Source organism: Primorskyibacter flagellatus, assembly GCF_900176485.1.
GTDB classification, from domain to species: domain Bacteria; phylum Pseudomonadota; class Alphaproteobacteria; order Rhodobacterales; family Rhodobacteraceae; genus Primorskyibacter; species Primorskyibacter flagellatus.
On record NZ_FWYD01000011.1, the window covers coordinates 1 to 56215 of the forward strand.

The 56215-nt window shown below is 61.2% G+C and carries 55 protein-coding genes and 1 tRNA gene (1 of these 56 cut by a window edge); 30 read left to right on the plus strand and 26 right to left on the minus strand.

The genetic code is table 11. The features are described from left to right. Positions 1 to 313: 313 nt before the first annotated feature. Positions 314 to 2545 (plus strand): ExeA family protein, encoded by a 2232-nt coding sequence (locus B8991_RS13310; RefSeq protein ID WP_084353491.1) that lies wholly within the window; start codon positions 314 to 316, stop codon positions 2543 to 2545. Positions 2546 to 2592: 47 nt separating this feature from the next. Here B8991_RS13310 and B8991_RS13315 read toward each other — a convergent pair whose 3' ends face one another. The 3 genes from B8991_RS13315 to B8991_RS13325 form a co-directional block, all read right to left on the minus strand. After that, entirely contained in the window at positions 2593 to 3666 is a 1074-nt protein-coding gene (locus tag B8991_RS13315) for a TAXI family TRAP transporter solute-binding subunit (protein WP_235866630.1), read from the minus strand. An 8-nt stretch (positions 3667 to 3674) separates the two neighbouring features. Beyond that, positions 3675 to 5465: a coiled-coil domain-containing protein gene (locus tag B8991_RS13320; protein WP_143514597.1), complete on the minus strand. Its 1791-nt coding sequence runs from the start codon at positions 5463 to 5465 to the stop codon at positions 3675 to 3677. A gap of 305 nt (positions 5466 to 5770) precedes the next feature. Further along, positions 5771 to 6814, minus strand: a complete 1044-nt coding sequence (locus B8991_RS13325; RefSeq protein WP_084353493.1) for a Gfo/Idh/MocA family protein — start codon at positions 6812 to 6814, stop codon at positions 5771 to 5773. Between the two features lie 275 nt (positions 6815 to 7089). Between B8991_RS13325 and B8991_RS13330 the strand changes: the two genes are divergently transcribed. From B8991_RS13330 to cydX, 5 genes are all read left to right on the plus strand, one after another. Then, positions 7090 to 8715, plus strand: coding sequence for an ABC transporter ATP-binding protein/permease (locus tag B8991_RS13330; protein WP_084353494.1), 1626 nt, complete (start codon positions 7090 to 7092; stop codon positions 8713 to 8715). Continuing rightward, a complete protein-coding gene (locus B8991_RS13335) occupies positions 8712 to 10379 on the plus strand; it encodes an amino acid ABC transporter ATP-binding/permease protein (RefSeq protein WP_084353495.1) in 1668 nt (555 codons plus the stop codon). The genes B8991_RS13330 and B8991_RS13335 overlap by 4 nt, the downstream gene beginning before the upstream one ends. A gap of 147 nt (positions 10380 to 10526) precedes the next feature. After that, the gene (locus tag B8991_RS13340; protein ID WP_084353496.1) at positions 10527 to 12194 is read left to right on the plus strand and encodes a cytochrome ubiquinol oxidase subunit I; all 1668 of its coding nucleotides are present in this window, start codon (positions 10527 to 10529) and stop codon (positions 12192 to 12194) included. Between the two features lie 5 nt (positions 12195 to 12199). Continuing rightward, positions 12200 to 13354, plus strand: coding sequence for a cytochrome d ubiquinol oxidase subunit II (gene cydB / locus B8991_RS13345; protein WP_084353497.1), 1155 nt, complete (start codon positions 12200 to 12202; stop codon positions 13352 to 13354). A 15-nt stretch (positions 13355 to 13369) separates the two neighbouring features. Next, the gene (cydX, locus tag B8991_RS13350; protein WP_084353498.1) at positions 13370 to 13510 is read left to right on the plus strand and encodes a cytochrome bd-I oxidase subunit CydX; all 141 of its coding nucleotides are present in this window, start codon (positions 13370 to 13372) and stop codon (positions 13508 to 13510) included. Positions 13511 to 13636: 126 nt separating this feature from the next. Here the strand turns inward: cydX and nusB are convergent, their stop codons facing one another. The 5 genes from nusB to rlmB all read right to left on the minus strand — a co-directional run bounded on the left by nusB (position 13637) and on the right by rlmB (position 17145). Continuing rightward, positions 13637 to 14119: a transcription antitermination factor NusB gene (gene nusB / locus B8991_RS13355; protein WP_084353499.1), complete on the minus strand. Its 483-nt coding sequence runs from the start codon at positions 14117 to 14119 to the stop codon at positions 13637 to 13639. Further along, positions 14116 to 14664, minus strand: a complete 549-nt coding sequence (locus B8991_RS13360) for a 6,7-dimethyl-8-ribityllumazine synthase (protein ID WP_084353500.1) — start codon at positions 14662 to 14664, stop codon at positions 14116 to 14118. The genes nusB and B8991_RS13360 overlap by 4 nt, the downstream gene beginning before the upstream one ends. Continuing rightward, the gene (gene ribB, locus B8991_RS13365) at positions 14664 to 15788 is read right to left on the minus strand and encodes a 3,4-dihydroxy-2-butanone-4-phosphate synthase (RefSeq protein ID WP_084353501.1); all 1125 of its coding nucleotides are present in this window, start codon (positions 15786 to 15788) and stop codon (positions 14664 to 14666) included. The genes B8991_RS13360 and ribB overlap by 1 nt, the downstream gene beginning before the upstream one ends. Positions 15789 to 15974: 186 nt before the next feature. Then, the gene (locus B8991_RS22315) at positions 15975 to 16166 is read right to left on the minus strand and encodes a hypothetical protein (protein ID WP_412780867.1); all 192 of its coding nucleotides are present in this window, start codon (positions 16164 to 16166) and stop codon (positions 15975 to 15977) included. A gap of 202 nt (positions 16167 to 16368) precedes the next feature. Further along, the gene (gene rlmB / locus B8991_RS13375) at positions 16369 to 17145 is read right to left on the minus strand and encodes a 23S rRNA (guanosine(2251)-2'-O)-methyltransferase RlmB (protein ID WP_084353571.1); all 777 of its coding nucleotides are present in this window, start codon (positions 17143 to 17145) and stop codon (positions 16369 to 16371) included. 129 nt (positions 17146 to 17274) lie between these two features. Between rlmB and B8991_RS21490 the strand changes: the two genes are divergently transcribed. After that, a tRNA-Tyr gene (locus B8991_RS21490) sits at positions 17275 to 17358 on the plus strand. 348 nt (positions 17359 to 17706) lie between these two features. Here B8991_RS21490 and B8991_RS13380 read toward each other — a convergent pair. The 3 genes from B8991_RS13380 to B8991_RS13390 form a co-directional block, all read right to left on the minus strand. Then, positions 17707 to 18291 carry an HNH endonuclease gene (locus B8991_RS13380; RefSeq protein WP_084353503.1) on the minus strand — a complete coding sequence of 195 codons (585 nt, stop codon included), beginning with the start codon at positions 18289 to 18291 and terminating at the stop codon, positions 17707 to 17709. A gap of 349 nt (positions 18292 to 18640) precedes the next feature. After that, a complete protein-coding gene (locus B8991_RS13385; protein ID WP_084353504.1) occupies positions 18641 to 19306 on the minus strand; it encodes an alpha/beta hydrolase in 666 nt (221 codons plus the stop codon). Then, positions 19303 to 19962, minus strand: a complete 660-nt coding sequence (locus B8991_RS13390) for a DNA-3-methyladenine glycosylase family protein (RefSeq protein WP_084353505.1) — start codon at positions 19960 to 19962, stop codon at positions 19303 to 19305. The genes B8991_RS13385 and B8991_RS13390 overlap by 4 nt, the downstream gene beginning before the upstream one ends. 109 nt (positions 19963 to 20071) lie before the next feature. Between B8991_RS13390 and B8991_RS13395 the strand changes: the two genes are divergently transcribed. Then, a complete protein-coding gene (locus tag B8991_RS13395; RefSeq protein WP_084353506.1) occupies positions 20072 to 21292 on the plus strand; it encodes an MFS transporter in 1221 nt (406 codons plus the stop codon). Positions 21293 to 21405: 113 nt separating this feature from the next. Here B8991_RS13395 and B8991_RS13400 read toward each other — a convergent pair whose 3' ends face one another. The 4 genes from B8991_RS13400 to B8991_RS22160 all read right to left on the minus strand — a co-directional run bounded on the left by B8991_RS13400 (position 21406) and on the right by B8991_RS22160 (position 25825). Continuing rightward, positions 21406 to 22164, minus strand: coding sequence for a squalene/phytoene synthase family protein (locus B8991_RS13400; RefSeq protein ID WP_084353507.1), 759 nt, complete (start codon positions 22162 to 22164; stop codon positions 21406 to 21408). A 109-nt stretch (positions 22165 to 22273) separates the two neighbouring features. Continuing rightward, positions 22274 to 23908 (minus strand): citramalate synthase, encoded by a 1635-nt coding sequence (gene cimA / locus B8991_RS13405; protein WP_084353508.1) that lies wholly within the window; start codon positions 23906 to 23908, stop codon positions 22274 to 22276. A 136-nt stretch (positions 23909 to 24044) separates the two neighbouring features. Then, positions 24045 to 25460 carry a cysteine--tRNA ligase gene (gene cysS, locus B8991_RS13410; protein WP_084353509.1) on the minus strand — a complete coding sequence of 472 codons (1416 nt, stop codon included), beginning with the start codon at positions 25458 to 25460 and terminating at the stop codon, positions 24045 to 24047. 236 nt (positions 25461 to 25696) lie between these two features. After that, positions 25697 to 25825, minus strand: a complete 129-nt coding sequence (locus B8991_RS22160; RefSeq protein WP_268876741.1) for a hypothetical protein — start codon at positions 25823 to 25825, stop codon at positions 25697 to 25699. Between the two features lie 54 nt (positions 25826 to 25879). On the opposite strand from B8991_RS22160, the gene B8991_RS13415 reads away from it, so the two are divergent. The 5 genes from B8991_RS13415 (at position 25880) to B8991_RS13435 (ending at position 28133) form a co-directional block, all read left to right on the plus strand. Further along, positions 25880 to 26227 carry an MmcQ/YjbR family DNA-binding protein gene (locus B8991_RS13415; RefSeq protein ID WP_084353572.1) on the plus strand — a complete coding sequence of 116 codons (348 nt, stop codon included), beginning with the start codon at positions 25880 to 25882 and terminating at the stop codon, positions 26225 to 26227. A 72-nt stretch (positions 26228 to 26299) separates the two neighbouring features. Further along, positions 26300 to 27127 carry an isocitrate lyase/PEP mutase family protein gene (locus B8991_RS13420; protein ID WP_084353510.1) on the plus strand — a complete coding sequence of 276 codons (828 nt, stop codon included), beginning with the start codon at positions 26300 to 26302 and terminating at the stop codon, positions 27125 to 27127. Next, the gene (locus B8991_RS13425) at positions 27124 to 27474 is read left to right on the plus strand and encodes a TfoX/Sxy family protein (protein ID WP_084353511.1); all 351 of its coding nucleotides are present in this window, start codon (positions 27124 to 27126) and stop codon (positions 27472 to 27474) included. The genes B8991_RS13420 and B8991_RS13425 overlap by 4 nt, the downstream gene beginning before the upstream one ends. An 84-nt stretch (positions 27475 to 27558) precedes the next feature. Then, positions 27559 to 27732 carry a YqaE/Pmp3 family membrane protein gene (locus B8991_RS13430; protein WP_084353512.1) on the plus strand — a complete coding sequence of 58 codons (174 nt, stop codon included), beginning with the start codon at positions 27559 to 27561 and terminating at the stop codon, positions 27730 to 27732. Positions 27733 to 27737: 5 nt separating this feature from the next. Beyond that, positions 27738 to 28133: a DUF4112 domain-containing protein gene (locus tag B8991_RS13435; protein WP_084353573.1), complete on the plus strand. Its 396-nt coding sequence runs from the start codon at positions 27738 to 27740 to the stop codon at positions 28131 to 28133. An 84-nt stretch (positions 28134 to 28217) separates the two neighbouring features. On the opposite strand, the gene ndk is transcribed toward B8991_RS13435, so the two are convergent. Beyond that, positions 28218 to 28640 (minus strand): nucleoside-diphosphate kinase, encoded by a 423-nt coding sequence (ndk, locus tag B8991_RS13440; RefSeq protein ID WP_084353513.1) that lies wholly within the window; start codon positions 28638 to 28640, stop codon positions 28218 to 28220. 210 nt (positions 28641 to 28850) lie between these two features. Between ndk and B8991_RS13445 the strand changes: the two genes are divergently transcribed. From B8991_RS13445 to B8991_RS13455, 3 genes are all read left to right on the plus strand, one after another. After that, positions 28851 to 30698, plus strand: coding sequence for an ABC-F family ATP-binding cassette domain-containing protein (locus B8991_RS13445; RefSeq protein WP_084353514.1), 1848 nt, complete (start codon positions 28851 to 28853; stop codon positions 30696 to 30698). A gap of 235 nt (positions 30699 to 30933) precedes the next feature. Continuing rightward, positions 30934 to 31563 (plus strand): MarC family protein, encoded by a 630-nt coding sequence (locus B8991_RS13450; RefSeq protein ID WP_084353515.1) that lies wholly within the window; start codon positions 30934 to 30936, stop codon positions 31561 to 31563. A 39-nt stretch (positions 31564 to 31602) separates the two neighbouring features. Next, positions 31603 to 32184, plus strand: a complete 582-nt coding sequence (locus tag B8991_RS13455; RefSeq protein WP_084353516.1) for a retropepsin-like aspartic protease family protein — start codon at positions 31603 to 31605, stop codon at positions 32182 to 32184. 107 nt (positions 32185 to 32291) lie between these two features. On the opposite strand, the gene B8991_RS13460 is transcribed toward B8991_RS13455, so the two are convergent. Together B8991_RS13460 and B8991_RS13465 are read right to left on the minus strand one after the other, a co-directional pair. Further along, complete coding sequence (locus B8991_RS13460; protein ID WP_084353517.1) at positions 32292 to 32750, minus strand: DNA polymerase III subunit chi; 459 nt, start codon at positions 32748 to 32750, stop codon at positions 32292 to 32294. Positions 32751 to 32816: 66 nt separating this feature from the next. Continuing rightward, entirely contained in the window at positions 32817 to 34289 is a 1473-nt protein-coding gene (locus B8991_RS13465) for a leucyl aminopeptidase (RefSeq protein WP_084353518.1), read from the minus strand. Positions 34290 to 34434: 145 nt separating this feature from the next. Here B8991_RS13465 and lptF point away from each other — a divergent pair, with 145 nt between their 5' ends. The 7 genes from lptF to rsmA are packed head-to-tail and all read left to right on the plus strand — an operon-like array spanning position 34435 to position 41968. Continuing rightward, a complete protein-coding gene (gene lptF, locus B8991_RS13470; protein WP_084353519.1) occupies positions 34435 to 35565 on the plus strand; it encodes an LPS export ABC transporter permease LptF in 1131 nt (376 codons plus the stop codon). Next, complete coding sequence (gene lptG / locus B8991_RS13475; protein ID WP_084353520.1) at positions 35562 to 36656, plus strand: LPS export ABC transporter permease LptG; 1095 nt, start codon at positions 35562 to 35564, stop codon at positions 36654 to 36656. The genes lptF and lptG overlap by 4 nt, the downstream gene beginning before the upstream one ends. Continuing rightward, the gene (locus B8991_RS13480; RefSeq protein WP_084353521.1) at positions 36653 to 38794 is read left to right on the plus strand and encodes an LPS-assembly protein LptD; all 2142 of its coding nucleotides are present in this window, start codon (positions 36653 to 36655) and stop codon (positions 38792 to 38794) included. Before lptG ends, B8991_RS13480 begins: the two co-directional genes overlap by 4 nt. Positions 38795 to 38812: 18 nt before the next feature. Further along, positions 38813 to 40030 carry a peptidylprolyl isomerase gene (locus B8991_RS13485; protein ID WP_084353522.1) on the plus strand — a complete coding sequence of 406 codons (1218 nt, stop codon included), beginning with the start codon at positions 38813 to 38815 and terminating at the stop codon, positions 40028 to 40030. Further along, positions 40027 to 41010: a 4-hydroxythreonine-4-phosphate dehydrogenase PdxA gene (pdxA, locus tag B8991_RS13490; protein WP_084353523.1), complete on the plus strand. Its 984-nt coding sequence runs from the start codon at positions 40027 to 40029 to the stop codon at positions 41008 to 41010. The genes B8991_RS13485 and pdxA overlap by 4 nt, the downstream gene beginning before the upstream one ends. Beyond that, a complete protein-coding gene (locus B8991_RS22165; RefSeq protein WP_268876742.1) occupies positions 41007 to 41129 on the plus strand; it encodes a hypothetical protein in 123 nt (40 codons plus the stop codon). The genes pdxA and B8991_RS22165 overlap by 4 nt, the downstream gene beginning before the upstream one ends. After that, positions 41126 to 41968 (plus strand): 16S rRNA (adenine(1518)-N(6)/adenine(1519)-N(6))-dimethyltransferase RsmA, encoded by an 843-nt coding sequence (gene rsmA / locus B8991_RS13495; RefSeq protein WP_084353524.1) that lies wholly within the window; start codon positions 41126 to 41128, stop codon positions 41966 to 41968. Before B8991_RS22165 ends, rsmA begins: the two co-directional genes overlap by 4 nt. Before the next feature lie 162 nt (positions 41969 to 42130). Here the strand turns inward: rsmA and B8991_RS13500 are convergent, their stop codons facing one another. The 5 genes from B8991_RS13500 to speB form a co-directional block, all read right to left on the minus strand. Further along, the gene (locus B8991_RS13500) at positions 42131 to 42847 is read right to left on the minus strand and encodes a DUF4167 domain-containing protein (RefSeq protein ID WP_084353525.1); all 717 of its coding nucleotides are present in this window, start codon (positions 42845 to 42847) and stop codon (positions 42131 to 42133) included. Between the two features lie 223 nt (positions 42848 to 43070). Next, positions 43071 to 43901, minus strand: a complete 831-nt coding sequence (prmC, locus tag B8991_RS13505; RefSeq protein WP_084353526.1) for a peptide chain release factor N(5)-glutamine methyltransferase — start codon at positions 43899 to 43901, stop codon at positions 43071 to 43073. Then, the gene (gene prfA / locus B8991_RS13510; RefSeq protein ID WP_084353527.1) at positions 43898 to 44947 is read right to left on the minus strand and encodes a peptide chain release factor 1; all 1050 of its coding nucleotides are present in this window, start codon (positions 44945 to 44947) and stop codon (positions 43898 to 43900) included. Before prfA ends, prmC begins: the two co-directional genes overlap by 4 nt. Before the next feature lie 116 nt (positions 44948 to 45063). Then, entirely contained in the window at positions 45064 to 45471 is a 408-nt protein-coding gene (locus B8991_RS13515) for a DUF1499 domain-containing protein (RefSeq protein WP_084353528.1), read from the minus strand. Between the two features lie 76 nt (positions 45472 to 45547). Then, positions 45548 to 46519, minus strand: coding sequence for an agmatinase (gene speB / locus B8991_RS13520; protein WP_084353529.1), 972 nt, complete (start codon positions 46517 to 46519; stop codon positions 45548 to 45550). A gap of 179 nt (positions 46520 to 46698) precedes the next feature. On the opposite strand from speB, the gene mazG reads away from it, so the two are divergent. From mazG to B8991_RS13535, 3 genes are all read left to right on the plus strand, one after another. Further along, complete coding sequence (gene mazG / locus B8991_RS13525; RefSeq protein WP_084353530.1) at positions 46699 to 47517, plus strand: nucleoside triphosphate pyrophosphohydrolase; 819 nt, start codon at positions 46699 to 46701, stop codon at positions 47515 to 47517. An 84-nt stretch (positions 47518 to 47601) separates the two neighbouring features. After that, positions 47602 to 48609 carry a Fe(3+) ABC transporter substrate-binding protein gene (locus B8991_RS13530; RefSeq protein ID WP_084353531.1) on the plus strand — a complete coding sequence of 336 codons (1008 nt, stop codon included), beginning with the start codon at positions 47602 to 47604 and terminating at the stop codon, positions 48607 to 48609. A 193-nt stretch (positions 48610 to 48802) separates the two neighbouring features. Continuing rightward, the gene (locus B8991_RS13535; protein WP_143514598.1) at positions 48803 to 49264 is read left to right on the plus strand and encodes a hypothetical protein; all 462 of its coding nucleotides are present in this window, start codon (positions 48803 to 48805) and stop codon (positions 49262 to 49264) included. 21 nt (positions 49265 to 49285) lie between these two features. Here the strand turns inward: B8991_RS13535 and B8991_RS22170 are convergent, their stop codons facing one another. Continuing rightward, positions 49286 to 49417 (minus strand): hypothetical protein, encoded by a 132-nt coding sequence (locus B8991_RS22170; RefSeq protein ID WP_268876743.1) that lies wholly within the window; start codon positions 49415 to 49417, stop codon positions 49286 to 49288. Positions 49418 to 49487: 70 nt separating this feature from the next. Between B8991_RS22170 and B8991_RS13540 the strand changes: the two genes are divergently transcribed. From B8991_RS13540 to B8991_RS13555, 4 genes are all read left to right on the plus strand, one after another. Continuing rightward, positions 49488 to 50429: a nucleoside hydrolase gene (locus B8991_RS13540; protein WP_084353533.1), complete on the plus strand. Its 942-nt coding sequence runs from the start codon at positions 49488 to 49490 to the stop codon at positions 50427 to 50429. Then, entirely contained in the window at positions 50426 to 50872 is a 447-nt protein-coding gene (locus tag B8991_RS13545) for a GNAT family N-acetyltransferase (RefSeq protein WP_084353534.1), read from the plus strand. Before B8991_RS13540 ends, B8991_RS13545 begins: the two co-directional genes overlap by 4 nt. A gap of 53 nt (positions 50873 to 50925) precedes the next feature. Then, on the plus strand, positions 50926 to 52344 hold the full coding sequence (locus B8991_RS13550) for a protein adenylyltransferase SelO (protein ID WP_084353535.1): 1419 nt from the start codon (positions 50926 to 50928) through the stop codon (positions 52342 to 52344). Between the two features lie 320 nt (positions 52345 to 52664). Further along, positions 52665 to 53432 carry a tellurite resistance TerB family protein gene (locus B8991_RS13555; protein WP_084353536.1) on the plus strand — a complete coding sequence of 256 codons (768 nt, stop codon included), beginning with the start codon at positions 52665 to 52667 and terminating at the stop codon, positions 53430 to 53432. Positions 53433 to 53570: 138 nt separating this feature from the next. Here the strand turns inward: B8991_RS13555 and B8991_RS13560 are convergent, their stop codons facing one another. Then, the gene (locus B8991_RS13560; RefSeq protein ID WP_143514599.1) at positions 53571 to 54926 is read right to left on the minus strand and encodes a TRAP transporter large permease; all 1356 of its coding nucleotides are present in this window, start codon (positions 54924 to 54926) and stop codon (positions 53571 to 53573) included. 3 nt (positions 54927 to 54929) lie between these two features. Then, positions 54930 to 56215 carry the 3' portion of a TRAP transporter small permease subunit gene (locus B8991_RS21120; RefSeq protein WP_143514600.1) on the minus strand. It continues 28 nt past the right edge of the window, so 1286 of the gene's 1314 nt are visible here — the last part of the coding sequence; the start codon falls outside the window, past its right edge — the gene reads right to left on this strand; it ends in the stop codon at positions 54930 to 54932.

Consider the following 56215-nt stretch of genomic DNA (forward strand, 5'->3'; position numbering starts at 1 on the left):
CCATCGTCGTCTCCTTCTGAATACTCAGAACGAAACTCGCCGTTGGCTCAGTGCAACGGAACCGCAGAAATCAATGGGACGGGGACGGCGCATACCTTGTTGCGAGGTCCACCAACGGACCGAAATCCTCTGATGATGCGTGACAACTGACGAAAGACCTTAGGTCGCGAAATTGGTAGCGACCGTCACCTATTCGGGCAGACAAGCGACCACGCAACATGACGACCCAGCCCCCTCACAACCCCAAGTGTTATGAGACTCGCAATATTCGCCGCGATAGTTCATAATTTATGGGGGATTAACATTAACAGCTATGTATATAGATTCTTTCAATCTTCAGAGTCGCCCATTCGCGATTGTGCCGGATCCGGATTTTCTGGTTTGGACAACGCAGCATAAAACTGTCTACCGAAAACTAGTGCGAAACGTCCTGACCGGCGCGAACATGACGTTGTTCACCGGCGAGGTGGGTTGCGGGAAAAGCACTATCCTTCAGGCACTTATGAAGGCGACCGAGATCGAGAAAGGGCGCCGCGTTATCCTGATTTCAAGCCGACTGAACTCAGCCAGAGAAGTCCCTCAACAAATCCTGTTGAGCCTGGGAAAACCATTCGCGGACCGCTCGACCGAAGAATTGGCGGCATTTGCGATAGCCGAGATGGCCAGAACGGCTGCGGAACAAATGCCGCCGCTGCTGATTATCGACGAGGCCCAAACCCTGGCTGACGATGCAGCACTCTTGTTGGCTCATATTGCATGGGACGAGCCACGAGCAGACTTGCGCTGTTCGATCATTCTTGCCGGACAACCCGAACTTCGGAAGCTTGTCGCACGGGCGTCGATGAAGCCCCTTGCCGACATGATCGACGATCGGATTCAGGTGCAACAACTGCCTGAGGACGAAATTGCCGCCTATGTCGAGGGGCGGCTTGCATTGGCTGGCTATGCAGGCAATCGTCTGTTCGAAGGCGATGCGCTAGACGAGATATATGCATATTCGCGAGGCACGCCACGATTGATAAACAAGCTGTGTGATCTGGCGCTTTTCTGTGCGGCGAAGCAGGGCCGCAGAACAATTGACGCGGCCTTTATCCGTGAAGTGCAAGAGGAGTGGAGCCCACCTGGCGGTGCCCGGATCACCTCGGATCATTCGCACCCGTCACGGGATATCAAACCGCTGTCGTCACCGCCCTCGTCAATTGCGCGCGATGGTTCGAAGGTTGCGCCTCGTCAGCCAGCCGCACTACCAAAGCTGCCGAAAAAGATTGCGGCAACCGCACCGGGAACAAGCGAACGGCCGTCAGAAAGCACTTCGCCCTCTGACCCCAAGACGCCGCACGGTCAGGTGGTAGAAATATCGCCCGCCCCTGAAGCCGAAAAGCTGTCTGAAAACTCCGATCCATCGCCCCTGCCCCGTCGTCGCAAGACACGGCTGGTTCTGGGTGGATTGGCTGCGGCGGCCTGCGCCGTTCCCTTCGTTCTTGTTCTGAACCTGATAAATGATCCGATACAAGAGCCACCGACCGGATCGATCCAGCAGGCCGGCGATGCGACGCGGTTACCGGTGCCCACCACCACCAAAGAGCCCATTTCAGCGCCCGCTCAAACAGCTATTGCGCCTGCACCCGACACGGGTACTCAGCCGGCGGCACAGGAGCTGAAAATCCTGAAACAAGCCATCGCTGCGGCCAAGGCAGAACAGCAGGCGTTAGAGGCTGAACTTGCGCGGCAATTACAAAACCTTGAGGCAACACCTTCGGCAACGGTCAGCCACGATGTGCAGCGTGAGGACGTCACAAACCGCACAGCACAGACCCCGGACAAGGTTCCTGGGAAGGATGCACTGCAAAGCAGACCCGACGCAGGAGGCGCAGATACACCCGATCCGGCATCCGATCTGGCCGCCGTGTTCGAACCAAAAAGACCACCAATTGGCAGGGTCGATGCCACGCAAGCGGTGTCCAGGTCCACGATCCAGCCGCTCGGGCCGGATGGCCTGTCAAAGACAGAGCCACCGAAACCCGCGCGGCTTGAACCTGTGCGCCTGACGACGAATGACGAAGAGCGGCTGCGTTATTTCCGCGCCGGGCTGGACAGCGCCAGCCCCAGGGACAGCGCGATCAATTATACGCGTGCGGCGTTGCGGGGACATCCGCGCGCCGCCGAATATCTCGGTCAGTTGTTCGATACCGGTGATGGTGTGGCGCTTGCCTCGGAGATTGCACAACGCTGGTACGCGGTTGCCGATGACGCCGACACGGTGTTCCAGACAGAGATCGCGCCGGGCAGCATCGCGGCCGGGCAGCAAAGCGTTCGGCCACTGACAGTTTTCGTGACGGACGGGACTGCTGAATTTATCTGGGAGGGCAATGCCGACCTGTTTTCAGTCGAATTGGCCGATCAAGATAAAACACTCATCGGCCTTGCAGCCTCGCCATTGACCGCACTTAGCGTGAAGCTGCCGGAACAGGCTGCGTTCTGGCGTGTGACGACAGGATCAGGTGCGTCCTTTGACTGGCAAGCCATCCCATTCCAGAACGACTAAGCCCCCCGTGACAGGGGGGCTGAACATGGGTTGCGGAATGTGTCTGACTAGCAGCCGATGACAGAACAGATGCGCTGACGGTAGGCGCTATTCGCTTCGCTATCCGGAACCGCCTCCATCCCACCAGAGGAGCAGCTTAGCGGATAGTTTGCCGCGAGCCCCGCATTCGCGCATTCGGACACGTCCCAGCCCGGCGGAATATCCGTCAGATCGACTTGCTTCCATTTCGGATGCCCGTTCTGCTGCAAATCGCCAAATCTGGTGAAGATCAGATTGGAGACATCGGACACGGCCTTGCAGCTTGCAGCATGATACGAATTGCGGCGCGGTTCGTATTCATAGGTCATCAGAACAGCCTTTACCGCCACGACCGGAACAGGATCGGTCTGAAACGCGTAGGTCGATGCCGGGATCTGTGTCGGGACATAAACAGCCTGCAGAAGCGGGTCTTCGAACGGCACGAGGTGAAAACGTTCCGCGTCGATCCTTGTATCCTGAAACAGTTTGGTCGGCGCGCCCGCGACATAGAAAAAGCCGTCAAGGTCATCTGCCAGAAGCTGTTCCAAGGCTTCGGCCGGGCCGATGGTATGCACCTCTGCGGGCGTGATGCCCAGAAGATCCAGTATCAACGAAGCGGTCAGGAAGGTGCCGCTGTCCTCAACGCCGACGGCCACGCGCTTGCCGTTCAGATTCGCCGGGCTTGCGATACCCTTGGACGCCAGCAAATGCACTTCTTCATTGTAGAGCGGAAAGGAAATCCGCACCCCGGCAATCGCGCGGGCAATTGCCGGATCATTCGCCGAATAGGTCTTGAGATATTCGAGCACATCGCTTTGCACGATCCCGAATTGCGTCGCCCGCCGTTTGCGCACGCCAAGGAAATTTTCAAGCGAGCCGGCGCTTTCCACGACATGCAGCGTCTGGTCACACTCGGCCATCAGATTGGCAATATCGTTTCCGAACTGAATATATGTCCCCGTTGGCGATCCGGTAAGAATATTCTTCTCGAATTCCTGAGCCTGCGCAGAGGAGACCCCCAATAACAGAACAAGGCTCGTCGCAAAAACATGCAGCAGGCATCTGTGCAAGATGTCCATCGCCATCCCCTTTTCTCGTTTCATGCTAATCATCAACAACGTCCCAGATCCTGAAGCAGGAACAGCAGCGTCTGGCGGTTCACGGTCCCGAAGACGCTGGCAAGTGCTTCATGGGCACATGCGCCCTCGCTCAACAAGGTGGACAACTGCTGGGTTTGTTGTTGTGATGCGGCTTCCAGACCGGGGGCGTTCGACACAGTGCTTGCCACCAGTCCGAAAGGCCGGGGATCGCCGCGAGGTGCTGCCATGGGCTGCGCCGCAGCAGGCGTGCTTGCGGGCGCTTCTTCGGCGCTTTCAAGTGCCGCACGCTGAGCGGCGAGCATGTCGCGCGCTTCGACCAACTCCGATTGCAAAGCGGCCAGGCGTTCCTCGCCCGACGCAACCTCTGCATTCAAGTAAGACAGGGCATCTTCAGCTTGCCGCGCTTCGGCATCCAGTTCCGCTTGCCGTGTCGAAACGGTCTGTTCAATCTCGGCCAGACGGGTCTGCGCCTCCGCTTCCAACTGTGCCGCACGCTCCTGCGCATCGGCTTCCATCTGGGCAATCCGTTCCTGTGCAGAGGTTTCCATCTGCGCGGTCCGCGCCTGCGTTTCTTCCTGAACCTGTGCCAGACGCTGCTCGGCGGTGTCCACCTGAGCCGCCAGATCCTGTACTTCCGCCTCCAGCCGTAGCCTGTTCGCTTGCGCTTTTTCCTCAAGCTCTGCGATTTTGGCCTGCACTTCAGCTTCGCGGGCCTGCGCGTCGGCTTCGACCTGCGCCATCCGCTCTTGCGCGGCGTCCTCAATCAGGGCCGCACGGTCTTCAGCCTCTGCCTCCAACTGGGCGTAGCGCTCTTGCGCGGTGGCATCCAGTTGGTCCTTGCTCTGCTGACTGGCGGCTTCGGCGGTCTTGATTTCCTGCGCCAACTGCCCTGCGCGCTCTTCGGCCTTGGCAACGTCGTTTTGCACCTCTGCAAGCTGCGCGTTGACGGCCTCCAGCTCTTTTCTGCGCTCGTCCCTTTCGGCAATCGCCGTTGCTGTCTCGGTCCGTGCTGTTTCAGCGTCGGCCTGAACGGTTTCAACCTCGACAAGGGCGTTCTCACGCGCTGTCTGCGCATCCTGCAACTCTTGCAGCGCGGTCGCCTTGGTGCTTTCAGCGGCATCAATTTCGGCCTGAAGATCGCTCAGCTGTGCTTCGGCCATCTGAATGTTGTCTGCAAGTTTGTCAGCCTGTGCGCTTGCCTTGGCAAGTTCGGCTTCGGCGGTTTTCTGTTGCTCCTGCAGCGTCGCAGCGCGCTCTTGTGCCGCCAGGGCATTGGCTTTTTCCGTCTCCAGGTTGGATGTTGCGGTCGCGATCTCGCCATCAAGCGCGTCGGCCTGCGCGGTCAGCTCAGCATTCCTGGCTTCAAGCGCGGCTTTGGTCTCTTCAGCCTTGGCGATGTCGGCCTGCATCGCTTGCAGCTGCTCGGCGGCTGCGCCTGCACGAGCTTGCGCGTCGGCCTCAAGCTCCACCAATTCCGACTGTTTCTCGGCAAGGCTGGTCGTGAGGACGTCCACTTCTGACTGCGCGGCGACGAGCGTTTCCTGAACCTCGCCAACTTGCGCCCGCGATGTTTCGATCTGGCTTTCCAGATCGCTGAGCACGGCCTTTTTCTCCTCCAGTGCGGCCTCGATCCCGGCGGACTCGCTTTCAAGCGTCGCGATGATCTTTCTGAACGCTGACGCTTTCTGAGAAAGCTGGTTTACATTTTCCGTCGCGGCCGGTTCCGTTCCCTGACCGACAGCCGGCAGGGCGACGTTCAGCAGGACGATGATTTGAGACGCCAAGACAATTGAACGAAACAACTTTCCCCACCCCAGATAAAAACAAAAGAATAATAGGAGATTGTTGGCGCAGTCCCGATCAAAAATCAAGAACTGCGTCGATTCGACGGGTTTTTCTTAAAGTTGAGCCATCAACCTCTCGCGCGATGATGGGTTGAATTCTGCGGATGGTACCGGTGCGTAATATACCGGTTGGCGACCGTATTGGCCGCAACAATTTGCCGGCCAAAGAGCCTCCCCCACCGACCCTGCGGCCTGGCTTTGATGCTATCGTCGGGATCCGCGCCGCGTTGCCCGGATTTGTCGCGGCCCATCGCCGGAGGCCATTACTGCCGAATGTCGACCGGACACCCGTCACGCGACGACCTTTCGATGGCGTCGATCAGCCGGTGACACGCCAGCGCCGCGCGCCCGGTGACCACGGGCGGCCGGTTTTCCTGTACCGCGTTGACAAAATCCTCGATCATGCCCTGATGCCATTCGTGGTTGTTCACAATCGGACCAGTGTCACCCGCGCTGCCGATTGCAACGGGTTCGTCGTCAATACGACCATCACGCCAGAGAACCTCCAGCATATCCGTGCCAAGACGCAACGACGCATGTTCGAAATGAAGTGCAATCATCTCTTTTCGCTGTGGAAAACTGGCGGTGCTCGCAACAAGCGAGCCGATCGCCCCGGACGCAAAGCGCAGGCCCGCCACGGCGAAGTCCTCGGCTTCCATCCGGTGCAGAGGCGTCGTTGCGGTCATCGCCTGCACTGACGCCACAGGTCCGGTCAGGCTGAGCGCAAGGTCGATCGTGTGGATCGCTTGCGTCAACAATACTCCGCCGCCGTCGCGCGCGTAGGTGCCACGCCCAAGCTCTTCGTAGTAGGACTGGTCCCTCCACAGCGGTGCGGCGATCTCGACATGCCCAAGCTTGCCGAACGCGCCGCTTGCAATGCGCTGCGCTGCCGCCTTGGATGGCGAGCGCACGCGATGCTGGAACAGGACGCCCAGCGTGACACCCGCGCTTTCGCAAATCTCGACAACCTGCACAGCCTTCTCCAGCGTCCGCGCGACCGGCTTCTCCAACAGAATATGCTTGCCTGCCTTGGCGAGCGTTTCAATCAACTGGATCCGCACGCTGGGCGGCGTCGCGACGATAACAATCCGGATCGCCGGATCATCCGTCACTTTCGACAGGTCCGAGGTGAACAGTGGTGCCGCACCGTCGTACTGTTCAGCCAGATGCTCGGCCCGTTCCGGTCGTGTAGAGACAACGGCCACCAGCCGAACCCGGTCGCCCGCTGCCGAAAGCGCGGCAACATGGGTCTTGGCGATCATGCCCGCGCCGATCAACGCAACCCCGATCCATTGTTCATCATCCATTACTGCACTCCATTGTTTCCACGACCCAGAAAACAGACACTCTCACCGCCGTCTACACCGCTTGTTGGACATTGTACCGTGCGGAGTTTCTTCGGACGACAAGCATTTGCCGGTTGTCTCGCGCCTCGCTACCTGGTGTTGATGCCTTCCTCCGGCCCAGTGATCGTCGTAGCGATGACGTTTTGACCATCCGCTCTCGGTCAATATGACACAACAAATCTGCCTCTGGCTTGGGCTATAGGCTTGCCGGATAGATATGATGGCAAGGCAAGCCGATGCGAGATGTGCTGACCCTGACAAAACCTCAAGCCGACAGGTTGCGGATCTGCGCGTTTCTGCGCATCTGTGCCGATTTGCTGTGGGTGGTTCAGGCTTATGCGGTTGCCGCAGTGATCGCCGGCTGGCTGGAGGATGATGACCATGGGATCGCCCTTGTCATCCTCTTTGCCGCAACCGGTGTTCTGCGCGCCTTGCTGTCATATGGCGCGGGACGACTTGTCTTCGATCTTGGACAGCAGGTGGTGCAACACACACGACGCAAGTTGCTTGATGCGCAGACGGTACGGCTTGACGCTGCCCTGTCCTCGGCAGAAGTCGCCGCGCTTGTCTGTGACAAAATCCCGCTTCTGGCCCCCTATTTCACACGATTCCGGTTGGCGATGATCCGAGTGCGGGTGGTGCCTGTGGCGTTTGTCCTGATTGCGCTGACCCAATCCTGGGCGGTCGCGATTGTGCTTTTGGTAACAGGTCCTCTTATTCCCGTTTTCATGGCGTTGATAGGCTTGGCCGCCCGCGATGCCAGCGCCCGCCAGATGGTCGAGATTGGGGCCGTGAACCGCCTTCTCGTGGATCGGATTGCCGCCTTGCCGGACATCCTGTTGCTTGGTGGGTTCGACAGATCGCGCGCATTGTTTGTCACCCGCGTCGACGCATTGCGTGAAAAGACCATGGCGGTTCTGCGCATCGCCTTTCTGTCCTCGACCGTGCTGGAGCTGTTTTCGGCCATCGGCGTGGCGATGGTTGCGCTTTATGTGGGGTTCTCGCTTCTGGGCGAAATCACATTTGGCATATGGGGAGCACCTTTGAGCATTTCTCAGGGTGTGTTTCTTCTGCTTCTTGCGCCCGACTTCTTCCAACCCCTTCGTGATCTGGCAGCCGCCTGGCATGACAAGGCCGGGGCAGAGGCCGTGGCTGAAGAGCTTGCCGGACTGGACGTCGCGCCCGTTCTGCCGATCCTCGGCAGAGGTGCAAAAGTCGCGCCCCTTTTCGGCCCAATATCGATATCCGTTAACCAAGCCGAGACGTTTGCTGGCATCAATCTGCCCGATTTCAGTATTGGCCCGGGCGAAAGCGTGGCCCTCACAGGTACCAGCGGGTCGGGGAAATCGACGTCGCTGACGGCGCTGGCCGGACTACTGCCCCTGTCTTGCGGACGCATCACCGTGATGGGGCAGATTCTGAATGCCGAGAACGCCGATGCGTGGCGCGCGCGACTGACGCTGATGCCGCAGCACATCCATATTCCCGACACCACCCTGAGCGAATTTCTCGACCCGCACGGCACCAAAGCTGACCTCGGCCCCGCATTGAGGATCGCCCATGCAAGCGACATCGTCGCCGCCCTGCCCCACGGGCTTGATACCCGGTTGGGCGAACTTGGCGCGGGCGTTTCAGGTGGCGAGGCGCGGCGGTTGCTTCTGGCGCGCGCCTTCTTCAGCGGGGCGGACGTTATCCTGGCCGATGAGCCCACGGCGGATCTTGACGCGGTCACGGCTGGTCTGATCATCGACGCGCTGCGCCGCGCACAGGACAGCGGCAAGACCGTCATCGTCGCATCGCATGACCCGCTTCTGATTGATGCGATGGACCGCACCGTAGGATTGCCGGAGGTACAAGCATGAGGCGGCTTTGGCGCGTTGCAAGCCTGCTTTGGCAGGCGTCCCCCTGGGCGATGTGGCGCGGCGCTGCGGCGGCACTGACGGTGCTGGTCATGGGGGCGGCCTTGCTAGGCCTGTCGGGATGGTTCATCACGGCGACGGGGGCGGCTGGACTGGCGGGGATCGGCATTGCCTTTGACGTCTTCCGCCCCAGCGCCGGGGTCCGGTTTCTCGCTTTGGGGCGCGCCAGCGCACGCTATGCCGAGCGGTTGCTGACCCATGACACCACGCTTCACGCCTTGGCAAAGCTGCGTCTGGCACTGCTCGACCGGTTGCGGCATTGCCCAATTGACCAACTGCGACGCCTGCGCAGCGCGGCCGAGCTGACGCGGATCACGGCAGATGTCGATGCGCTTGACGGGCTGGTGCTGCGCCTGATCTTGCCGCTTCTTGCCGGGCTGCTGACCCATATCGCGGCCTTTGCGATGCTCTGGTGGTTGACCGTGCCAAGCGTGGCGCTGTCGATTGCCGGCGGCTACCTTTTGGGCGGCGGGCTTGTCCTGTGGCTGACTGCGCGCGCCGCGCTTGTGCCCTCCAAAACCGCCGAACGCAGCCGCCAGACCCTGCGCCGTCAAGTGATCGGCCTGTTTCGGGGCCAGCGCGAGACCATCCAGCAAGGCTTGCTACCGCGGCGACGGGATGAACTGAACCTCACCGAGCGCGCGGAACAAAATGCCGAGAGCCGCCTCAATGTGATCGACGAACGCGCCGGGTTGGTGCTGAACCTCATTGTCACCCTGACCGCCGCCGCAGCCCTTCTCGCCGGAGATATTGCTGTCGGGCTGAGCACGCTAAGCCCCGCCGCAGCGGCCATCGGATTTTTCGCAGCACTTGGCCTTGCCGAAACCCTGCTGCCGCTACGTCGCGGTCTGGCAGAACTGGGGCGGATGCACGATGCCGCCGGTCGCATACTGCCATCTGAAACGCCAAAGCCCGCAGCCCTGCCCCTGCCCGAGGTGTCGCCAGACCATCAGACGGCGCTTGTCCTTGATCGTGTCACCGTGGCCGCACCCGGCCGCCAAACCCCGCTTATGGCGGCGCTGTCGCTGACCCTGCCCCTCGGCGAAACGACCGCGCTGACGGGGCACAGCGGGCTGGGCAAAAGTACGCTACTGGATGCCATCGCCGCAGTGAGTGCGCCGCTATCGGGTAGGGTCACGCTGCTCGGCACGTCCATATCGGATTGGCCAGATAAGCAATTGCGCGAGCATCTGACGCTGGTGCCGCAACGCGCGCGGCCCGTCGGCGGCTCGATCCGCGAAAATCTTGCGATCGCGTGCGATGATCTGAACGACAGCGCCGCATGGGAGGCGTTAACCACAGTCGAACTGCACGGCGTGGTCCAACGCATTGGCGGGCTGGACGCCACGCTTGGCGAAAGCGGAACTGGTCTGTCGGGTGGCGAGGCGCGGCGGCTTGCCCTTGCCCGCGGGGTTCTGCGCCGCCCTTCCGTTTTGCTGCTGGACGAGCCGACCGAAGGGCTTGAGGGGCCGCTTGCACGGCAGGTTCTGGCAAACCTGAAACACTCCCTGCCCGACACGGCCATCCTGATCGCCTCTCACCGGCGGGCAGAACAGGAAATGGCCGATTATCTGATCACTTTACAGCCAACACATGCCGAAAAATGAATATTTTTGATCCACATCAATTTGCCTCTTGGCACGCGGGTGTTAGGTCTCGTGCTAAAGCTGAGTCTGCGGCGCAGGATTTCCTGTACCCCGGCGACGTTCCGCCCACTATAACCATCGTGGCGGCTATGAAAGGAACACTGAACCATGGAGCTTAATGTCGTCGAGCTGTCACGCCTGCAATTTGCGCTGACGGCGATGTATCACTTCCTCTTCGTGCCGCTGACGCTGGGCCTGTCGATCCTCGTGGCGATCATGGAAACCGTCTATGTGATGACGAACCGGCCGATCTGGCGACAGATGACAAAGTTCTGGGGCCTGCTTTTCGGCATCAACTTTGCGCTTGGCGTCGCGACGGGCATCACGATGGAATTCCAGTTCGGCATGAACTGGAGCTATTACAGCCATTATGTCGGTGACATTTTCGGCGCGCCGCTGGCGCTGGAAGGGATGATGGCCTTCTTTCTGGAGGCAACCTTTGTCGGGCTGTTCTTCTTTGGCTGGGACAAGCTGAGCAAGCTTGCGCATCTCGCCGTGGCCTGGCTGGTCGCCATCGGCTCCAACTTCTCGGCCCTGTGGATCCTGATCGCCAATGGCTGGATGCAAAACCCGGTGGGCGCGGAGTTCAACCCCGAAACCATGCGCATGGAGATGACAAACTTTTTCGATGTGATCTTCAACACCGTGGCGCAAGCCAAATTCGTCCACACCGTATCCGCTGGCTATGTCACGGCTTCGGTCTTCATGCTGGGCGTGTCGGCGTGGTATCTGCTGAAGGGCCGCCATATCGAGCTTGCGCGGCGCTCCATCGCCGTGGCCTCTGCCTTCGGGCTGGCCTCTGCGCTGTCGGTGGTCGTGCTGGGCGACGAGTCCGGCTATTCCGCCAGCCATACCCAAAAGATGAAGCTGGCCGCGATCGAGGCGATGTGGGACACCCATCCCGCCCCCGCCCCTTTCACCGCCATAGGCTTTCCGAACCGCGAAGCGCGCGAGACGCATTACGCTGTCGAAATCCCGTGGGTCATGGGACTTATCGGGACACGGTCGCTGACCGAAGAAATCCCCGGCATCAATCAGTTGGTCGAAGAAGCAGAGGTCAATATCCGGTCCGGCCTGATCGCCTATGACGCCCTGATGACAATCCGGACAGAACGTGATGAAACCCCCGCTGACATTCGCGCCAAGTTCGAGGCGCATTCCGACAACCTGGGTTTCGCGCTCTTGCTGAAGCGGTATGTGGACGATCCACGGGACGCCACCGAACAGCAGATCGCACAGGCTGCCGACGACACTGTGCCGGGCGTCGCACCGGTCTTCTGGGCGTTCCGCATCATGGTGGGGCTTGGATTCACCTTCATCGCGGTGATGCTGTATTTCTTCTATCGCGCCAGCTTTCGCGGCATGCAATTTCCCCGCTGGGCGCTTCGCGGGGCGGTGGCCATTATCCCTGCCCCCTGGATCGCGGCAGAGCTGGGCTGGTTTGTCTCCGAATACGGGCGGCAGCCGTGGACGGTGGACGGCGTGCTGCCAACGGCGCTGTCGGCCTCGCATCTCAGCGTGATGGATCTGCTGATCACGCTCGCAGGGTTTACCGCTTTCTACTCCGTCCTTTTCGTCATCGAGATGGCGCTGATGCTGAAATACATCCGCAAGGGTCCGTTCGAGGATGTCGAGGAAACCGATGCCTGGACCATCCGTCACGAACACCGACTGCGCACCCATGACGGCAAGGACCCGTTCGCATCGGATGCCGCTGAACCCGGGTCCGCCCCCTTAAGCAACGCGCGCCACCCCGGCGCAACACCTGCGGAGTAACGGATATGATCCTTTCCGATCTGATAGAGCTTGAGACGTTGCGCGTGATTTGGTGGGCCCTGATGGGTGTGTTGCTGATCGCTTTTGCCCTGACCGACGGGTTCGACATGGGTGTGGGCACGTTGCTGCCCTTCGTTGCCAAAACGGATGTCGAACGCCGCATCGTAATCAATACGGTCGGCCCGGTCTGGGAGGGCAACCAGGTTTGGTTCATCCTTGGTGGCGGCGCGATCTTCGCGGCATGGCCTCCGCTTTACGCGGCCAGTTTCTCGGGCTTCTATCTGGCGATGTTCGCGCTGCTGGCCGCACTGATCCTGCGGCCCGTGGCGTTCAAATACCGCTCCAAACGCGAAAGCACGGCATGGCGAGCCGGTTGGGACCGGGCGCTGTTCGTCGGCAGTTCCGTCCCCGCGCTGCTGTTCGGCGTGGCGGTGGGCAATGTGCTGCTGGGCGTTCCCTTCTATCTGACGGATGACCTGATGCCGATGTATGAGGGCAATTTCGCGATGAAGTTTCTGGGGCTGCTGCGCCCCTTCGCGCTGCTGGCAGGCGTGGTGTCGCTGTCCATGCTGGTGATGCATGGTGCCGCCTGGCTGTCGCTGAAGGCCGAAGGTCCGCTGGCCGCGCGCGCACGCGCCATCGGCACCTATGCGGGCATGATCGCCGCTGCGACCTATGCACTGGCGGGTCTGTGGCTGGCTGTCGGCATTGACGGTTTCGCCATTCAGGGAGAGGTCGTGCGCGACGGCCCGTCCAACCCGCTTTACAGCACGGTCATTCACGGCGGCAGTTGGCTGTCGGCCTATTCCGACCGGCCGTGGATCGCCATTGCGCCGCTGATGGGCTTTGTCGGGATCGCGCTGGCCGTGCTTGGCCTGCGGGCGGGGCGCGAGGTCTCGACCCTGCTGTGGTCGAAGCTGGCGATTACCGGCATCATCTCGTCCGTCGGGCTGACGATGTTTCCCTTCATCCTGCCCTCCACCGTCCGGCCCGACAGTTCGCTGACCGTCTGGGATGCGTCGTCATCCCATCTGACGCTTTTCGTGATGCTGGTGGCGGGCGCGATCTTCCTGCCGATCATCATGGCCTACACGGCCTGGGTCTACAAAGTGCTGTGGGGCAAGGTCACCGAAGACGACGTTTCCGAGCAAAGCTACTGAAGGAAGGAAAGAGTAATGTGGTATTTCGCCTGGCTCCTGGGCCTGCCTCTGGCCGCGATGTTCGCGGTTCTGAACGCGATCTGGCTGGAAATGCGCGAGGATGCGCGCCTGATCAGCGAAGCCGACGAGGACGATCCGACCATCAAGTCACAATAGAGCGCCACCAGCCAGAGCGGGCAATGGCGGGTTAGTGTGCCGGACTGCGGCACCGCGACCGCCGGGCTCATTTGAGCATGGAATAAATACGAAGCCGTGCTGACGCGCACAGAGTATGAAGCTTGCTCAGAATGCTTCGGGGCGCGCCTCTCGGGCCATGTGGTCCAGCACCGCGTTGACGAAGCTCGCCTCCTTGCCCTCGGGAAAGAAGGCCCGCGCCACATCGACAAACTCGACAATGACGACCTTGGGCGGCGTATCGGCCAGCACCAGTTCCGCGCCGGCCGCGCGGAACAGCGCCCGCAACGTCGGGTCAATGCGCGCAATCGGCCATTTGGCCACCAGCGCCCGGTCGGTCATCTGGTCGATCCGCGCCTGGTTGTTCACCGCCTCGTCCAGCAACGTGCCGAACAGATCGGGATCGCCTTCGGCCATCTCGTCGCCTTCGTAGACCGCGCCAAACCGGTGGTCGAGGAACTCAACCCGCACCTGATCCGAGGTCTGGCCGGAATGCTCCATCTGGAACAGCGCCTGCACCGCATAAAGGCGGCTGGCGGATTTCATCTTGCGGCGCTGGTTGCCCGACAGGGGCGCGGTTTCAGAGGTCATGCGGTAGACGGGCCCTTGGTTTGACCAGCGATCCGATATTCGTCAGAGGCCGGACGAAACCCGACCCCCTTGCGCTGGCCGCCCCACTTACGAGCGAGCGCGATCAGATGCAAGGCCGCCGCAGCGGCACCACCGCCCTTGTTCTGGTCTGCGGGATCGGACCGCACGGCGGCCTGTTCGTGGTTCTCCACCGTCAGGATGCCATTGCCGATGCAAAGCCCTTGCAGACCAAGCAGTTGCAACGCGCGGCTGCTGTCGTTGCAGACCGTGTCGTAATGCGTCGTCTCGCCGCGGATCACGCAGCCAAGTGCAACGTAACCGTCAAAGTTGCTTTGACGGTCGGCGATGCCGATGGCTGTCGGTACTTCCAGCGCGCCGGGAACCTCAACCGTCTCATGGGTGCCGCCGCAAGCCTCGATCTCGGCCCGTGCGCCTTCCAGCATTCCGTCCGCGATGTCGCGATAATACGGCGCGACCACGATCAGCAGCTTCACAGCGCGATCGAATTCGGGTCGCGGCAGCGTGTAATGCGATTGCCCGGCCATCAGCCCAGCTCCGAAATCTTGCGCGTGCCCACGATCTCCAGCCCGTAGCTTTCCAGACCGACCACCTTGGGCTGTGGCGAGTTCGTCAGCAGCGTCAGCCGTGACAGCCCCAGCGAGGACAGGATCTGCGCGCCCAAGCCATATTGGCGCAGCGTCTTCGGCGATACCTCGTCATGCACGTCCAGCTTCATCGACGTGTCGCGCAGCAGAACGACAACGCCGCGGCCTTCCTCGGACACGGCCTTCATGGCTGCGCGAAACTCGTCCGCGCGCCCGCGCGGGCCGGTGCCGATCACATCCAGCATCGGGTCCATCGCATGCATCCGCACCAGAACAGGGTCGTCTCCGGTAATGTCGCCCTTGACCAGCACGATATGCTCGTCGCCGTGGGTGCTGTCGGAATAGATCCGCATCGTCCATTCGCCACCGAATTCGCTGGTGATCACCTCTTCCTTCTGCACCCGCACCAGGTTGTCGTGGCGGCGACGATAGGCAATCAGATCGCTGATCGTGCCGATCTTCAGCCCGTGACGCTGCGCGAATGCCACCAGTTCCGGCAGCCGCGACATGGAACCGTCCTCGCTCATGATCTCGCAGATCACGCCCGAAGGGTTCAACCCGGCAAGGCGGCTGACATCGACCGCAGCCTCTGTATGTCCTGCGCGCACCAGCACGCCGCCCTCGCGGGCACGCAGCGGGAACACATGGCCCGGCGTGGCAATGTCCTGCGCCCCCTTGGAGCCGTCAATCGCCACGGAAATCGTCCGCGCCCGGTCGGCCGCGGAAATGCCGGTTGTCACGCCTTCGCGCGCCTCGATCGAGATCGTGAACGCCGTTTCATGGCGCGAGGAATTGTTGGTGCTCATCAATTGCAGACCAAGTTCTTCGATCCGGTCCGATGACAGCGACAGGCAGATCAGCCCGCGCCCATGCGTCGCCATGAAGTTGATCGCATCCGGGGTGGCCATCTGCGCGGGGATGACCAGATCGCCCTCGTTCTCGCGGTCCTCATGGTCGACCAGAATGAACATACGGCCGTTGCGGGCGTCCTCGACAATCTCTTCGATCGACGAAATCGCATCGCTCCAGTTTTCTTCGACGGGTCCGGGTTCGTTATAACTCATGGGCAATCCCTTTGCGTGTTACCCCGCAGATAATTGACCGCGACGAGTTTGACCAGAGCCTGCCTGTGCAAACCTTATGACACGACATCAACGCGCAACGAAGCGCTCTGCCGCCCTGCCACCGCTATGAGGTACAAAATCGCCGTCAGTATTTGCCTTCCGGATGCTGTCCGTCCGCGAGACAGCTCAATCGAACAGATCCTCAATGACGTCAAACGCCTCTTCGACGAAACGCAGCGCCAAACCTTTCCGCTTTTTATAGCGCGCTTTTTTGGGTTTGCGGGACGGTCTGTCCCTCATGGGCATGGCCGGTTTGCTCCGCCGCATGGTCTTGCCCTGTGCCCCCTTGGCTACCGCCGCAGCGTCCGTGCGCAACATCTTCAGATTGTGCAGTGGTGCACCGCAAGAGGTGCAGGCCAATTCGTGCCGAACATCCCCTCTCAGTTCAAGCGCTGCACGGGTTCCGCAGTAACAGCAGGTGGCAATCTTGGTATTGGCGGTCATTCGAAATCTCTGCTCACGTCTCCGGTGGTCCGCCTGAAATATTGAGGGCCGCCCTTCGCGTTACAAGCCCCTGTGCTCACGGGCGCGCAGCATAGAGCGACACCGCCGCGGCATTGGACACGTTCAGAGAACCGAAATCCCGCGCAAAGGGGATCTTGACCAATTGATCGCAGGTATCCTTGGTCTTGGGCCGCAGACCCGGCCCTTCGGCCCCCAGAACCAACGCCACCGGACGATCCCGACAACCATCCAAAGCGGACTCCAGCTCGATCTCGGCCTCCCCGTCCAGACCCAGAAGCACATAGCCCATGTCGCGCAGCTTGTTCATCCCCTCGGCGAGGTTGCGGATGCGCAGGTATGGCTGACGCTCCAGCGCGCCCGACGCAGTCTTGGCAAGCGCACCGGTTTCGGGGGCCGAATGATGTATCGTCCCGATCACCGCCGCAGCCCCGAACACCTCGGCAGAGCGCAGGATGGCCCCCACATTGTGCGGATCGGTCACACGGTCGAGCAGAACAAGGCGCGGTGGCGCGGTGCCATCGCCCAGGCACACATCTTCCAGCCGCCCCCAGTTCAGCGGCTTGACTTCCATCGCGGCCCCCTGATGCACCGATTGCGGATCAAGTGGTGCCGAAAACCTGCGCGGATCGCTCATTTCCGGGTCAATCCCGGCAGCGGCAATAGCTGGTGCCAGTTTATCGGCGGCGTTCTGAGTCACGATCAGGCGCAATTTTTCGCGTGCGGGATTTTCCAACGCATCGCGCACGGCATGCAGACCGAACAGCCACACGGTCTCTGACCCGGCAGCCTTTTTTGCCTGTTCCTTCTCGACCACCCATTTTGGTTTTTTCATCTGCCCGTTTCCCCATTCGCCACGGCCCGCGACAATGCGACGACGCTCTGCCCGGCGCAAGGGATTTTCCTGTTGACGCCAGTTTGGGGCAAATGTAATCACCCCCTCACACCGGGCACGCCCGGTCGTGGGCGACAGGCCGCAAGGTGTGGCAGGGGACTGTAACTCCCTCGCGGAGACGCACGCCTGGTTCGATTCCAGGGTCGCCCACCAAATTTCCAGAAAATTTGCTTTTCAATGACGGTGCGTGTCGCGCAATCCAAGGTAATGAGTTTTATTTCAATAACTTACAAGGAAAGTGTGCCGAGGTCGCAGTTGGCTTTGGGCCGAGACAGGCACGCCGGACCAAAATTTGACCTTTGTAAATGTCGCGGCAACCACGCCAGTTTTCGGATCGATCAGAGCGGCCACATGTTGTCACGCATGGACGAGTCAGGACATTGCGGCGGTTTTATATCCTAACACGTCAACGCTCTGTGAATCCGATGCATCACTTTTGACCTCAAAAACCAGTTTTGGTGATTTCTATGGTCATTTTTACATTGGCCATGATCGCGCAGCCTAGGCTTCCAGCTCTGCATCCCAGTAAAGGAAATCCAGCCAGCTTTTGTGCAGGTGGTTGGGCGGAAAGCGGCGGCCCATATTGCGCAACTCTTCCGCGCCCGGCTGGCGCGGTGGTTTGCGCAGCGACAGTCCGGCGTTGCGCAGGGATTTCGATCCTTTGCGAAGGTTGCAAGGCGCGCAGGCAGCGACCACGTTTTCCCAACTGGTAATCCCTCCCGCAGCGCGTGGCACCACATGATCGAAAGTAAGGTCCCCCTTCGATCCGCAATACTGACAGAGAAATTCATCCCTCAGAAAAAGATTAAAGCGCGTGAAGGCCACGCGCTTTCTGGGTTTCACATAATCTTTCAGGACGACGACGCTGGGAATTTTCAGGGACATCGACGGGCTTCGGACAACCTCGTCATATTCGGCGATAATATCGACCCTGTCCAGAAACGCCGCCTTGATCGCGTCCTGCCAAGGCCACAGCGACAAGGGGTAATAAGACAGCGGCCGATAATCCGCGTTCAGGACCAAGGCCGGATGTTGTCGTAAGACACCGGATTCCCGGACAAAATTCGTTCTGAAATCGGCTTGCATCTGCGACACGTCCCCCGCCCTGCCTGACGTTTTCCAAGCACCGGAGCAGGCCATCCCGCTCTAGCCTGCGGCCACTATATATCGTGGATGGCTTGGCGCAAGCCCCCGCTAGTTGAGGTGCTTGGCGTCAGCATATCGACTGGATTTGACAGAGTTGTGACAATGGCGAGATCAGCCGCCACTAGACGGGATGATAAACGACCACGTCCCGTCTAGACCTACGGCACATCAAACGCTTGGACATATCTGTCGTCATTTGACCAATGTGCCGGTCAGTCTTCCACTGCGGGCAGACGGGCCGACCTATCGCACAGCCCATATGCGGCGGTTGCCAAGGGGTATTGCTGCGCTACAGGCTGCACTTGTCGCGCAAGAAAGCCAGCGCCACGCCAAGACCTTCGGGGTCGATGCCGTGCCCTGTGCCCTTCATTATATGGGCAAAAACCTCTTTGAACCCGGCTTTTTGCAGCGCTTCGGCGGCCTCAGGCAGGGATTGCGGCGGCACAACGTCATCGGCGTCTCCGTGGACCAACAGCACCGGGGGCCGACTGATGGTATCATCCTCAAGCAGTTCCGGCGACAGCAACCGACCAGAGAAACACACCAAGCCGGCAACCGCATCTTCGCGCCGCGGCGCGACATGCAATGCCATCATCGTGCCTTGCGAAAACCCAAGCAGCACCATCTGTTCCGGCAGCATATCCTCGTCCACCAGAAGCGCGTCGAGAAAGGCGTTCAGATCCTCTGCCGCCGCCCGCATGCCAGATTCCGCCTCTTCCTGGCTGGAGCCGTCGATCCATGGGATCGGAAACCACTGGAACCCCATTGGCGCGCCCGCGCAGGCCTCTGGCGCGTCAGGCGCTACAAACAATGTGTCGGGCAGATGTTCGCTGAGCGGATCGGCCAGCCCCAGCAGGTCCGCGCCATTGGCGCCGTAGCCGTGCAGGAAGACAACAACCGAGCGGGCCTCGCCCGACAGTGGTTCCTTGCGTCCGGCCTGAAGTACTCGTGTCATGCCAATCCCTCTTTGTCCTTGGTCACATGGTAGTAGGCAAAGAGCGTTCGGGCTGCAACCGATCGCCAGGGCGACCAGGCGCGGGCCATCTCTCGCAACTCACGTTCGCGGGGCCGTGCGGGCAAATGAAACAGAACCCGCGCCGCTTCCTGCAAGGCCAGATCGCCGGGTGCGAATACATCCGCGCGGCCCAGACTGAACATCGCGTAGATCTCGGCGGTCCAGACGCCAATTCCGGTAACGGCGGTCAACCGCTTGACGACCTCATCATCGGGCGCGTGCCGGAGCGCCTCGAAATCCAGCCCCGCCTTGGCCAAAGCATGCGCATAGCGGGCCTTTTGACGACTCAGGCCAAGCCCGCGCAGATCTTCTTCGGTCACGGCCAGAATGGCATCCGGAGTCACCATCCCGGCTGTTTCAAGCTTTTCCCAGATCGCGCGGGCCGAGGCGACGCTGACCTGCTGGCTGACAATCGCCGATAAAAGCTGACCAAAGCCATCCGGGCGTAACCGCAACGGCAACGGCCCCGTAAGTTTCAGCGCATGAGCGAAACGTGGTTCGGTTGCCGCCAGCCAAACGGCACCCTCACTCACACAGGCATCGCTTTGAATGATCCGGCCCACGTCAGGCTGGCCCGCTATTGATGGTGCGATCATAAGCTCTCCATTCCGGTACGCAGGTGTGGCACAGGCTGCGGCGATTGGCCAAGAAGATTTCAGTGACCCGAGCCTTGCAGCGCCCCGCGCGACATATTACCGATCCTGCATGGAAACCGCACAGTCAGACAGACGCGCCCGGCGCAACGTCGTTGTCCTCGCTTTGGCGCAGGCGATCCTGGGATCGCAGATGCCGATGATCTTCACCATTGGTGGCTTGGCCGGGCAATCGCTGGCCTCGAACCTGTGCTTTGCAACCTTGCCGATTTCACTGATCGTGCTGGGATCCATGTTGACGGCAACGCCGATTTCCTGGGCGATGCAGCGCTTTGGACGGCGGGCGGGCTTTTTCATCGGTGCCGCGGGCGGTGCAGTGGGGGGCGTGGTGGGGGCTTATGGGCTTTACCTGTCCTCATTTCCCATTTTTCTGCTGGGGTCTTTCCTTACGGGTATCTACATGTCGGCTCAGGGGTTTTACCGCTTTGCCGCTGCCGATACCGCGTCGGACGCTTACCGACCCAAGGCGATTTCCTATGTCATGGCCGGCGGGCTGGCCTCGGCCGTCATCGGCCCGCAACTCGTCAAGCTGACCAGCGATTCCTTCGTGATCCCGTTCCTTGGCACTTACCTTGCGGTCATCGGCGTGAACGTCCTTGGCTCGCTGCTGTTTCTGTTTCTCGATATTCCGCGCCCGCCCGTGCCCGATCAGGATGCGCCCAAAGGCCGCTCCCGCTGGGAGCTGATCACAACGCCGCGCATTGCCGTCGCTGTAATCTGCGGCATGGTCAGCTACGCCTTGATGAACCTTGTGATGACCTCCACCCCGTTGGCAGTGGTCGGCTGCGGATTCGAGAAAGACAACGCCGCCGATATCGTCACCGCGCATGTCCTGGCAATGTTCGTGCCATCCTTTTTCACCGGCCACCTGATCGCCCGTTTCGGCGTGGAAAAGATCCTGGCCGCCGGCCTGGTGATCCTGGCCGCTGCGGGTGCTGTCGCCCTGCAAGGCGTCCAGCTGGAGAATTTCTTTATCGCGCTGATCCTGCTGGGCATCGGCTGGAACTTTGGCTTCATCGGCGCGACCTCGATGCTGGCCGGCGCGCATGAACCGCACGAGCGTGGCCGCATGCAGGGTCTGAACGATCTGCTGGTGTTTGGTGGCGTGACCTTTGCCTCGCTGGCCTCCGGCGGGCTGATGAACTGCTCTGGCGGGTCCGCGCAACAAGGCTGGTCGGCGGTCAACATGGCGATGGTGCCATTCCTCGCCCTCGCCGGCGGTGCGCTGATCTGGCTGTATCTGCGTCCGCAAAACGAAGCCGAGCGTGCCTGATCAGAACCGGTTTGCGTTGGATTGCGTCCCTTGCGCAAGGTGCTCAAGCGGCTGCCTATTCGCGCCTCATCGTATCAAAGCGCATACAGGACCCGACGTCGTGTAACCGCCGCTCAAACCCGTCCGAAGGCCGAGGCCCGGATCAATCGCAGCTTGCGCCCCGCCTCCGAGACCTGCACGCCACCTGCCACCACCAAGCCGGGACGCGCAACCACCCGCGCCAGCAGCGCGGATGCCGTGACACCGGGAAACAGCGCCGCTTTCGCCTCTCGTGACAGGCGCAACGCTTTGCGTCCGGACCTAAGCCTGGCAAGCCCATCCCGCGCCAGCGAAGCGACACCCTCGGGCCGTCCATCGACCAACGGCACCCGGCCGCGCGCCTCTAGTTCCGGCACCGCTTGCAGGAACATCGCAAGGCCCGCGCCAAACCCGTAATCCGCCACGCCGGTATCTGCGCCGCCAAGCGCCCGCACGCCAGCGCGCATCAGACAGGCGGACGTGTCCTCAAGGTAATGCGTCAGGTGCTGTGCGTCCTCGAACGGTGCTTTGTAGATGTCCCAACGCCGCGCCTCGACCAGACGGTCCAACAGGCGCGCGGCATCCGCATCCAGCACGTCCGCCAGCGGGCTGACAACCTCGTGCCGCCGGACCGTGCCACCAGTTGCGATTTCTTCCAGCGCGTCGCGCCACCATTGCAAACGCATCTCGGCGATCATCGGCTCTTGCGTGACCCAAGGCGCGCGCGCCACTTCGATGTTGAACGCGTAAAGCGGAAACAGCACACGCCGCGCCGCGACAGGGGCCGCCATCGCGCAGGCGAACCGCCACGGATCGCCCCGTTCGACCAAGGCAGCGCAGGCGTCAACGCTCATTGGCGTGCCTGCCGTTCTTCATCCAACAATGTCAGGACACCGCCGCGCGGATCAGGTATCGGACGCGTTCGCGCGACACATATAGCACCAGAAAACCCCTCACACATCGTCACACCGCATCCCGGATCAGCTTCCACCGCACCGCGTCCAGCAATGCCTCGAACGAGGCATCTACGATGTTTGCGCTGACCCCCACGGTAGACCAGAGCCGACCCTGCCCGTCCTGACTGTCGATGATGACGCGCGTCACGGCCTCGGTGCCGCCTTGGGTGATGCGTACCTTGAAATCGACCAGCCCCATATCGGCCAGAACCGCGGAATACTGCCCCAGATCCTTGACCAGCGCCTGCCAAAGCGCGTTTACGGGCCCGCGATCCATACCGCTGGCATCCATCGACTCGCTGACCGACTGCCGCTTTTCGCCGTCAACCTTCACGACCACCACGGCCTCGGACAGCGACACCATCTTGTCATACTTGTTCTTGCGCCGCTCCACCGTCACCCGGTAGCGCTTGACCTCAAAGAATTCCGTCGCGAGGCCCAGCTCGTCCCGCGCCAACAGCTCGAAACTGGCCTGCGCTGTGTCATAGGAATAGCCCTCGGACTCCCGCGCCTTGATCCGTTCGAGGATCCTTGCCAGTGCCGGATCACCGGCGGCGACCTCCAGTCCGGCCTCGGCCAGACGCCGCCGCAGGTTCGACTGCCCGGCCTGGTTCGACATCGGGATGACACGCCTGTTGCCGACCTCTCCTGGATCAATATGCTCATAGGTCGTGGGGTCCTTGAGGATCGCGCTGGCATGCAACCCCGCCTTATGCGCAAAGGCCGAAGACCCGACATAGGGTGCCTGCTTCAGCGGCACGCGGTTGAGGATATCGTCCAGCATCCGGCTGACCTTGGTCAGCCCTTCCAGCGCATCCAGACTGACCCCGGTCTGAAATTGACTGGCATAGGGCTCTTTCAACAGCAGCGTCGGGATCAGCGAAGTCAGATTGGCATTGCCGCAGCGTTCGCCCAACCCGTTCAACGTGCCCTGAACCTGCCTTGCGCCCGCCAGCACCGCCGCCAGTGATCCGGCAACGGCATTCTCTGTATCGTTATGGGTGTGAATGCCCAGACGCGCGCCCGGAATGCCCGCCGCGATCACCTCGTGCACGATCCGCGCTATTTCATCGGGCAGCGTCCCGCCATTCGTATCGCACAGCACGATCCACCGCGCGCCCGCGTCCAGCGCCGCGCGCAGGCAGTCCAGCGCATAGCCCGCATCGGATTTGTACCCGTCAAAGAAATGCTCGGCGTCGAACAGCGCCTCGCGCCCCTGCGACACCAGATGCGCAATCGAGGCGCGGATATTCTCGACATTTTCGTCCAGCGAGATGCCCAGCGCAGTGCGCACATGAAATTCGTGGCTCTTGCCGACCAGACAGACAGAGGGCGTACCCGCATTCATCACCCCCGCCAACACCTCGTCATTGGCGGCAGAGCGCCCGGCCCGCTTGGTCATGCCAAAGGCCACCAACGTGGCCCGCATCCCCGTCACCTCATCAAAAAACGCGCTGTCGGTGGGATTTGCCCCCGGCCAACCCCCCTCGACGTGATCCAGACCCAACCCGTCCAGCGCCGCCGCAATCCGCAACTTCTCGGCGGTCGAGAATTGCACCCCCTGCGTCTGCTGCCCGTCGCGCAACGTGGTGTCATACAGATAAAGGCGCTCTTTCCCGCTCACATCGCCCTCAGCGACCATCACACCACTCCCCACTTCTTCATGGCGAAAATACTCCGGGGGTGTGGGGGCTGGCCCCCACTCCGGCACCTAAGTTTCGCGACATATTGTAAGTATGAGCATGTGGCTTCGATAGGTAGAACTGTTCTGCGCCCTGTCATTGCACCTCCCACAACTCACTCAACTTATTGGCATCAAATTTTTCTGACTTTTCAAAATTCGGTTCGCCGCCGGTATCTTTTACGACGACCCCGGCATTCGCCAAACCGTCTCTAATTTGGTCTGCCAAATCATAGTTCTTGTTCTTGCGCGCATTGTCGCGTCTTTGAAGAAGCGTTCGAACCAACCCTGTTTCTGCATCCGTGAAACCAGAGACCATCGCCCATTCAGGTATCGGATCCTTTACAAGCCCAAGCAATTCCATACTTGCACGCAATGTTGTCACCTCCCCGGCATTCGAAAGAACATGACACTCTGTTAGTGCACCATGCGTATTAAGGTCATTGCGCAGTTCGTTCTCAACTTGTGGATGCACTTCGCCACTACCCGCCACGGCGAGGCCAATTTGCCGATACCACTTTTTAAGTGTCTTCTCGGCGTCGGCCGCCTTCTCCGCTGTCCAATCCATCGGCTTGCGGTAATGCGTCGACAGCATCACGAAGCGGATAACCTCGCCCGGAATGCCCTGGTCCAGCAGGTCTCGGACGGTGAAGAAATTGCCGAGCGACTTGGACATCTTCTTGCCCTCGACTTGCAGCATCTCGTTATGCATCCAGACATTGGCAAAATCACCCGATGGATGCGCGCAGCGGCTTTGCGCGATCTCGTTTTCGTGGTGCGGGAACATCAGGTCGTTGCCGCCGCCGTGGATGTCGAAACTCTCGCCCAGCAATTCGAACGACATGGCGGAGCATTCGATATGCCAGCCAGGTCGTCCCCGGCCCCACGGGCTGTCCCAACCGGGCAGATCGTCCGAGGACGGTTTCCACAGCACGAAATCCATCGGGTTGCGCTTATAAGGCGCAACCTCGACCCGTGCGCCTGCGATCATATCGTCGACGGTGCGGCCTGACAGCTTGCCATATTCGGCATAGCTTTCGACGGCGAACAGCACATGGCCCTCGGCCTCATAGGCGTGGTCCTTGGCGATCAGCCCCTCGATCATCGAGATCATCTGCGGGATGAATTCGGTTGCGCGGGGTTCCTGATCGGGACGCAGCGCGCCAAGCGCGTCCATGTCCTGATGATACCAGTCGATGGTCTCGTCCGAGCGCTGCTGGACCAACTCTTCCAGCGTTCCCTCGGTGCCGGCCTCCTTGCGGGCCAGCGCGGTGGCGTTGATCTTGTCATCCACGTCCGTGAAATTGCGCACATAAGTGACGTGATCGTCGCCGTAGATATGCCGCAGCAGGCGGTTGAGAATGTCAAACACCAGCACGGGCCGTGCATTGCCCAGATGGGCGCGATCATAGACGGTGGGCCCGCAGACATACATGCGCACATTGTCCGGATCGATGGGCGTGAACACCTCTTTCGAGCGTGTCCTGGTGTTGTAAAGCTTGATCGTCGTCATGTCATCCTCGCGCGCGGGTCCGCGGCGGGCTTAGCAACTTCGGATCATGGAGGAAACAGAAGAACGGCCCGCCGAGCGTGTCAGCCGGTGATAATGGGTCCGCAAATACAGATCGCCGTTTTCATGGGCGAACCCTTAGCCGAATGCTGCGCGCCGTGCAAAACAATTCGCATCCCGCTAGGCACCGGGTCCTTTCGGCCCGGTGCGGGTTTCGCCGGATCGGCCACCGCTGACCATCATCCATCTACCGTCGCGAAAATCTTGATGACGCTGGTTTCGGCCGACGTCCGACGTGTCAGTCCGGTATCTCCCCCACCCCAAGGATCGCGCCGTGCGGCCGCGCCGTTGGCTGTGTCGGCTGACATGCGTTGCGTTCGTTTGGCTTGAGAAATCGGCGATGCTGCCGCATGATCGGCAACATGACCCGCGACATCGTCAACCGCATATGCACCACCCTGCCCGGAGCGGAGGTTTCCGACCCCTGGGGCGGCGGGCATGATGCGTGGAAAGTGGGCGGCAAGATGTTCGCCTGTATCGGTGCCATGGATCAAGGTGTGTCGGTCAAGACCGCCGATATCGACAGCGCGCAATTCCTGATCGAGATGGGCCGAGCCGAACGCGCCGCCTATTTCCATCGCTCCTGGGTGATGGTGCCCTGGGGGCTGGCGGAAGAGGATGAGTTGCGCGACAGGCTGACCACGTCCTACGATCTGATCCGTTCGAAACTGCCTAAGAAAGTTCAGGCAGCGCTGGCTGACAGAGCTTGACAGCGCTGCCGTCTCAAGGCCCACATGCGGAGATCGCAAGGGCGACTTTCCCCGAAACGAAAGGCCCCCACCATGCGCCATGATCCCGGCCCCGCCTTCCGCGCCCTGCATGTGCCCGGTGTTCCCTTCATTCTGGCCAACGCCTGGGATATTGGCAGCGCGCGGATGTTGGCCGCGATGGGCGCGCAAGCGATCGGCACTTCTTCGGCGGCACATGCGTTTACCCTGGGGCGGCCCGATGGGGGACAGATCAGCCGCGACGAGGCCCTGGCCCATGCGGCGGAACTGGTATCGGCGACCAGCCTTCCGGTCTCGGGCGATTTCGAAAATGGCTTTGGCGATGCGCCCGAAGACTGCGCAGACACCGTGCGGCTATCCGCCGAAGTGGGCCTTGCTGGCTTGTCGATCGAAGATGCCGCGCCGCCGGATGCCGCCGCCTATCCCCCTGACCTCGCGGCTGAACGTATCCGCGCGGCAAGTGCCGCGGCACGCGCTTTGCCGCGCGATATGGTCCTGGTGGCCCGCGCCGACGGGGTGATGAACGGCCAATACGATCTGGACGAAGCCCTGCGCCGGATCGCGGCGTTCGAGGAAGCGGGTGCCGATTGCGTCTACATCCCGTTGCCACCCCGTTTTACCGATCTTGCACGAATCTGCGCCACAACGCGCCTGCCGGTTAACGCGCTGGTCGCGGGACCGTTCACCGCGCATGCACGGACAGAATTTGCTGCGGCAGGCGTCGCGCGTCTGTCGCTGGGCTCTGCGCTGGCGCGCGCCACACATCGGGTGATCCGCGAAGCGGCTGCCGAGATGTTCGGCAAAGGCAGCTTCATCAGCCTCGGGCAAAGCATCGCGGGCCCCGAGGTTGACGCGTTGTTGTCCAAGGGCGCGCGCGGATGAGCACACCCGTGTCGTCAATCCGCAACCTGGGACCAGCGGTGGAGGAAGCCTGCGCGCGGTCGGGCATCCGGTCCGCCGAAGAGCTGCGCGAACTGGGTGCGCATGAAGGATACCGCCGCATGCTGCTTTGCGGAACACGCCCGCATTTCATCGTTTATTATGTATTGCATATGGCGCTTCAGGGACGCCCTTGGAACGATTGTGAAGGCAAAGAAAAGGAAGCGCTGCGCACCCGGTTCGATCAGCTCAAATCCGAAGTTTCGCGCAGCACCGACAAAGGCCGGTCGGCATTGGAGGCCGCTCTGGACGCCATCGGAGTGATCGAGCGTCCGAAACGCCCGTCCTGACGGCAGCTTGGTCACGACGGGAACAATCGGGCGTGACAGCGCGTTCTTTTGGCAAGAGTAACACAGCCGAAAGGACCACCAATCATGGATTTCGTCCGCATCATCATCGCCATCATCCTGCCGCCGCTTGGCGTCTTTCTTCAGGTCGGGATCGGCAAGCATTTCTGGATCAACATCCTGCTGACGATTCTCGGCTATATCCCCGGCATCGTGCACGCCGTCTGGGTTATCGCCAAGAAAGGCCCGACGACCGCATGAGCGGCATGCCGGACTCGCCTCAAGCGGAACATGACCGGCGCGCCTGCGACAAGGCAGAGAAACTGGCCCGTCGTATGGACAGCGCCTTTCGGGTGCCCCTGACACCGATCCGTCTCGGCTGGGACAGCGTTCTGGGTCTGATACCCGGTGTCGGCGATACGCTAACCTTGGCCTCTGCCGTCTATATCATGCATCTCGCGCATCGTGCAGGCGTCCCGAAGACCACCTTGACTCGCATAGCGATCAATTCAGGTGCAGACTGGCTTATCGGCTTGGTCCCGCTTTTTGGCGACCTGCTGGATGTGGGGTACAAGTCCAACATCCGCAATGCAGCACTTTTGCGCGCGCATGTGGACGCGAAACACGGTTCTGTCAGCGCGGATGCGCCCCGCGTGGCCTAGACAGAAACCGGCTGAATTGTCCAAGGCAAACGAAAAGGGCCGCTCCTGAGGGGCGGCCCTTTCGGTAACTTATAACTACCGACCTTAGCCGACCAGTTCGAGACCAGAGAAGAAATACGCGATCTCGACGGCCGCTGTTTCCGGCGCGTCCGATCCGTGGACGGAGTTCTCGCCAACCGATTCCGCGAATTCGGCGCGCACGGTGCCCGCAGCCGCATCCGCAGGATTGGTGGCCCCCATCACTTCGCGATTCTTCGCGATGGCACCGTCACCTTCCAGCACCTGAACGACCACGGGCTCGGATGCCATGAATTCGCACAGCTCGTCGTAAAACGGACGCTCGGCATGGACAGCGTAGAACACGCCGGCCTGTTCTTTGGTCAGCTTGATGCGCTTTTGCGCGACGATGCGCAGCCCGGCTTCCTCGAACTTGGCATTGATCTTGCCGGTTAGGTTCCGCTTGGTCGCGTCAGGTTTGATGATCGAAAGTGTGCGCTCTGTGGCCATGTGTCTTGCTCCTGTTCAAAGCCAAGGCAATACGCCCGGCCCTTGTAAATGCGCGGCTGCGATAGCACGCGTCCAAGCGGTTGGAAAGGGCGGCAATTGCACGTCCCGGGGTGTGTCGCCACGTCCAATTCGCGACCTGTGGGCAGATTCCGGCGCATCAGGATCAAGAATCGCGTCGCGCCCGTCAAACGGCTCTGCTATGGGGCTGAGATGTTGAAGATTCAGGACATCACCTATTCGGTCGAAGGCCGCCCCCTGTTCGAGGGTGCCTCTGCGACGATACCCGACGGCCACAAGGTGGGTCTTGTCGGGGCCAACGGCGCGGGCAAAACCACGCTTTTCAAGCTCATCCGTGGCGAATTGGTACTGGAGGGCGGCAGCCTCTCTCTACCTTCGCGCGCCCGCATCGGCGGCGTTGCACAAGAGGTTCCTTCCTCGGATACATCACTGCTGGACACGGTGCTGGAGGCGGATACCGAACGCGCCAGCCTGATGGCTGCCTCCGAAACCGCGACAGACCCCACCCGGATCGCCGAAATCCAGACCCGACTTGCCGATATCGACGCATGGAGCGCCGAGGCACGCGCGGCCTCGATCCTCAAGGGTCTGGGCTTTGATGACGCCGAACAGCGTATGCCGTGTTCGGATTTCTCGGGCGGCTGGCGGATGCGCGTGGCACTGGCCGGCGTGCTGTTTGCCCGCCCCGATCTGCTGCTGCTGGATGAACCGACCAACTATCTTGACCTCGAAGGCGCGCTTTGGCTGGAAAGCTATCTGGCACGCTACCCGCACACGGTCATCATCATCTCGCACGATCGCGGATTGCTGAACCGCGCTGTGGGCAGCATCCTGCATCTCGAAGACCGCGGCCTGACCTTCTATCAAGGCCCCTACGATCAATTCGCCCGCCAACGGGCCGAACAGCGCGCGCAGGCGAGTGCGGTTGCCAAAAAGCAAGCCGCCCGCGTCGCGCATCTGCAAAAATTCGTCGACCGGTTCCGCGCCAAAGCCTCCAAGGCCAAGCAGGCACAGGCCCGACTGAAGATGATCGACAAGATCGACATGGTCACCCCGCCCGAGGAAGCCGCGCGTGCGGTGTTCACCTTTCCGCAGCCAAAGGAACTGTCGCCCCCGATCATCCGTATCGAGGATGGCGTCACCGGATATGGCGGCCCGCCGGTTTTGTCACGTCTGAACCTGCGCATCGATCAGGATGATCGAATCGCGCTTCTGGGCAAGAACGGCCAGGGGAAATCGACCCTGGCAAAGCTCCTGTCGGACCGTCTTGCGCTGACCGCAGGCACCGCCACGCGGTCCTCCAAGCTGCGCATCGGCTACTTCGCCCAGCATCAGGTGGACGAGCTTCACCTTGACGAAACACCCCTGCAACATCTGCGGTCCGCCCTGCCCGACCTGATGCCGCCGAAATTGCGCGCGCGCCTTGCAGGCTTCGGCCTTGGCGCGGATCAGGCCGAAACCCCCGTTGCCCGTCTGTCGGGTGGCCAAAAGGCACGCCTTTCCCTGCTTCTCGCCACACTCGACGCGCCGCATCTGCTGATCCTCGACGAGCCAACCAACCACCTCGACATTGCCAGTCGCGAAGCCTTGGTTGAAGCGCTCACCGAATATTCCGGTGCGGTTATCCTGGTCAGCCACGACATGCATCTGCTGTCGATGGTCGCTGACCGGCTCTGGCTGGTCTCGAATGGTACGGTCAAACCCTACGAGGACGATCTCGACGCCTATCGCCGCCTGCTTCTGTCCGGCGACAAACCGGCCAAATCCACACCCCCCAAGCCCAAACGCGCACCGCGCGAGACGGTTCTGACCCTACGCGCAGAGGTCCGCAAATGCGAAGAGCGGCTGGAGAAACTCCAGCAAATGCAGACCAAGCTGTCCGAAAAACTGGCTGATCCCAAGCTTTACGAAGACCATATGGCCTCTGATCTTGCGGTCTGGAACGGAAAATTCGCAGAGGTGGAAAAAGCGCTCGCCCGCGCAGAATCCCTTTGGCTCGCCGCGCAAGAGAAACTCGAATCCACCAACCAACGCGCCTGACCCTTGCCCCTTCTTCTTGGCAAAAATACTCCGGGGAGCGCGAGGGGCAGGCCCCTCGCTCCGCGCCCGCCACTCCGGCACCTCTACTAGGCGCTGTACGAAACGCTGCTCTGGCAACATGACCAAGGCGGCCCCGTATATAATATAGGCCGCATCTTAATGACCTGCACGCCACCGGCACCCGCACTGTAAAACGTCTCTTGCCTTCGACGCCCGCTCGTGATCGCAATACCCGATGGACAGCGCCTTTCTCATCACTGCCTTCGTCACGCTTTTCGTGGTCATCGACCCGATCGGCCTGACTCCGGTTTTCATTGCCCTGACCCAAGGCACCAACGCACGCCACCGCAATGCCGTGGCGGTCCGGGCCTGCCTGACCGGCGCGATCCTGCTGACCCTTTTCGCGCTCTTCGGCGAGGCACTACTGGGCTTTGTCGGCATCTCGATGCCCGCCTTCCGGATTGCGGGCGGCATCCTGCTGTTTCTGACCGCACTCGACATGCTGTTCGAGCGGCGTAACAAGCGCCGCGAAGATCAGGTCAGCGAGCCGGAGGATGAGCCGGACCATCCAGATCCATCGGTATTCCCCCTCGCGATTCCCCTCATCGCAGGGCCTGGTGCCATCGCCTCGATCATTCTTCTGGGCGGACAGACCGGTGACATCGCAGGGTTTATGACCGTCATCGGCGTGATGCTGGGCGTGGTCGCGATGGTCTTCGTGTTGTTCCTCAGCGCCGGTTTTCTGGAACGCGCGCTTGGCAAAACCGGCATCACCGTGGTCACCCGGCTGCTTGGCATGCTTCTGGCGGCACTTTCCGTGCAATTTGTGCTGGACGGCTTGCGCGCTTTTGGACTGGGCCAGTAGCCTCTGTCATTCGGCGCTGCGCGTCCCTATATAGCCGGCATGTCCGATCTCAGCTATGGCAATCTTTTCTACTTATTGCTCCTCGGCGGGGTGCTCGTGTTCTGGTTCTTCATCCAGAATCGCGAGAATCTTGGCCGCAAGGTCCAGCAATTAGCCGCCTGGGGGCTGATCTTTCTGGGCACCATTGCGGCGATCGGCTTATGGGACGACATCCGACAAACCGCTCTGCCCAGCCAGATGGTGTATGCAAGCGAGGGCCGGATAGAACTGCCCCGCGCGCCCGATGGTCATTACTACATGATGTTGGAAATCAACGGCGCGCCGATCCGCTTCATGGTGGATACCGGGGCCAGCGGCATGGTCCTGACCCGGCAGGATGCGAACCGCGCCGGGATAGATGCAGCCGGTCTACCCTATTTCAGCCAGGCCATGACTGCCAATGGCCCGGTGCAGACCGCCCCCGTCCGTTTGGGGGAGGTCCGCTTGGGCGAGATCACCGATACCGGCTTTCCGGCTTTCGTCAACAGTGGCGAGATGGGGCAATCACTGGTCGGGATGAGTTATCTGCAACGCTTCGACAAGCTGGAAATCAGCCGCGGACAAATGGTGCTGGAGCGTTGAACGATGGCTGCGCAGCGTGAGTGCTGTGTGTCACGGGCAGAAATGCCAAGTTATCCATTACAGAAACTTCGCCTTCTAAGATGCTTCTGTAAAACACTTTCTCGACTTCACCTTTCTGCCTTCTTTTCCCAACGGCCGCTTTCCTCGGACCAGTATTGCGCCTGACATCCGGCTTCGATCAGCTCCTTCCACTGCGTCCGAGCCGCCGCCATAGCGTTGTTGTCATTGCCATCGAACAGCACGCAGACTCGTTCCAGTGCGACAACCTCTTGCGGTGTGACCGCCGCCCCGTCGATGGCCATGACACATTGCGGATCGTTTGGCACCGTCGCTTGCGTGGTCAGCAAAACCGGCTGCGCGGCATCATGCGGGCCGCCCTCCATCCCATGCGGCAAAAACTCCTCTTCCCGGCCCAGCCATAGCTTTTGATCCAGCCAGTCAAGCCGTTCCGTCTCGCACCCTCGAACTGCCACGCGCCAGCCCATGGACAAGGCGCGCGTCAACAGCAGGGGAAGCGCCGCTTCAAGTGGGCGTTGCGTCAAGTGGTAGAAATAGGCCGCTCCCATCACAGCAGGTCCGGTTGAAGGGTACTGCAATGCAACGATGCCAAAGACACGCGCTGAATCATGTGTTCAGCCTTTCTCAAACCGGTCGACCACCAGCCGGTTCAACGCCAAGACGCCCCAGCCCGTCGCCCCCTTTGGCGACAGTGGCAAATCGCGCGAGACATGCGCCACGCCCGCAATATCAAGATGCACCCATGGCACCCCGTCCTGAACAAAACGCCGCAGGAATTGCGCGGCAGTGATGGATCCCGCGGCCCGTCCGCCACTGTTTTTGACGTCTGCCACGGTGCTTTTCATCAGATCGTCATAGGCCTGACCCATCGGCATCCGCCAGGCTCCCTCCGCCTCTGCCCCGGCGGCCTTGAGGAAGCCATCCGCCAGATCATCATCGTTGGAGAATACCGCTGCATTCTCGTGGCCCAGGGCAACGATGCAGGCCCCGGTCAGCGTCGCCAGATCGACCATCGCGGCGGGTTTGAAACGGGTTTGCGCGTACCACATCACGTCACACAGCACGAGCCGCCCTTCGGCATCGGTGTTGATCACTTCAACGGTATCGCCCTTCATGGATGTTATAACATCACCCGGCCGCACTGCGTCGCCGGACGGCATGTTCTCGATCAGCCCGACCAGTCCGACGACATTGGCGCGCGCGCCGCGACGGGCCAATGCATGCATGGTGCCTGCAACGGTGCCGGCACCCCCCATATCCATTGTCATGCTTTCCATTCCAAGCGAGGGTTTCAACGAGATGCCGCCCGTATCAAACACCACGCCCTTGCCAATCAACGCCAGTGGCGCGCTGTCGTCACCCGCCCCGTTCCAGCGCATCACCACAACCTTGGACGGGCTGGACGATCCCCGGCCCACGCAGAGAAGCGCGCCCATCCCAAGCTCTTGCAGCGCGGATTCTTCCAGCACTTCGACCTCGACGCCAAGATCGCGCAATCCCTCCAGCCGGGTCGCAAATTCCGTTGTGGTCAGCACATTTGCAGGCTCGGACACCAGATCGCGGGTCAGGAAGATGCCCTCGGCCAGCGGCGACAGCGACTGCCAGGCGGCCTGCGCTGCCTCCGGCTCATTGCCCATGAACGACACCGCGCCACGGGTCTTGTCATCGGCGGTCTTGTGATCGGTAAAGGCGTAACCGCGCAGTACGAACCCCAGTGCCAATTCCGCGACACGGCGTGTTACATCGGCCAGCACCAGCGTCTCTGCCCCCGCCGCCGCACGCGCCAGCGCCGCGCCGCCCTTCCGCGCCGTGTCGACATCCGGACGGCGCGGCAGCCGCAGAATATCCACAGCTTCGGCGGCCAGACCGACGGGAAAGCCAAGGCTCAGAACTTGCCCGTCCTTCAGCTTGGCGAAGCGGTCGCTGGCAACGGCCCGCGCCACAGCACCACGCGTCAAACGGTTGACCCGGCGGGCAGCTTGGCCCAGCCGCCCGCCTTCCGGCACGACAACTGCAATCCGGCCCGGTGCCTCTTCGATAGCGGGCAGATCGGTGGCGTGGAAACTGACGGAAACGGGTGTGGTCATGATGGCTCTCCTGCGATGCGGCGGCATGAATCCGCGCTTTGGCCCAACACCTAGCAGCCGACTCGCGTGGTTGACCAGATAGGAGTTTTCCCCCGCCGGGCTTTGGGCTAGGGTCTGTCGGCAACGATAGGTCGGGGGGCAAGGCTTGGGCAGATTCGACAGATATATACTGTCGCAACTTATGGTGCTGTTCGGTTTTTTCGCTCTGGTGCTGGTCTCGGTCTACTGGGTGAACCGGGCCGTAATCCTGTTCGACCGGCTGATCGCGGACGGCCATTCCGCCGGTGTTTTCGTTGAGTTTACAGCGCTTTCCCTGCCAAACGTGATCCGAATGGTCCTGCCTATGGCGGCCTTTGCGGCGGCCGTCTACGTCACCAACCGGCTAAGCGCGGATTCCGAACTGACAGTGGTTCAGGCCACCGGATACAGCCCGTGGCGGCTGGCGCGCCCGGTGTTGATGTTCGGGCTGGTGATCGCACTTATGATGTCCACGCTGACGCATTTTCTGGTGCCCGCCTCCCTGGGGCAACTGCGCGAACGCGAGACCGAGATTTCCGGAAGCGTCTCGGCCCGGCTCCTGCGCGAAGGTGTCTTCCTGCATCCGGTGTCAGACGTCACCTTCTACATCCGCGAGATTTCTGTCGATGGCGAGTTGAGCGACGTCTACCTGTCGGATCGCCGCCAGCCGGACCGCAGTGTGACTTATACTGCCGAGCGCGCCTATATTCTGCGCGATGATGCAGGCCCCAAACTGGTGATGGTCAGTGGTCTTGCGCAAACGATGACATATAAGACGCGGCGACTCTCAACCACGAATTTCAAAGATTTTTCCTATGATATCAGTGCCCTGATCGCGCAAGCAGGAACACCCACGCCGCGCGTCAAACATATGTCCACGATTGATCTGCTGACCCGGACATCCGAAATGGCCACGCTTGCCAAAGACACCAATGGCGAGGTTCTTGAAGAGGCGCATGGCCGCATTCAACAGGCGTTCCTGTGCGTGGTGGCGGCGCTGATCGGTTTCTCGACGCTAATGATCGGTGGGTTCAGCCGTTTCGGTGTGACCCGCCAGATCGTTCTGGCGATCTTTCTGCTGGTGCTGGTGAAGCTGGCGGAAAGCGCCGTCACGGATCCGGTGCGCGAAAACGCAGCGCTTTGGCCGCTGATCTATGTGCCGTCACTTGTCGGATTCGCGCTGGCCGGGGGGTTGCTTTATTCTGCGGCCCGCCCATTCAAGCGGCGGCGCCGAGCTGTTCCAGAGGTGCCAGCATGATCCTGCATTACTATTTTGCACGGCGCTTTTTGTGGATGGTCGTTTCGGTTACGGGCGTGTTCTTCGCGTTCCTGATGCTGCTTGATCTGGTTGAGCAGATGCGCCTGTTCGATGCCTCGGTCAGTTTCGGCGAGGTGCTGGTCCTGACCTTGCTGAACACGCCACAATCTCTGTATCAAATCCTGCCACTGATCCTGATCCTCGCCACGATTGCACTATTCCTGTCGCTTGCGCGCTCGTCAGAGCTGGTGGCGGCGCGGGCGGCGGGGCGATCCGGGTTGGCCGCGCTGATCGCGCCAGTTGCGGTAACGGCCGTGCTGGGCGGGCTGGCTGTTGCGATGGCAAACCCGATCGTTGCCGCCACGTCGAAGCGCTATGACGCGCTGAAGGAAACCTATCGGTCCGGCGGCACCTCTACGCTTTCGATCGGGGCGGACGGGCTTTGGTTGCGACAAGGCGATCTGCGCGGGCAAACCGTCATCCGTGCCGCGCGCGCCAATCCTCAGGCAACGGTCCTGTATGATGTCAGCTTTGTCGCCTATGCGCCGAAAGGCGGGCCAGTCCGGCGGATCGAGGCGGAAACCGCCAGCCTGATTGCCGGTGAATGGGTGTTGTCCAACGCCAAGGCCTGGCCCCTTGTCGCCGGGCTGAACTCTGAAGAAGCGGCGCAGGAGCATGAAACATTGCGGGTGGCCTCCACTCTGACACAAGAGAGTATCCGTGACAGTTTCGGCACCCCTTCCGCGATTGCGGTCTGGGATCTTCCGACATTTATCACCCAGCTTGAAGAGGCCGGATTCAGCGCGCGCCGCCATCAGGTCTGGCTCCAGATGGAGCTTGCCCGGCCCCTGTTCCTGATCGCGATGGTGCTGGTGGGGGCCGCATTCACCATGCGTCATGCGCGCCTTGGCGGCACCGGAATAGCAGTACTGGCGGCGATTCTGTTGGGCTTTGGGCTTTACTACATTCGCAATTTCGCGCAAATCCTCGGAGAGAATGGCCAGCTTGCCCCGGCATTGGCGGCCTGGATCCCGCCCATCGCCTCGGTGCTGCTGGCGATGGGATTGATCCTGCATATGGAGGATGGATGACGCGCCCGCCCCTGCCCTTTGCCGCCCGGCTGTTCCTGTCCTTCTGGCTGACGTTTGGCGCGGCCTTGCCCGCATTGGCGCAGACCAATGATGCGGCGATGCTGGTCGCGGACGAGGTGTTGATCGCGGGCGAAGATCAGTTGATTGCCCGCGGCAATGTCGAGGCGCTGTATCAAGGCAGTCGGCTGACTGCGACGCGCATCACCTATGACCGCGACACCGACACGCTCCAGCTTGACGGTCCGGTACGGCTGACGGATCCGCAGGGCAACCTTCTGCTGGCCGATAGTGGATCGCTCGACTCGACATTCGAGAACGGGTTGCTGCGCGGCGCGCGCATGGTGCTGGATGAACAGTTGCAGCTTGCCTCGGTCGAGGCGCGCCGCGTTGACGGTCGCTATACCCAACTTGCCCGCGTTGCGGTGACCTCTTGTCAGGTCTGCGGTGCCAATCAGGTGCCGCTGTGGCAAATCCGGGCCTCGCGCATCGTGCATGACGAAGAGGAAAAGCAGCTTTACTTCGACAATGCGCAGTTTCGGATACTGGATGTTCCGGTGTTCTACGCGCCCCGCCTGCGTCTGCCTGATCCGACGCTGAAACGCGCGGCGGGCATTCTGATTCCGTCGATCCGGTCCAGCACATTGCTGGGGTTCGGCATCAAGGTGCCGTATTTCATCCCGATCGGCGATCATCAGGATGTGACGTTGACGCCCTATCTGTCGCCGGTGACGCGGACGCTGGAGGCGCGGTATCGCCGCGCCTTCCGCAATGGCGATCTGACCGTGAACGCCGCCGTCACGAGCGATACGCTGGACGAAGGCCCACGGCGTGGCTACCTGTTTGCCGAAGGTGCGTTCGATCTTGGCCGCGACTACAAGCTGAGCTTCGATATCGAGATGACCTCGGATGACGCCTATCTCAACGATTACGACTATGCCAGCAAGGACCGACTGGACAGTGAGTTGACCATTACCCGCACCAAGGCAAAGCGCTACTTCGAGATCGGCATCACGCATTATCAATCGCTGGTCGATGGCGAGGACAACGCCACCCAACCGACCATCCTGGCCGACGCGATCTATGAACAGCGGCTATTTCCGGCAGCACTTGGCGGCGAATTGCGGATGGGCCTGACGGCACATGGCCACTTCCGCTATTCGGACGATGACATTATCGGGCGCGACATCAACCGTCTGAATGCAGATCTAAGCTGGCGTCGGCGCTGGACGCTGCCGGGCGGTGTGCGTGCAGGTGTGCTTGGTCAGCTTTGGGGCGATGCGTTCAGCATCAGTCAGGACAGCACCAGCGATAACAATGTCGCGCAACTAACCCCCGCAGCGGCCGTGGAACTGCGTTGGCCACTGATCCGCACCGCCGCCAACGGCGCGCGCGATGTGATCGAGCCGATCGTGCAGTTCGGATGGGCCGGAGGCGACCGGCCCAATATTCCCAACGACGAATCCACCCGTGTGGAGTTTGACGAAGGCAACCTGCTCGCCCTGTCCCGCTTTCCGGCAGCTGACCGGCGCGAACGCGGTTACTCCACCGTTTACGGGTTGCGCTGGATGCGTGACAATCCGTCGGGCTGGAGCGCCGGGCTGACGCTGGGCCGCGTGACCCGCGACGAGGCGGATGACGCCTTTTCACGGTCTTCCGGACTTGGCGGCACGGAAAGCGACTGGCTGGTCGCCGGACATTTCGCCACACGGTCTGGCCTGAATGTGACGGCGCGCGGGCTTTTGGACGGGGACGCACGGTTCTCCAAAGCAGCGGCGCGGGCTGGCTGGACCAACAGTCGGCTGGATCTGGGGGCATCCTACGTCCTGCTGGTCACCGATGCCGCGGAAGACCGACCCGAAGCACTGTCGGAATGGTCCTTTGACGGCAGCTACCGTTTCAACCAGTATTGGACCGGTCTGGCCGACTGGCGCTATGATCTGGCCTCCAGCAACCTTGCGAAGGCGGGTCTGGGCGTGAACTACACCAATGAATGCGTCGAGGTGGGCTTTTCGGTCTCGCGGAAGTTTGCCTCTTCCTCTAACCTTGAGCCATCAACAGATTTTGGCCTGACCGTTGCGCTGAAAGGCTTCAGCACCGGCGGCAGCGCCAAGGACTACCGCCGGTCCTGCGGCGGCTGACTTGGGATGAAATGACATATGCGCTTGCTGACCTACATCACCGCCACTCTGGCCCTTTGCATCACCGTTCTGACCCTGCCCTCGCCTGCGCGCGCGCAGTTCTCGCCGGTGATCCTGGTCAATGACAGCGCCATTTCCGGCTACGAGTTGGAACAGCGCACCCGTATGCTGACCTTGCTGAACGCACCGGGAAATCCGACGGTGCTGGCGCGCGAGCAATTGATCGACGACCGGCTTCGAGTCGAGGCTGCATCTGCGGCAGGCATCCGCCCGACCGACGAGGAAATCACCGAAGGAATGACGGAATTCGCCGGCCGCGCTAATCTGAGCCGCGAAGAATTCACGGCTGCGCTGGCCGGAAGCGGTGTCGATGAGCAGACATTCCGCGCCTTCGTGCAGGCCGGGCTGGCCTGGCGTCAGCTGGTGCAGGCGCGGTTCGGATCACGCTCTGCCGCTTCCGAGGGTGAAATTGACCGCGCGCTGTCTTCCAGCAGAACCGGCGGCGGCGTGCGAGTTCTTATCTCCGAACTCATCATGCCTGCCCCGCCGCAACAGGCCGCAGCGGTACGCGAACGCGCCAACCGCATTTCGCAGATCCGATCGACAGATGCGTTTTCAGCCGAGGCGCGGCGCTATTCCGCGACGGCCAGCCGTGGGCGCGGTGGACGTCTTGACTGGCAGAACCTGTCCGATCTGCCCCCCCAGCTGCAACCGCTGATCCTGGCGCTTGCTCCGGGTGAGGTGACGGACCCGCTGCCGATCTCCAATGCCGTCGCACTGTTCCAACTGCGCGCCATTGAAGAGACCGGCTATAAAGCTCCGGAATATGCCGCAATCGAATATGCCGCCTATTACATCCCCGGCGGACGGACAGAGGCCGCGCTGGCCACTGCCCGCAACATCCAGACGCGCGTGGACACTTGTGACGACCTTTATGGTGTCGCAAAGGGGCAGCCTGCGGAAGTGCTGGACCGGGGCAGCCTGCCCCCTGCCGAAATTCCGACCGATATTGCCGTGGAACTGATGAAACTGGATGCAGGCGAGGTATCCACCGCATTGACGCGTTCGAACGGTCAAACGCTGGTGTTTCTGATGCTCTGCGGTCGCACACCGGTGCTGACCGAAGAGGTCAACCGCGAACAGTTGACGATGGGCCTGCGCAATCAACGGCTGAATTCCTACGCCAACGGCTATCTCGCGCAGCTTCGCGCCGAGGCGCGCATCCGCACCCGATGACCGCTTTGCGCAGCGACGCCCCTATCGCCCTGACCTGCGGCGAACCGGCGGGCATTGGTCCGGAGCTGGCCGTGGCTGCACGCGCGCGGCTTGGCGGATCGGTGCCGTTTTTCCTGCTGGGCGACCCACGCCACCTGCCGGCCGATGCTGACATCGTAGAGATTGCACATCCATCAGAGGCCTCGGCTGCGATGGCACGCGGACTCCCGGTGCTGTCCCACGATTTCGGCAGCCCCCGGGTGCTGGGCACGCCGCAGACGGATCACGCCGCACATGTGATCGCGGTGATCGAACGGGCTGTGTCTCTGGTGCAAACCGGCGCCGCATCGGCGATCTGCACGCTGCCCATCCACAAACAAGCGCTGGCCGAGGGCGCGGGCTTTACCTTTCCCGGTCATACGGAATTTCTGGGCCATCTGGCGGGCGTGGATGAGGTGGTAATGATGCTGGCTTCGGATCAGCTGCGCGTGGTGCCCATCACCATCCACATCGCGCTGGACGCGGTGGCACGGGCGCTGACGCCTGCGCTTCTGGAAACACGGCTGCGGATCACCCATGCGGCAATGATCGGCCAGTTCGGCATTCCCGCGCCGCGCATCGCGGTGGCCGGGCTGAACCCGCATGCAGGCGAAGGCGGCCGGATGGGGCGCGAAGAGATCGAGGTGATCGCCCCTGTGCTGGAGCGTTTGCGCGCGGAAGGCATGGATCTGCGTGGGCCGATATCGGCGGATACGATGTTTCACGCCGCCGCCAGAACGGGCTACGATGTGGCTGTGGCAATGTATCACGATCAGGCGCTGATCCCGATCAAGACGCTGGACTTCGACCGCGGCGTGAATGTCACGCTGGGACTGCCCTTCGTGCGGACCTCGCCAGACCACGGCACCGCCTTTGACATCGCAGGAACGGGCACGGCCAATCCCACCTCGACCGTGGAGGCGTTGCGTCTGGCCGCACGACTGGCAGGCGGTGCGGGATGAGTGTGCACAACCGTCCGATGGTGCGCCGTGTTGGACGTTCGGGAGCCTCCGGCGGGAGTATTTTTGCCAAGAAGAACTGGCAGGGTGTCCATTCGTTGGCCGTGGGTGAGGGGCTGTGAGCGCGATTGACGGTTTGCCGCCGCTGCGCGTGGTGATCGCCGAACATGGCTTGAGCGCACGCAAATCGCTTGGGCAGAATTTCTTGCTGGATCTGAACCTGACGTCCAAGATCGCGCGACAGGCGGGCGATCTGAGCGGCTGTGACGTGCTGGAGATCGGCCCCGGACCGGGCGGCCTGACGCGCGGGTTGCTGGCAGAGGGCGCGCGCAAGGTTCTGGCGATCGAGAAGGATGCGCGTTGCCTGCCGGCATTGGCCGAAATCGCCGCCGCCTATCGCGGTCGGCTGGAGGTGGTCGAGGGCGATGCGTTGCAGGTTGATCCCTTGCAGCATTTGACCCCGCCAATCCGTATCGCGGCGAATCTGCCCTATAATGTGGGGACGGAATTGCTGGTGCGCTGGCTGACACCGCGTGACTGGCCGCCCTTCTGGCAAAGCCTGACGCTGATGTTCCAGCGCGAAGTGGCCGAGAGGATCGTGGCCGCGCCCGGATCGAAGGCCTACGGGCGATTGGCACTGTTGGCCCAGTGGCGTGCGGATGCGCGGATCGCCATGAGTCTGCCGCCCGAAGCCTTCACGCCCGCGCCAAAGGTGTCGTCGGCCGTGGTGCATCTGACCGCCCTGCCCGCGCCGCGCTACCCTGCCGATCCAAAGGTGTTGGAGCATGTCGTGGCGCGCGCCTTCAACCAGCGTCGCAAGATGCTGCGGGCCGCGCTGAAGGGTGTCGCACCGGACATAGAGGACAGGTTGCTGGCGGCGGGGATCAAACCAACGGACCGCGCCGAGCAGGTGCCGCTTGAAGCATTCTGCGCCCTGGCAAGAGCGGTGGCTGAAGGATAGCTTTGAGGTAATAGTTGGCGCACGCGTCCTGCGGAAATGCGCAAGCGGCAAACCATGTTCTTAAGACCCTTCACGCATTCCGACAGCAAGCTTTAGCGAAAATGCAAGAAAGGCATCCCATCAGGATGCCTTTTTCAGTGGGTTGCCAAGGCTTGCCGAGACTTATTCCGCGGCGTCTTTCGACGTATCCACACCCGGCGCGGCACTGCTGTCGGACGCTGTCTGGCTATCATCGGAGGCCTGCGATTCTGCGCCTTCGGCGGGCTTTTTCGGGGCAGGCTTCTTGCGCGGTTTGCGCACCGGTTTGGGTTTGGGCTCTGCCTGGGCTTCGGCGTCCTGATCGGCCTGGGGTTTCGCCTTGGTCCTTGATTTGGACTTTGCTTCGGGCTGGGGTGCGGCATTCTCGGGCGTATCGACCAGATTGTTGCCGTCCCCATCATCGCTCAGATCCAGGACATCCGGCTGATCGGCGTTGGACGGATCAGCTTTAGGCTGCTGATGAGGCTGCGGTTGTTGCTCCTGACGCTGCCCGTCGTTCTGGGAGGTCGCCTCGCGTTCGGCACGCTCGCGGTCGCGCTGCGCCTGCCGCTCGCGGTTCTCGCGTTCCTGCTGTTCTCGGCGGGTATCCTGTTCCCGCTGCGCTTCGCTCAACATGCGCATGTAGTGTTCCGCATGCTGCTGAAAATTCTCGGTTGCGACCCGGTCATTGCCCAGCTGCGCGTCACGGGCAAGCTGATTATACTTGTCAATGATCTGCTGCGGGGTGCCACGCACCTTGCCCTCGGGACCCGAGCTGTCGAATACACGGTTGACGACGTTGCCAACGGTGGAACGGTTGCGGTTCGATTTCGACCGCGATCTTGATTTGGAAGATCTCATATGTCTCTTGATCCAGCCTTGGTTCTGACTGTTGTGTGACCCGGTGGCGCCTCATGCGCTCAACTTAAGGACGGGCCCCATCGATTTCCGGCTTGGCGTCGGCGGCGAGAGCGTAAGCGTTCAGCCATCCCGACTGCTACCGCAATAATCATGTCATCGGCTTCCAGACAAGCAAAAAACACGCGATCAGTAGCAGTTTCGGAAAAATTTGCCACAAAATGACTTAATTGCCGCGGCAAGATACCACGCGCGGCCTGCCATCCATGTCGGGATGCACGATGACGTTCTGAAGTCCGCAACCGCGAAAAATCTCTGCAACGGCAGGGCCCTGCTGCCAGCCGATCTCTACCAACAAGCGTCCACCGGGGGTCAGGTGATCCGCCGCACGGGTTGCGATCACGCGGTAAGGGGCCAGCCCGTCACCACCGGGGGTGAGCGCGATTTCCGGGTCGTGATTGCGCACCTCGGGTGAAAGATCGGACATCTCATTGGCAGCGATATAGGGCGGGTTGGACACGATTAAATCGAATCGTCCGCTGATCCCGTCAAACCAATCGGCTGTCAGCAGCGTCAGCCGGTCCAGGACCCCGTGGCTCGTCGCATTTTGCGCGGCCACTTCCAGTGCCTTGGCGCTGATATCGCTGGCCACCGCCCGTGCGTCCGGCCATTCGGCCAACAAGGTGACAGCAAGGATGCCCGACCCGGCGCCGAGGTCCAAAATAGATGAACAACGCTCCGTAAGCGACTGCTCTATAATATTTTCCGTTTCTGGACGTGGGTCGAGGACATCTTCGGTGACTGCAAAGCTGCGCCCCCAGAAAAGACGCGTGCCAAGGATTTTGGACACGGGTCGCCGTGCGCAGCGTTCGGCCAGCATCCGGTCCAGTCCCGCCATCGCGGTATCGGGGAAGTCGTCTCGGGCCAGCAATGTCAGTCGTGATGCTTCAACGCCCATCGCGCCCGCAACCAGCGCCCGTGCATCACGGGGCGCGCCGTCTATTCCGGCGGCATGCAGCGTGCGCGTGGCTTGCGCCAGCGCCTCGCTGACCGTCACGCGCCCATCTCGGCCAGGGCCGTGGCTTGCGCATCGGCGGTCAGCGCGTCGATCACCTCGTCCAGATCGCCCTGCATCACCTGATCCAGCTTGTACAGCGTCAGGTTGATACGGTGATCGGTCATGCGGCCTTGCGGGAAATTATAGGTCCGGATGCGTTCGGACCGGTCGCCTGACCCCACCTGCGCCTTGCGGTCGGCAGAACGTTCGCTATCCGCTTTCTGACGTTCCAGATCAAACAACCGTGTGCGCAGCACCTGCATGGCGATTTCTCGGTTGCGGTGCTGGGATTTCTCGGAACTGGTGACCACGGTGTTGGTCGGAAGGTGAGTAATGCGCACGGCCGAATCGGTGGTGTTGACGTGCTGCCCGCCTGCCCCGGAGCTGCGCATCGTGTCGATCCGTAGATCGTTGGGATCGATGCGGATATCGACCTCTTCGGCCTCGGGCAGAACAGCCACCGTGGCGGCGGATGTGTGGATGCGTCCGCCCGATTCTGTCGCAGGCACGCGCTGCACCCGGTGTACGCCGCTTTCATATTTCAGCCGGGCAAAGACGTTCTGGCCGGTGATCCGGGCGGTCAATTCGCGAATGCCGCCAAGCTCGGTCTGCTGCTCCTCGAGGATTTCCAGCTTCCAGCCATGGCTTTCGGAATAGCGCTGATACATGCGCAGCAGATCGCCCGCGAAAAGTGCGGCCTCTTCCCCACCGGTTCCGGGCCGGATCTCCAGCACGGCCGGGCGCGCATCGGCTGCATCCTTGGGCAAAAGCGCCAGTTGCAACGCGTGTTCGGCCTCTGGCAGCGCGGCGCGCAGGGCTGGCAGTTCTTCCTCGGCCAGTTCCTTCATGTCGGGGTCGGACAGCATCTCTTCAGCTTCGGACAGATCCGCCTGAAGCCTCTCATAGGCGCGGATTTGTTCGACGACGGGGCGGAGTTCGGCATATTCGCGGCCCAATGCGGCAATATCGCCGCCGCCCTGGGCCATCTTGGCCTCCAGGAACTCGAACCGTTCGGATATCTGGGCAAGTCTGTCTGCTGGAACCATGCCGGTGCATGTCCCCTATTGCGCGGGTTTGGTCAAGGCCCTGCCCTGCCTGCCGATGCGCAGACACGCCGGTTTTACGAGGTTGCACAGCCGGGTCCATGCACGGGCGCATGGCCTCAGGTCTGGCTCAGCGCCTGAAGCCAGTCATCAACCCGCGCGGCATTCACACCGAAATCCGCCTTGCCAAAGCGCAGCCGGGCCAAGATGCGGATCTGGCCATTCACCAGCTGCACGGTGGTATAATCTGGAAAGCCAAATCCGGCAGAGCGGGTGACATAGGTGATGTGCCCCCCTGCCACCGATCCGGCCAATACCTTGGTGCGCGGGGTGGTTCGGGCGATTTCATCGAGCTTCGCCAGTGTTTCCGCATCGCCGGGGATGATGCGCCGCGCGCCGCCCGTCAGGGTTTCGTCTGTGTCAAAGCCAAGCGGCACATGCCAACGCGCAGCATCGCTTGGTGCCAGTCGAATATAGACCATCAGGGCGATTACTAGAACAAGGACAATCAGCGCTGCGGTTTTCATCTATCTCTCCAATGCGGAGGGCGCGGATAAGCCACCGCAGCTGAGTCTTCAAGTGGTGGTGCCCGATCCGGCGGTGCTATCCGCCCATTCCCAGCCGCGACCAGCCGATAAGGCAGAGGATCTCCATCGCGACATGCGCCCCCGCCACGGCCGTGACGCCCGCGGGGTCGAAGGGCGGCGAGACCTCCACCACATCACCACCGACAAGTGGCACCCCTGCCATACCGCGCAGGATCGCGGCGGCCTGCGCCGAACTCAGCCCACCCCAGACCGGTGTGCCGGTACCAGGCGCAAAGGCCGGGTCCAGCCCGTCAATGTCAAAGCTGAGATAGGCGGGTGCCTCGCCCACGATCTCGCGGATGCGGTCCGCCGTGGCTTGCGCGCCGATCCGGTGAACCTCTGGCGCGTCGATGATGTGCAGGCCCATCGTGTCGGGATTCGTCGTACGAATGCCGATCTGGACAGAGCGCGCCGGATCAATCAGCCCCAGCTTCACGGCCTTGTAGACAAAGGTGCCGTGGTCAATCCGGTCCATATCATCATCCACCCAGCTGTCGGAATGGGCATCGAACTGAACAAGCGCCAGCGGCCCGTGTTTCGCCACATGCGCCTTCAAGAGCGGCAGCGTGATGAAATGATCTCCGCCCAGTGTCAGCACGGCCGCGCCAGAAGCAATGATCTTGGCGGCATGTGCTTCCAGCGTCGCGGGAAACTCGGACGTCTTGGCGTAGTCAAAGGCCAGATCGCCGGTATCCACCACCGTCATGTCGCTTAGCGGATCGAAGCCCCAGCCATAGGGCGGATCGTAAGGTTGCAGCAGGCTCGCCTCGCGGATTGCGCGCGGACCAAGCCGAGTACCGGGACGGTTGGTCACAGCCTGGTCAAAAGGCACGCCCGTCACCGCCACGTCAACACCGGTCAGATCCTTGGTATAGCGCCTGCGCAGGAAGGATGGCGCACCGCCAAAGGCATTTTCATAGCTTAAGCCCCGTGCGTCATCGCGTGTGAAGGCATGGTCGATCTGGGTCTTTGCGTCTTCAAGCGCCATTTGGTCCCCTTGGTTGTTCAGTCATTCCTCACCGCGATCCTGACCTGCGGTCAGGCTGACAACGCATCGTCGTCATCACCAGCCGATCCGTTCACCGGGACGGTCTGCGACAGGCATGGGTGGACTTCGCACGGCGCTGTTGTCAGGTTGCATCTGACGCGAAACCATGGATCTACGCAATGCCCGAAGACAGTCTGATTACCGACCCGAATGGCGGCATGCCCCGCCTGCGCGAAATCATGCGCCGCTTGCGCAACCCGCAAACCGGATGCCCCTGGGACATCGAACAGACATTCGCCACCATCGCCCCCTACACGATCGAAGAGGCCTACGAGGTCGCCGACGCCATCGAACGCGAGGCCTGGGACGAGTTGAAAGGCGAATTGGGCGATCTGCTGTTTCAATCGGTGTTCCATTCGCAAATGGCCGAAGAGGCCGGGATGTTCACCTTCGAGGACGTGGCCGACACCATGTCCGACAAGATGGTGGCCCGGCATCCGCATGTCTTTGGTGATGAATCGAACGCGAAAAGCGCGCAACAGCAAACCATCGATTGGGAGCAAACAAAAGCCGCCGAACGCGCCGCCAAGGCTCAGACCGGCGCGCTGGATGGCGTGGCAGTGGGCCTGCCTGCATTGCTGCGCGCGGTGAAGCTGCAAAAGCGCGCGGCACGGGTGGGGTTCGACTGGCCCGAAACCGAACAGGTTCTGGACAAGATCGCCGAGGAATGCGCCGAACTGCGCGAGGCGCATGCCTCTGGTGACAAGGCCCATACCGAAGAAGAGCTGGGCGATTTGCTATTTGTCATGGCCAATCTGGCGCGCCATCTGGGCATTGATCCAGAGGCGGCGTTGCGCGGTGCTAACGCCAAGTTCACACGTCGTTTCAAGGGGATAGAGAACGCCCTGAAAGCGGCAGGCAAGCGCCCGGAGGAGTCTGATCTGGCAGAGATGGACGCCCTTTGGGACGCGGAAAAGCGCCGCGAACGTCAACCCTGACAAAAATGTTCGGGTATTATATTGACCAAGTAAAACGCTCGGAATAGACAGGTCGCAGAAAACGTGAACCCGAAAGGACGACCCATGTATCGCCTGACTTGTGCTACAGCCCTGATGCTGACGACTGCCATGCCTGCCATTGCCGAAGGCATCGTCAATATCTACTCCTATCGCCAGCCTGAACTGATCGCGCCCCTGACGGACGCCTTCACCGAAGAGACCGGCATTGATGTGAATGTGGCCTATCTGAACAAGGGCATGGTCGAAAGACTGCAAGCCGAAGGTGATCGCTCGCCCGCCGACATGGTGCTGACCGTGGACATCTCTCGCCTGTCCGCTGTCGTCGATGCCGGGCTGACCCAGCCGGTCGAGACCGAAACACTGACATCAAACGTACCCGCGCAGTACCGCGACCCCGATGGCAACTGGTACGGCCTGACCACCCGCGCACGGATCGTCTATGCCTCCAAGGATCGTGTCGATCCATCGGAAGTCACCACCTACGAGGATCTCGCGGACCCCAAATGGGAAGGCCGGATCTGCACCCGTTCGGGCACGCATCCCTATAACGTCGCGCTGGCCTCGGCGGTGATCGAACATCACGGCGAAGAAGCCGCGAAAGAATGGCTGGGCGGCTTGAAGGCCAATTTGGCGCGCAAACCGCAAGGCAACGACCGCGCGCAGGTCAAGGCGATCTGGGCCGGCGAATGCGATCTTGCCATCGGCAACACCTATTACATGGGCAAGATGCTGGCAGATCCCGAACAGGCGGAATGGGCCAACTCGGTCAACGTGCTGTTCCCGGAATTCGAAGACAGCGGCACCCATGTGAACATCTCGGGCGTGGCGCTGACGAAATCGGCCCCGAACAAGGAAAACGCCATCAAGATGATGGAATTCCTGACCTCGCCCAAGGCGCAGGAAATCTACGCCCACGCCAACTATGAATACCCCATCGCCGAGGGCACAGAAGCAGATGAAGTGGTGCAAAGCTGGGGTGAGTTCACACCGGACGAAACCAACCTGATGGCGTTGGCCGCCCAACGCGCCGCCGCCCTGCGGATCATCGAGGAAGTCGATTTCGACGGCTGATCCCATTTACATCGAGCAGCCCAAGGCCCCGTCCATCAATGGCGGGGCCTTTTGGTTTTCTGGGCAAGGTCGGCTTCGAGCCCGGAAAAGCGGATGCTGCACCTTACACGAACGTCCGGGTTCTTGACGGTGCAAAAAAGGACCAAGATCAAACAAGTTTCGCATGTGAGCGAAATTGCGTTACATGATTGGTATGAGAAGCATCGCCGTTTTGTTCGTTATCGCGTGGTTTGTCTTTGCGTTTTTCGATCTGAATTTTGATCGCGACGTATTCAGAGCTTACACTGCTTCTGAAGTGGTGGACTACGATCCCGATGAAGGGCAACCTAGGCTGCTTCCTAGAGCAGTGATGGAATATCGTGTTCAACAAGGAGGTGTGGTCGGCCGAATAGGGGATTCCGTAAGTGAGTACGAGGACTGTACAGTCTTTGATCGCGACAATTGGTCATGCAAGCATTCTGATGAATCAGGTACGTTTGGTGCAAGGCAGGGCGAATTCTTCAGCCGAAGCAACCTCGACAAATTCCCTCACCTTGACTATCTTGATGAAGAAGAAACACTGTCTCGGTTTCGCTACATCATGCTTCAGTGCAGATGGGATGCTACGGGTGGCATCGATGCCATCTTTTGCCTGTTGAGGCCATTCACGACATAACCCCCAAAGAGCAACGCTCGTTCAGAGGGGACGGACGACAGTCCGACACCAATGGTGGGTCTGTCCCGCATAGCTGACGTGGCGCGCTTCTTCGGGCGCGCGCTCGGCTGTCGGCGGGGTATCGCCTTCGTAGTCCCATTTTGCTTGCGACACCTAAAAGGCTCTGTCAGATGCATGGGCGCAGATGGGCCTCGCGCGCCATGGGCAGGCAAGGAGAATGGCAATGACGGCACGCAAGATCATCATCGACACCGATCCGGGCCAGGACGACGCGGTGGCCATCCTTCTGGCACTTGCCTCTCCCGAAGAGATCGAGGTGCTGGGCATCACGGCGGTGGCCGGAAACGTGCCGCTGGCGCTGACCCAAAAGAACACGCGCATCATTTGCGAATTGGCGAACCGCACCGATATTCCTGTCTTTGCGGGCTGCGATGCACCGCTGAAAAGACCGCTGGTCACGGCCGAGCATGTGCATGGCAAGACCGGGCTTGACGGGCCTACCCTTCCCGATCCGACAATGCCGCTGCAAGATGCCCATGCGGTCGATTTCATCATCGAAACCCTGCGCGCACATCCTGCCGGGACGGTCACGCTTTGCCCGCTGGGGCCGCTGACCAATATCGCCACCGCGCTGGAAAAGGCTCCCGACATTGCCCCGCGCATTGCCGAGATCGTGCTGATGGGCGGTGCCTATTTCGAGGTGGGCAACATCACCCCCGCCGCAGAGTTCAACATCTATGTCGATCCGGAAGCCGCTGATATCGTGTTCAGATCCGGCGCACCGATTACGGTCATGCCGCTGGACGTGACGCATAAGGCACTGGTCACGAAGCCGCGCAACGATGCGTTCCGCGCCTTGGGCACGCCCGTGGGCGAGGCCGTGGCTCTGATGACCGACTTTTTCGAACGGTTCGACAAGGAGAAATACGGCAGCGCAGGCGCGCCACTGCACGACCCTTGCGTCACCGCTTATCTGATCCGGTCGGACCTGTTCACCGGCCGTCACATCAATGTCGAGATCGAAACCACCTCGGAACTGACATTGGGGATGACCGTCGCCGATTGGTGGGGCGTCACCGACCGCCCGGCCAATGCGACCTTCATGGGCGATCTGGACGCGGACGGCTTCTTTGCGCTGCTGACGGAAAGACTGGCCCGGCTATGAAGACCCTGCATCTGGCGGGCCCGGACGATCTGTCCCGGCTGTTGCCTCTGGTCGCCGCCTTTCACGAACATCAGGGGTTCAACACCGATCCCGAGCATCGGACAGCCGCCATCCTGCCTCTGCTTGAAGGTTCGGCGCATGGCGCGGTCTGGCTGATCGGACCACGCAAGGCACCGGTGGGCTATGTCGTCGTCACGTTCGGCTGGTCGGTCGAATATGGCGGGTTGGACGGGATCGTTGACGAATTGTATATCCGCCCCGCCGTGCGCGGCCGCGGCATGGGATTCGAGGCGGTCAATTCCTTGGCCCACGCCCTGCGCGACAATGGCGTTCGGGCGCTGCATCTTGAGGCCGACCGCAGTGATGAAACGCTATCCCGGTTTTACAGGCGCAGCGGGTTTCGCCCGCGCGAAGGGTATCTGTTCATGTCGCGGGTGCTGTAGCGCACAGACATTAACGCACTGGCATTCCCGGCCCGAATGCCTATTTGTGGGGTATGACCCTGCATATCCCCTTCGACAATTCCTACGCCGCCCTGCCCGATGGCTTCTACACCCGGCAGAACCCGACACCTGTCGCCGCGCCACAGTTGATTGTGTTCAACCACGCGCTTGCGGCGCAGATGGGCATGGAAGGCACGGATGACCCCCGCCTTGCGTCGATCTTCGCGGGCAATGAGGTGCCGCAGGGCGCGGCCCCCTTGGCGCAGCTTTATGCGGGTCACCAGTTCGGCCAGTTCAATCCGCAGCTTGGCGATGGCCGCGCGATCCTTCTGGGCGAGACCGTGGGCCGCGACGGGCGACGCCGCGACATCCAGCTCAAGGGCTCTGGTCCCACGCCATATTCCCGCAGCGGCGATGGTCGCGCGTGGCTGGGGCCAGTGCTGCGCGAATATCTTGTCTCCGAGGCAATGCATGCGCTTGGCGTGCCCACCACGCGCGCGCTGGCTGCCGTCCGCACCGGAGAGCCCGTCTACCGCGAGGCCGCCCTGCCCGGCGCGGTACTGACCCGCGTCGCCGCCAGCCACATCCGTGTCGGCACGTTTCAGGTCTTTGCCGCACGCCGCGACACGAAGGCGCTTCGCGAATTGATGGACCATGCCATCGCGCGTCATTACCCGGACGCCGATGGCCCGCGCGGGTTCTTGCAGGCGGTGATTGCCGCGCAGGCGAAGCTGGTGGCGCAATGGATGTCGGTCGGCTTTATCCACGGGGTGATGAACACGGACAATTGCGCAATCTCGGGCGAGACGATCGATTACGGCCCCTGTGCGTTCATGGATGTCTACAATCCCGATACGGTTTTTTCGTCCATCGACCGTCGTGGCCGTTACGCCTATGCCAATCAGGCCGATATCGTCATCTGGAACATAGCACAGTTGGCGACATCTCTGGTGCCGCTGATGCCCGATACGGATGAGGCCGTGAAGGGCTTTACCGATGACGTGCAAGGCATGGCCGAGCAGATCCGCGCGCAGTGGTTGACGCGGTTCGCCGCGAAGATCGGCATCACGGAAGCTCAGCCCGAAGATGCCGCGCTGATCGGCGACCTGCTGACCACGATGGATGAGAACCAGGCGGATTTCACCAACACGTTCCGCGCGCTTGTCTCGGGCGACGCACGAGACCAGTTCACGGACCCGGCGGCGTTTGAACTTTGGGCCGAGGGCTGGAAACAACGGTTGGACGGCGAGGCAGATCCGCAGGCGGTGATGACCTCTGCCAACCCTGCCTACATCCCGCGCAATCACCGCGTGGAGCAGATGATCGAGGCTGCGGTTGCAGGCGATGATGCGCCGTTCCACCGGATGCTGGACATTCTGTCTCGTCCTTACGAGGATCAACCGGTTGCCGAGGACCTGACCCGCCCGCCCCTGCCCGCCGAGGTTGTACCCGCAACATTCTGCGGAACCTGACCGACAAGCCAAGCGGCACTGGCGTCAATTCTTGTGCGCGGCATCCATCCGTGACGACGCAAAGCCAGCCAGGCGAAGCGTTCGTATGTCCTGAACGGGACCGCTGCGAACATGTTTCAGGTCGCGTCATGGCTGATCGTGCTGGCCGGGGCAGTTCGGTGCCGCGAATTTCGTGACACCGAACGACTTACCGGCTGGTCAATCGGCTGTGCCGCGACCCGGATCTGGTCCGAGCCGGATCACAGTTTTTCGGTTACAGAACGGTCCCGACGTGTCATGTTGGCGCTCAGGTTTAAGCAATTAACCAGGGAGATTAGCAAATGAGCCTCATGGGAACGCTGGCCAAGATCGCCATCGGATATGCCTCGGCGCGCGGCATCGACAAACTGACAAGTGGTCAGGGTATGGGCGGCGGCGCTCAGGTCAAAAGCACCGAAACCGGCGGGCTTGGCGATATGATGTCGCAGATGACCGGCGGCACCGAAGGGCAGACCAACCCATTGCAGGGGCTGATGGAACAGATGCAGAAAGGCGGGTTGGACCTGTCGGCATTGATGGGCGGCGGACAATCCGGCGAAAGTGGAGACAAGGGCGGATTGCTGTCCTCTGCGCCCGGCGGCGGCACTGGACTGGCGGGCATGCTTGCCGGTGTCGGTGCGATGGCTCAGGCGCAAGGCAAAGGTCTGAGCGGGCTGATTGACCAGTTCAACACCGCAGAAACCGCACCGGACGCCGAGGCTGCCGCAGCGCTGATGCTGCGCGCGATGATCCAGGCGGCCAAGGCCGATGGCGGCATCGACGATGCCGAGAAGGCGAAGATCCTGGAAACCGTCGGCGACGATGCAGATGCCGAAGACATGGCCTTTATCAAGGACCAGCTTGCGGCGGATGTGGATATCAAGGGGCTGGCGGCTGACACGCCTGCCGCGCAAAAGATGCAGGTTTATTCTGCCTCCATGACCACGATCCGTGTGGATACGCAGGCAGAAGCGCAGTATCTTCATCAACTGGCACAGGCATTGGGCATTCCCGAAGCCGGGGTCAATGCGATGCATGTTCAACTGGGCCTGAGACCGCTTTACGCCTGAACTGCACCGCACAGACCCAAGTAAAAAAGCGGCTGCGCACCCATCGGATCGCGCAGCCGTTTTGTTTCGAATACCTTAAGTCGGACAAGACGGGGTGCAGCAGCCCTGCCGTTTGGCCAGCCGCTGCACCGTGCCGGCTCAGCCGTAAACCAGCCTTGGCAGCCATGTGATGATCTGCGGGAAGACCATGCAGAGCACCAGGCCGACAATCTGTAGGAACAGGAAGGGCAGCGCGGATTTGAAGATATCGGTCATCGGGATGTAATCAGGGGCGACGCCACGCAGGTAGAACAGCGCATAGCCAAAGGGCGGCGACAGAAAGCTCATCTGCATGTTCACCAGGTACAGCACACCGAACCACAGCACCAGATCGTCCGGACTGTCGAGGCCGAAGGCCTGCGCCCCCAGCACCTTGATGATCGGCACGAAGATCGGCACGCACAGCAACAAGATACCGACCCAGTCAAGGAACATCCCCAGAGCCACCAGCAGGATCTGCATCAGGATCAGGATGCCCCACGGGCCAAGCCCGGTCGCGGCAAGCGATTCCTGAACGAATTGCTGCCCGCCTTCCAGCACATACAGCCCGACAAAGATCGTCGCGCCGAACATGATCCAGATCACCATGGCCGACGCCTTAAGCGTGGTGGTGCAGGCTTCTCTGATCGTCGGCCAATCCAGTTTGCGGTGGATCGCCGCCACGATGAAGGCGCCGAATGTGCCGATGCCTGCGGCCTCCACCGGGGTGGCCACGCCCGTGAAGATGATCCCCAGCACGACAACAACGAGCGTGATCGGCGCAGCCATCTTGCCGACAAGCTGCACCTTTTCCGCATTGGACACCCGTTCCTCTACCGGGATGGCCGGGCCAAGCGCGGGATTGATATAGGACCGTATCACCACATAAGCGATATACATCCCCGACAGAAGCAGGCCCGGAATCACCGCGCCGATGAACAGCTCGCCCACCGATTGTTCAGCCACCACGGCGTAGATGATGGCAAGGATCGAGGGCGGGATCAGAATGCCCAACGTGCCCCCCGCCATGATCGAGCCCATGGCGATCTTCGGATCGTAGTGGCGCTTCAGCATCGCGGGCAAGGCAATGATGCCCATCGTCACCACCGCTGCCCCGATCACGCCGACCATCGCGGCCAGGATGGTAGAGGCGATGATCGTGGCCGCCGCCAGACCGCCTTTCAGCCCGCCCATGACCTTGTAGATCACGTCGAACATGTCGTTGATGATGCCTGCCCTTTCCAGCATCGCCGCCATGAAAATGAACAGCGGAATGGCCGAAAGCTGATAATTCGTCATCAGCGGGAAGATGCGGCTTGGCACGATGTTCAGCGCCCGAGCGTCACCCAGGATAAACAGGAACACGCAGGCCAGACCACCCGTCACGAAGGCCAGCGGCAAGCCGGCCATGAGAAGCGCCAGAAGGCTGCCGAACATGATCAGCGTCAGCCAGGCGATGTCGATTTCTATACCCATGCCTCAGTTCCCCCGCGCGATTTCACGGATGTCTTTGGACAGCTTGGAGACACCTTGCAGCACCAGCAGCAGGCCCCCGATCACCATCACCCATTTCATTGGCCAAAGTGGCACTTCCCATTCGTTGAAGCTGATCTCGCCCCAGCGGATGTTTGGGTCGCTCCACTGGTTCGCACCGAACCCGCTCAGCATCTCGCCAAAGCCGATCTGCCCACGCGCCCAGTCCGACAACACGGAATTGCCCGACGGCACAGCGATTGCGTCCATGGCAAAGATCCACGACGTCACCAACAACGTGCCTGCGAAGATAAAGAAGAAGATCGAGGTCAGCAGATCGACCCAGGCCTTTTTCGGGCGCGTGAGCGGTGCGTAGAAAATATCGACGCGCACATGGCTTTCGGTCAGCATCGCATATGACCCTGCAATCAGGTATTGCATGCCGAACATCAGGTACATTGCCTCATGCGCCCAGTTGGTGGGGCTGTTGAAAACGTAGCGGGCAATCACCTCGTAATAGTAGACAAAAACCGCGATCACCGCCCAGTAGGCGACAAATTCACCGCAGAACAGCGACAACCGGTCAATCCAGTTCTCGGCGTATTCGGCGTCTTTCTTCGGGGCCTCGGCAGCCTCTGCCGCAGCGAGGGCGGCTTCGGTTTCGCTCATCTCTTCATGCGCGGGCAGCTTGTCATTTGCGTTTCGCACCAAAGAGGGCATCAAAATCATGTCAATCAGCAACAACGCCAGGATCAGATACAGCGCGTAACCTCCCGCATCGTCCCAAAAAGCGCGCGTCCTTGCCGCCTCGTCCCGCTGGGGCGCTTTCTCTTCCAAGGTATTGCGAGCGGCTTCAAGCCGCGCTTCGCCCTTGGAAATCGTATCCTGCGCACGGGTCAGGCGACGCTCGGCAGATTTCTGCGTGAAAGACCCGGCTTCGGCAGCATCATAGGTGGCCTGAAGCTCTTCCAGATTGGCGCGCGCTTCATCGACGCGGGATTCTTCGCGATCCAATGTCCGTTCGGCCACACGCAATTCATTGGCAAAACCCGACAGGATGGTGCGGGCGTCCTGCGTCTGGCCATTGGCATACAGCACAAAAAGGAAGATCGGCAGATAGACCAACCCCCACATGTTCTTGAGATAAAACCGGTGCAGACCGATAATGCCGCCGGTGACGGCGATCATGTAGCCCAACGGCAATGTATAGCGTTTTTCTTGCGGCTGCGGTCGGCGCGACAAGATCATCGCGACAATGGGAAAGACGATAAGCCCGACCCAGTACAACCAAT

Excerpts from the sequence above, each read along its gene's own strand:
- B8991_RS13325 (WP_084353493.1), bottom strand. The coding sequence starts at position 6,814 with ATGGATGATGAACAATGGATCGGGGTTGCGTTGATCGGCGCGGGCATG.
- B8991_RS13480 (WP_084353521.1), top strand. The coding sequence starts at position 36,653 with ATGACGCGCCCGCCCCTGCCCTTTGCCGCCCGGCTGTTCCTGTCCTTC.
- B8991_RS13400 (WP_084353507.1), bottom strand. The coding sequence starts at position 22,164 with ATGAGCGTTGACGCCTGCGCTGCCTTGGTCGAACGGGGCGATCCGTGG.
- nusB (WP_084353499.1), bottom strand. The coding sequence starts at position 14,119 with ATGACCTCTGAAACCGCGCCCCTGTCGGGCAACCAGCGCCGCAAGATG.
- B8991_RS13515 (WP_084353528.1), bottom strand. The coding sequence starts at position 45,471 with ATGAAAACCGCAGCGCTGATTGTCCTTGTTCTAGTAATCGCCCTGATG.
- B8991_RS13430 (WP_084353512.1), top strand. The coding sequence starts at position 27,559 with ATGGATTTCGTCCGCATCATCATCGCCATCATCCTGCCGCCGCTTGGC.
- B8991_RS22315 (WP_412780867.1), bottom strand. The coding sequence starts at position 16,166 with ATGTTGCGCACGGACGCTGCGGCGGTAGCCAAGGGGGCACAGGGCAAG.
- B8991_RS13535 (WP_143514598.1), top strand. The coding sequence starts at position 48,803 with ATGAGAAGCATCGCCGTTTTGTTCGTTATCGCGTGGTTTGTCTTTGCG.
- rlmB (WP_084353571.1), bottom strand. The coding sequence starts at position 17,145 with ATGAAAAAACCAAAATGGGTGGTCGAGAAGGAACAGGCAAAAAAGGCT.
- B8991_RS13540 (WP_084353533.1), top strand. The coding sequence starts at position 49,488 with ATGACGGCACGCAAGATCATCATCGACACCGATCCGGGCCAGGACGAC.
- B8991_RS22160 (WP_268876741.1), bottom strand. The coding sequence starts at position 25,825 with ATGTCAGCCGACACAGCCAACGGCGCGGCCGCACGGCGCGATCCTTGG.
- B8991_RS13560 (WP_143514599.1), bottom strand. The coding sequence starts at position 54,926 with ATGGGTATAGAAATCGACATCGCCTGGCTGACGCTGATCATGTTCGGC.
- pdxA (WP_084353523.1), top strand. The coding sequence starts at position 40,027 with ATGACCGCTTTGCGCAGCGACGCCCCTATCGCCCTGACCTGCGGCGAA.
- B8991_RS13550 (WP_084353535.1), top strand. The coding sequence starts at position 50,926 with ATGACCCTGCATATCCCCTTCGACAATTCCTACGCCGCCCTGCCCGAT.
- prfA (WP_084353527.1), bottom strand. The coding sequence starts at position 44,947 with ATGGTTCCAGCAGACAGACTTGCCCAGATATCCGAACGGTTCGAGTTC.
- B8991_RS13465 (WP_084353518.1), bottom strand. The coding sequence starts at position 34,289 with ATGACCACACCCGTTTCCGTCAGTTTCCACGCCACCGATCTGCCCGCT.
- B8991_RS13460 (WP_084353517.1), bottom strand. The coding sequence starts at position 32,750 with ATGGGAGCGGCCTATTTCTACCACTTGACGCAACGCCCACTTGAAGCG.
- cysS (WP_084353509.1), bottom strand. The coding sequence starts at position 25,460 with ATGACGACGATCAAGCTTTACAACACCAGGACACGCTCGAAAGAGGTG.
- B8991_RS13555 (WP_084353536.1), top strand. The coding sequence starts at position 52,665 with ATGAGCCTCATGGGAACGCTGGCCAAGATCGCCATCGGATATGCCTCG.
- B8991_RS22165 (WP_268876742.1), top strand. The coding sequence starts at position 41,007 with ATGAGTGTGCACAACCGTCCGATGGTGCGCCGTGTTGGACGTTCGGGA.
- cydX (WP_084353498.1), top strand. The coding sequence starts at position 13,370 with ATGTGGTATTTCGCCTGGCTCCTGGGCCTGCCTCTGGCCGCGATGTTC.
- B8991_RS13340 (WP_084353496.1), top strand. The coding sequence starts at position 10,527 with ATGGAGCTTAATGTCGTCGAGCTGTCACGCCTGCAATTTGCGCTGACG.
- B8991_RS13395 (WP_084353506.1), top strand. The coding sequence starts at position 20,072 with ATGGAAACCGCACAGTCAGACAGACGCGCCCGGCGCAACGTCGTTGTC.
- B8991_RS13435 (WP_084353573.1), top strand. The coding sequence starts at position 27,738 with ATGCCGGACTCGCCTCAAGCGGAACATGACCGGCGCGCCTGCGACAAG.
- B8991_RS13450 (WP_084353515.1), top strand. The coding sequence starts at position 30,934 with ATGGACAGCGCCTTTCTCATCACTGCCTTCGTCACGCTTTTCGTGGTC.
- B8991_RS13390 (WP_084353505.1), bottom strand. The coding sequence starts at position 19,962 with ATGATCGCACCATCAATAGCGGGCCAGCCTGACGTGGGCCGGATCATT.
- B8991_RS13415 (WP_084353572.1), top strand. The coding sequence starts at position 25,880 with ATGACCCGCGACATCGTCAACCGCATATGCACCACCCTGCCCGGAGCG.
- ndk (WP_084353513.1), bottom strand. The coding sequence starts at position 28,640 with ATGGCCACAGAGCGCACACTTTCGATCATCAAACCTGACGCGACCAAG.
- speB (WP_084353529.1), bottom strand. The coding sequence starts at position 46,519 with ATGGCGCTTGAAGACGCAAAGACCCAGATCGACCATGCCTTCACACGC.
- B8991_RS13545 (WP_084353534.1), top strand. The coding sequence starts at position 50,426 with ATGAAGACCCTGCATCTGGCGGGCCCGGACGATCTGTCCCGGCTGTTG.
- B8991_RS13385 (WP_084353504.1), bottom strand. The coding sequence starts at position 19,306 with ATGACACGAGTACTTCAGGCCGGACGCAAGGAACCACTGTCGGGCGAG.
- ribB (WP_084353501.1), bottom strand. The coding sequence starts at position 15,788 with ATGAGTTATAACGAACCCGGACCCGTCGAAGAAAACTGGAGCGATGCG.
- B8991_RS13315 (WP_235866630.1), bottom strand. The coding sequence starts at position 3,666 with ATGAAACGAGAAAAGGGGATGGCGATGGACATCTTGCACAGATGCCTG.
- B8991_RS13330 (WP_084353494.1), top strand. The coding sequence starts at position 7,090 with ATGCGAGATGTGCTGACCCTGACAAAACCTCAAGCCGACAGGTTGCGG.
- B8991_RS13360 (WP_084353500.1), bottom strand. The coding sequence starts at position 14,664 with ATGGCCGGGCAATCGCATTACACGCTGCCGCGACCCGAATTCGATCGC.
- B8991_RS13335 (WP_084353495.1), top strand. The coding sequence starts at position 8,712 with ATGAGGCGGCTTTGGCGCGTTGCAAGCCTGCTTTGGCAGGCGTCCCCC.
- B8991_RS13310 (WP_084353491.1), top strand. The coding sequence starts at position 314 with ATGTATATAGATTCTTTCAATCTTCAGAGTCGCCCATTCGCGATTGTG.
- B8991_RS13485 (WP_084353522.1), top strand. The coding sequence starts at position 38,813 with ATGCGCTTGCTGACCTACATCACCGCCACTCTGGCCCTTTGCATCACC.
- B8991_RS13455 (WP_084353516.1), top strand. The coding sequence starts at position 31,603 with ATGTCCGATCTCAGCTATGGCAATCTTTTCTACTTATTGCTCCTCGGC.
- cimA (WP_084353508.1), bottom strand. The coding sequence starts at position 23,908 with ATGGTCGCTGAGGGCGATGTGAGCGGGAAAGAGCGCCTTTATCTGTAT.
- B8991_RS13420 (WP_084353510.1), top strand. The coding sequence starts at position 26,300 with ATGCGCCATGATCCCGGCCCCGCCTTCCGCGCCCTGCATGTGCCCGGT.
- lptG (WP_084353520.1), top strand. The coding sequence starts at position 35,562 with ATGATCCTGCATTACTATTTTGCACGGCGCTTTTTGTGGATGGTCGTT.
- B8991_RS13425 (WP_084353511.1), top strand. The coding sequence starts at position 27,124 with ATGAGCACACCCGTGTCGTCAATCCGCAACCTGGGACCAGCGGTGGAG.
- cydB (WP_084353497.1), top strand. The coding sequence starts at position 12,200 with ATGATCCTTTCCGATCTGATAGAGCTTGAGACGTTGCGCGTGATTTGG.
- B8991_RS13445 (WP_084353514.1), top strand. The coding sequence starts at position 28,851 with ATGTTGAAGATTCAGGACATCACCTATTCGGTCGAAGGCCGCCCCCTG.
- B8991_RS13500 (WP_084353525.1), bottom strand. The coding sequence starts at position 42,847 with ATGAGATCTTCCAAATCAAGATCGCGGTCGAAATCGAACCGCAACCGT.
- B8991_RS13530 (WP_084353531.1), top strand. The coding sequence starts at position 47,602 with ATGTATCGCCTGACTTGTGCTACAGCCCTGATGCTGACGACTGCCATG.
- mazG (WP_084353530.1), top strand. The coding sequence starts at position 46,699 with ATGCCCGAAGACAGTCTGATTACCGACCCGAATGGCGGCATGCCCCGC.
- B8991_RS13380 (WP_084353503.1), bottom strand. The coding sequence starts at position 18,291 with ATGCAAGCCGATTTCAGAACGAATTTTGTCCGGGAATCCGGTGTCTTA.